The following is a 57,671-nucleotide window of genomic DNA, read 5'->3' as shown; positions in this document are numbered from 1 at the left end:
AATCATTTGACTAATTTGATTATCATCAAGACCAAATGACGGTTTAACTTCAATGCTCGATTCCACACCAGAAGATTTTTCCATCGCTGATACAGACAGTAAACCATCCGCATCCACTTTAAATGTGACGCGAATATGCGCCGCTCCGGCAGTCATTGCAGGAATACCACGTAATTCAAAACGCGCTAACGAACGACAATCATCCACTAATTCTCGTTCACCTTGTAATACATGAACAGCCATAGCTGTTTGGCCATCTTTAAAGGTGGTAAATTCTTGTGCTTTTGCAACAGGGATAGTGGTGTTTCGTGGGATAACTTTTTCAACCAAGCCGCCCATGGTTTCTAAACCAAGAGATAAAGGCGTAACATCCAGTAGTAACATTTCACTATCAGGTTTATTACCCACTAACACATCCGCTTGAATTGCAGCGCCAATAGCGACTACTTTATCAGGATCAATTGACGTTAACGGCGTTTTATTAAAATGTTTTTCAACTTCAGTACGTACTAAGGGTACGCGAGTTGAGCCACCAACCATCACAACTTCGATAACTTCATCGATGCCGATTTCAGCATCTTTTAGCGTGCGACGACAAGCGCGTAGGGTTTTATTAACTAATGGGCCGATAAGCACATTTAACTGTGCTTTGCTTAAACTGGTTTGCCAGTTACTGTTATCATCCAGCAAAATTGTAATTTCAACTTGCTCTTTAGCGGTTAACTGCTCTTTAGCAAAACAAGCTTGCTGCATCAATTGACGTTCAAGTGAAGGTGATAAAGGTCTTACAAGGCCAGCTTGCTCAATTAAATAGTCAACTAAAGCAACATCAAAGTCATCACCACCTAGTGCGGAATCACCGCCCGTCGCTAATACTTCAAATACACCTTTATTTAAACGTAAAATTGAAATATCAAAGGTACCGCCGCCTAAATCATAAACAGCAATCACCCCTTCTTGGCCTGAGTCTAAGCCATAAGCAACAGCCGCAGCCGTAGGCTCATTTAACAGGCGCAATACACTAACACCGGCTAATTTTGCGGCATCTTTAGTACTTTGTCTTTGAGCATCATCAAAATGAGCAGGTACTGTGATAACAACCCCTGTAAGATCTCCACCTAACGCGGCTTGTGCCCTTGCGTTTAAACTCTTCAATATTTCTGCCGAGACCTGAACAGGGTTAACAGCACCTTGTCTCGTCATAATTTCTGGATGATTTTCATCACCACAAAAATTATAAGGTAATGAAGGGTATTTGCTTTGAATATCGTGTAGCGAGCGACCAATTAAGCGCTTAGCCGAAGTAACAGTATTCTCAGGATCTTCAATACTAAGTGCTTGCGCTGTTTGACCAACTAAAACATTATCTGCCTGATAGCTAACAATGGATGGCAAAATATCACGGCCTTGATCATCGCTTAAGGTACTTGCGCTTCCGCTTTGTACACTTGCTATTAAGGAGTTAGTGGTACCAAGATCGATGCCTGCAGCTAATCTATGTTCATGAGGAACGGTACTTTGACCGGGTTCTGCAATTTGTAATAAAGCCATGATGTTAATTCAATGATTTAGTTTAAGTTTAAGTTAAAGTATCTTCTTAGCAAGTCGAAAGCATTATCTGCTGAAACGTGTGCTAGCCACGTTAATCACCAAATAAACTGTCCTCTAGCCGGTCCACTTCAACATTTAATTTTTGATAAAACTTTAATTTACGTAAATTATCGCATGCAGCGAGGTTAGATGCTGCATTATTTTCACTAATCTGTGTTCTCATTAATTGCGAAAGTTGCGTGCATTCATTCGACAATACCGTTTGTGCATCAGCTAAGGCGGCATCCACATCGCTCGAAAACTTAACGTCTTCAAGCATTTCACGCAATTCCATTTGACGCATTAAAAAACTAGTGTCTTGGAATGAATGCTGTTCGTTTGGCATTTCAACACCACGCTGCACAAGTATATACTCTGCGCGTTGTAATGGATTTTTCAGCGTTTGATAAGCGTCGTTGATTTGCGCAGATTTTTGTACCGCGAGTCGTTGTTCTTGCTCCGATGAATGAGCAAACTTGTCCGGGTGTACAGTCTTTTGCAAAGTCTGATAACTAGATGACAATTCTTGGATGTCGACATCAAAGGAGACTTCAATGTTGAATAATTGAAAGTAGTTCAAAATGTTTACTCTGATTTTACATCGACGGGACACTTACAAAGCGATCTCGCCATAATGAATTCAGCTCAACGATAGTTTGCTCTGATGCAAGGCAAAAGCACGGAGTTGACGTGAGTCAATGAGTACTTTCAACGCTGCAACTGAGTAAAATAGCTAAGAGATAAACTCGTTATTACACAATAACTTAGACATTAAAGGACTCACCACATCCACACTCACCTTTGGCGTTTGGATTGGTAAACTTAAAGCCTTCATTCAAGCCTTCTTTAACAAAGTCGAGCTCAATGCCATCAAGATAAACAAGACTCTTCTCGTCGATAATAATGTTGACATCATCAATGTGGAATAATTGATCGTCTTCATTTAAATCATCAACAAATTCGAGCACATAAGCTAAACCTGAACAACCGGTGGTTTTAATACCTAGACGGAGTCCAAGTCCTTTGCCACGATTTTGCATGAAAGATTGAACCCGTTCAGCTGCAGCAGGAGTCATGGTAACAGACATTGTTTTCTCCGTTATTTACCTTGTTTAGATTTAAAATCTTCAATGGCTGCTTTGATAGCATCTTCTGCCAATATAGAACAATGAATTTTTACCGGCGGTAAAGCTAACTCTTCAGCAATTGCAGTGTTTTTAATTTCACCCGCTTCGTCAATAGATTTACCCTTTACCCACTCAGTTACTAATGAACTTGAGGCAATTGCAGAGCCACAACCGTAAGTTTTGAATTTTGCATCTTCAATGATGCCTTCATCAGAAATTTTTAATTGTAACTTCATAACGTCGCCACATGCAGGTGCGCCGACCATACCAGTTGCTACGGATGGATCGTTCTTATCCATTGAACCAACGTTACGTGGGTTCTCATAATGGTCTAGTACTTTTTCGCTGTAAGCCATGTTGCTCTCCTAGATTGTGTCAAATAAATTCAGGTATTTACCTGATAACCAATTATTTGACACTAAATGTTATTTAAATAATGAGTTGTTTACTAAGCTGCTTTATAAAATGGCTTAGTGACCAGCCCATTCAATTGAATCTAAATCGATACCATCTTGGAACATTTCCCAAAGCGGTGACATGTCACGTAAGTGACCAATTGCATTTTTAATAAGGTCAATTGCGTAATCAACTTCTTCTGTCGTAGTAAAACGACCAAAGCTAAAACGAATTGAGCTATGTGCCATTTCATCATTTAAACCTAAAGCACGAAGTACATACGATGGCTCTAAGCTTGCTGAGGTACATGCGCTACCTGAAGATACTGCCAAATCTTTCAATGCCATGATGAGTGACTCACCTTCAACAAAATTGAAACTAACATTTAAGTTACCAGGATAACGTTTATCAGCATCGCCATTAATAAAGACTTGATCCATGCTGTTTACGCCAGCCCATAAACGGTCACGCATTGCAGTTACATGTGCTTGATCTTGTGCCATCTCTTCTTTAGCTATTCGACATGCTTCACCCATACCGACAATTTGATGAGTCGCTAAAGTGCCAGAACGCATACCACGCTCATGTCCGCCACCATGTGTTTGTGCTTCGAGACGAATACGTGGTTTACGGCTCACATACAATGCACCAATACCTTTAGGTCCGTACATTTTATGTGCAGAAATTGACATTAAATCAACTTTTAATGCTTGCATGTCAATATTAATTTTACCAGCGCTTTGTGCAGCATCGACATGAAATATAATTTTACGCGCACGACACATTTCACCAATTTCACTGATGTCTTGTATCACACCAATTTCATTGTTTACATGCATGATGCTGACTAAAATCGTGTCATCACGCATAGCGTCATTAAGCTTATTTAAGTCAATTAAACCATTCGCTTCAGGATCAAGGTAGGTCACTTCAAAACCTTGTCGTTCTAATTCACGACACGTATCTAATACAGCTTTATGCTCAGTTTTACAGGTAATAATGTGCTTGCCTTTCTTATTATAGAAATTAGCAGCACCTTTAATTGCAAGGTTGTTTGACTCAGTAGCACCTGATGTGAAAACAATTTCACGTGGATCAGCATTTATTAACTCAGCAATTTGATTACGAGCGATATCAACCGCTTCTTCAGCTTGCCAACCGAATTTATGTGAACGAGACGCAGGGTTACCAAAATGACCATCGTTGGTCATGTACTGCATCATTTTTTCTGCTACGCGCTTATCTACTGGTGTAGTAGCTGAATAATCAAAATATATAGGAAGCTTCATTCGCTAACTCTCTCCGATGGTAAATATTTAATTCGACCCGACTAGTTATGACCAGTCGTTCATTACATCTTTTGTGGTTATTAGTGTCTCTAACGCTATGCTTTTATGCGCATTGATATGTAATTTATCTTGGCGCTTAGAAACGGCTTGCACATCACCTTTTGCAACTAATTCGGCTAAAGTGATATTTTTCAAGAATTCTTCAATTCGTTGGCTTAATCCTTCCCAAAGGGAATGTGTCAAGCATTGCTCTCCATCCTGGCAATTTCCTTTACCCGAACATTTAGTCGCGTCTACACTTTCATTCACGGCATAAATAACATCTGCAACGGCAATTTGTGCGGAGCATCTGCCCAAGCGATAACCGCCACCTGGCCCACGAACACTTGTCACAAGGCCTTCTTTACGTAAACGCGAAAAAAGCTGCTCTAAATATGACAAGGATATACCTTGACGCTCTGAAATATCAGCCAAAGATACAGGCCCTGCTACTGCATGAATAGTAACGTCTAACATGGCAGTAACTGCGTAACGACCTTTAGAAGTAAGTTTCATAATCTGCTCTCAAACACTATGTTGGTGTACTCAATACAACAATTTAGTAGGGTGACTAAATTAAAACCATTTGGCAGGAAAACATAATGTACATGCCTTATATAGCAAATGATGCGCAATTTTACATAACCATAAAGATTAGTCAAGTAAATACCCTAGTGATTTACTCGGGTATTATACACCATGATATGACATGCGAGAAGCAATAGTTGACTATTTTACTCAACTATTGCTTTTGAGGGGAAATTAGATTTCTGGATCAAAGCTTGCCACTTTACTTTCACGGCGTTCTGCCGCTGCCTTTTCATCTTCGACAAACTCACCCACGCGTAATTCAGGCAGGTTTTTAGGGCAAATATCTCCACCTAGGGTGTTAATTTCTTTGCAAAGCTCAGTCACCCTATCGTCCATTAAATGCATATGATCAAGTAAACGACCAATAGCCTTAGCAACAGGATCCGGGTTATCATGGGAAACAGCATAAGCGTCAAAACCATATTTCTTAGCAACTTCTTCTCGTTGCTGGTTTTCATCTTTACTGTGTTTATCTGGCACAATTCGGCCGGGAATACCTACAGCAGTGGCATTCGCCGGTAAGTCTTTAACGACAACGGAGTTAGAGCCAACTTTTCCGCCCTTGCCAATGGTTATTGGGCCAAGTACCTGAGCACCAGCGCCTATAACAACATTATCTTCCAACGTTGGATGGCGTTTTCCTGCTTTCCAGCTGGTACCACCTAAGGTAACGCCATGATAAAGCGTTACATCATTACCTACCTCAGCGGTTTCACCGATTACAATCCCCATGCCATGGTCAATAAAGACACGACGACCTAATTTTGCGCCTGGATGGATCTCAATTCCCGTTAACCATCGAGAAAAAGTAGATATTACGCGTGCTAAAAGTTTCCATTCAGCACACCATAACCTATAACTTAATCGGTGAATCCAAATTGCATGTAAACCCGGATAGTTTAGGATCACTTCAAAACTAGTGCGAGCGGCAGGATCTCTATCAAAGACACTATTGATATCTTCTTTGATACGACTAAACATAAATTATTCCTTCTCTTTTCTTTTATTTTGGTGGCTATTATGACTTCTCTTTACTAGACCTTTCCATCGAGGCAAAAATCCCACGCATCATTTTAACTTCTTTCACATCAGGTCTAGCGCGATTAAATAAGCGCCTTAATTTAGTCATCACTAAACCAGGATGATTTTCAACAATAAAACCGGTCGCTTTAAGTGCTTTTTCAAAATGTTGATAAAAACGCTCTGTTTCTTCAACAACAGGATAAAGCTCTTCATCCTCACTTTTGGTTTTAGCAACTAAATTACCGTTACCCGTGCTGCGTTCTTGATAATTTTGATCATGTGCCAGCAAATAACTAGTACGTACTTCATAACTTAGCGTTTGCACCGCCATCGCTAGATTTAATGAACTATAATCTGGATTTGCTGGTATCTGCACATGAAAATGACAAAGCTGTAACTCTTCATTAGTCAAACCACTGCTTTCTCGTCCAAACACTAGCGCCACAGGATACTCACTGGCTTCAGAAACCATTTTTTCTCCACAACCACGAGGCTCTAACATAGGCCAAGGTAATGTACGAGATCGGGCACTAGTACCAACAACTAAACCACAATCTTCAATCGCTTCCGCCAAGGTATTAACGACTTTAGCATTCGCTAAAACGTCCGTGGCACCAGCTGCTAATGCTTGTGCTTGTCCATTAGGCATTTCAGCAGGGTCAACTAAGATCAGTTGACTTAAGCCCATTGTTTTCATTGCTCTAGCTGCACTGCCTATATTACGGCAGTCAGAAGTATTTACTAAAACAATTTTAACCCGATCTAATAAGGTAGCTGCGGTATTACTTTCTTGAGAATCTTGTTGAGAAACTGACATTTTTTACTCTTCTTGTTTGCTTTGTCGAACAAAATACCAATCGGACTCATCTATTATTCACTTAGCGAGAATCAAACAGCTCATTCAGGTAATCATTGACTAAAGATAATAATTTTCTATCATCAAAAACAAAAACACTGTAAATAAGGTTTTATATTCCGTTTGGATAAATGCCTCTGCAGAAGCACTATAATTGCGACTATGGCGCTAAGTTATACAATAAATAGATTCGCTTAGTATAAAGCCCATCTAGATGGCCAATATTCTATCACAGAAGATTACTGCTGTAGTTAACAAAAAGCACGCTTATTGGGCATATTTATCTATGGTAATTTGATATGTATTAGTTTTTTTTTCTCTATGGAAAAGGGATTGTTTAAACTGCTCACTAATTAAACATTATTTTAATTATTCTATCGCTAACTAGTTTTTTATTTGCTATACTTCGCGCGCTCAATTTTCAAGACAATGTTTGCTTGAAAATGTATTGTTCTTTTAAAAATTATTTACAAATAGGTACACTATTATGCATCCCATGCTAAATATTGCCGTGCGCGCAGCGCGTACAGCAGGTAAAGTTATCGTTCGCTCTATAGAGCAACTTGATAAAGTTGAAATTGAATCAAAAGGAACTAACGATTTCGTCACCAGTGTTGATATTAGCTCTGAAGAAGCCATTATTGAAACTATTCGTAAATCATACCCAGATCACACTATTATTGGTGAAGAATCTGGTATTTTAAAAGGCAGTGATGACGATTATCAATGGATTATTGATCCACTTGATGGCACATCTAACTTCATCAAAGGCATCCCTCACTTTGCCATTTCTATTGCTTTGAAAGTAAAAGGCAAATTAGATCAAGCTGTTGTATTTGACCCTATCCGCGGTGAGTTATTCTCAGCCAGTCGTGGTAAAGGTGCTCAATTAAATGGCTTTAGAATCCGTGTAAGTAAAAACAAAGAAATTGCAGGCACAATATTAGCGACGGGATTCCCGTTCAAACAAAAACAGCACAGCGTTGCTTATATGGCAATGTTCTCAAGCTTATTCCAAAATACTTCGGATCTGCGCCGTTCAGGTTCAACAGCACTTGATCTTGCCTATGTAGCTGCGGGCCGTGTTGATGGTTTCTTCGAAATTGGTACTAAACCATGGAATACCTCTGCTGGTGAATTATTAGTGATTGAAGCGGGTGGTTTAGTTACCGACTTTACTGGCGGTCATAATCATGCGAATTCAGGTAATATTGTTGCAGCAAATACACGTATATTAAAAGATGTTTTACAAGAGATACGTCCACATCTAGGTGATGCTCTTAGTAAGTAAAGTTTGCATGAGTTAAGCTAAGTTATAGCAGAATATTATTAAGCGCCACAGCAACCTTAGTAAAATAAGGTCACTGTGGCGCTTTTTTTGCTTTAGACTATTAATATAGTTAATTGTACATATTGTTAAGAGAGCCCATGGAAAATAGTAATACAAACAAACAAGCCTTTATTGCTGGTGAAGTGGCCCTAGTTGGCGCGGGTCCAGGCGATCCCGATCTACTGACTTTACAAGCTTATCGTTTTATCAAACAAGCTGAAGTGGTTATCTATGATAGGTTAGTCAGTGCAGAAATAATGGCGTTATTGCCGACTGATTGCCAATTAATATATGTAGGAAAAAAACAAGCAGATCATAGAGTTCCACAGGATGGCATCAACCAATTACTAGTTGATAATGCTTTATTGGGTAAAAAAGTAGTGCGATTAAAAGGTGGTGATCCCTTTGTTTTTGGACGAGGTTCTGAAGAAGCTCAATTCATATTAAGCCATGGTGTTGCATGCCATATTGTGCCAGGAATGACAGCGGCATCGGCTTGCACTAGCTATGCAGGTATTCCGTTAACCCATCGAAAAGTTGCGAGAAGTTGCACCTTTATAACAGGAAATGTGCAAGATAATGGTGCATTAGATCTTCCCTGGCAGACATTAAATGATAATGAGCAGACCATCGTTTTTTATATGGGTATTAAAAGTTTACCTATAATAACAGCCCAATTAAAAGAAGCGGGTCGGGATATAGATACACCAGCGGCATTAATTAGAAAAGGTACGCATCAAGATCAACAAGTGATTAAAGGAACTTTAGCCAATCTAACTGAGTTAGTTGCATTACATAACATTAAGCCACCAAGCTTAATTGTTATAGGTGATGTGGTAGGGTTATTTGAAAGTGAGCGACTCACTAACTTAGGCTACTTAACGCCTTAGAAGCAATAAATCAATTGAGAAAAAGATAAACTTCAGAGGAAAAAAGGCTTATGGGAAATAACCAGCATTTCTCATAAGCCTTATTAGTAACCGACTCTAAAGGTAAGTCAGTCCAATAGCTCACTATTTTACCGGGCGTTTTGCTCTGCGTGACTTAGGGGCAGTACCATCATTATTAGAAGGTCTTCTTCTTTTCGATTGATTATTACCGTTAGCATTAGCACCAGAGCGTTGGCCATCTTTATGCTCAACTTTACCTTTCCCCTCTTTTTTAAAAGCTTTTGGTTTTTTCGCTTTTTTGGCTTTTAATGGTCTTATCGGACGAGATTCGCCAAGCTGATTAACAGCTATAAATTTATCAATAACTTTACGTTCAATGTGCTGTTGAATTACATGCTCGATATTCCACAATAACTCTAACTCATCTGCACATACTAATGATAATGCTTGTCCAGTATTGCCTGCGCGCGCTGTTCGACCAATACGGTGAACATAATCCTCAGGCACGTTTGGTAAGTCAAAATTAACAACCTGTGGTAATAAATCGATATCAATACCACGTGCTGCTATATCCGTTGCAACTAGGATGCTAACGGAACCATCTTTAAACGCAGCAAGCGCTTTTGTACGAGCTCCTTGACTTTTATTACCGTGTATCGCCGCGGCTGTTAATCCCTCTGCTTCAAGATGTTTGGTTAGCTTATTAGCACCATGTTTAGTTTTGGTAAACACTAATACTTGTTGCCAGTTATTCTCTTGGATTAAGTGCGTTAACACTGCAGGTTTACGTTTTTTATCAACCGAAGTTAACCACTGAGTTACTTTTTCTGCGGTACTATTTTCTGCATTGACTGAAATTTCTAATGGGTTATTGACTAAACCTTTTGCTAAAGCGCGAATATCAGGTGAAAACGTCGCAGAGAAAAGTAAGTTTTGACGGTCTTTTGGTAATAATGCAATCAGCTTTTTAATATCACGGATAAAACCCATATCTAACATACGATCAGCTTCATCAAGAATAAAGACTTCTAGTTGACTGAACTTCACTGCATTTTGATTGTATAAATCAAGTAGTCGGCCAGGAGTTGCCACAAGTACGTCAACACCTTGACGAAGTCGCATCATCTGTGGATTGATCTTTACACCACCAAAAACCACCGTTGAATGCATGTTTAAATACTTACCGTACATTTCAATGCTTTCACTAATTTGTGCTGCAAGTTCACGCGTTGGCGTCAGTATAAGTGCTCTTACATTATTTGATGAAACCTTATGACCTTTACTGCCTGCAAGACGCTGTAATAGCGGTAGTGTAAACCCTGCCGTTTTACCTGTGCCGGTTTGGGCTGCAGCCATGACATCGCGTCCAGAAATAACCGCAGGAATAGCTTGTGCCTGGATAGGTGAAGGCGTTTCATATCCCTTGTCACGCACCGCTTTTAATAATGCCTCAGATAAACCTAAATCAGAAAAGCTGGTCGGGGTATCACTCATAAGTCGTCTCTTTAAAAAAGAATAAAAAATACTGGCAGCGAAATAGAAAGTGTTGGCAGCATGAAAGGGCGTGCAGCATACATTAAGGTTATTACCAAGTCTATTAAGTTATCCCTTAGCCAGCGAGATTTAAAATAATTAGCATTAATGAGGTGGTATTTGAAGGGTAAAATAACGTCACACTAAATAAGCACCACTTAATAAAAAAGCCGAGTAACTTTCGTTACTCGGCTTTTGCGGAACAGTGTGCCAGTCATTTAACAATAACGTTTATGGCATCATTGCTTCTTGGTCCGCACCTTCTTTTTCAATCACTTCAGGTATTAAGTCTTCTTTGGAAATACCTAAAGATAATGCCACTAAACTGGCAACATAAATTGAAGAGTAAGTACCAACAAAAACACCAAATAATAATGCCGTAGCAAAACCATGAATTAGTGCTCCACCTTGGAAAAACAAAGCGGCTAATACTAATAAGGTAGTAATTGAGGTAATAAAAGTTCGGCTTAAGGTTTGTGTTAAAGAAACATTAATAATTTCTTCAGCTTCACTATTACGTATTTTTCTAAAGTTTTCCCGAATCCGGTCTGAAACAACAATAGTATCGTTAAGTGAATAACCAATAACCGCTAATATCGCTGCTAATACGGTTAAATCAAACTCGAGTTGTAAAATGGAAAACAAACCAAGTGTTAATAAAACATCGTGAAATAACGCGACCACTGAACCTACAGCAAAACGCCATTCAAATCGAAAAGCAACGTAAACCAAAATACAGATAAGGGCTGTTAGCATTGCTAAACCGCCCTGCTCCGCTAATTCATCACCAACACTTGCGCCAACAAACTCAATACGGCGCATATCAACCGTTTGGCCCGTAGTTCCTTGTAAGACATCAAGGACTTCATTACCAAGCATTTCAGCTTTAACGTCATCACGTAGACCTAAACGGATAACAACATCACGACTACTGCCATAAAATTGCACTTTTGCATCAGCAAAACCGTTTGATTTCATCACATCACGAAGCGTTTCTAGATCGGCTGCTTCCTGAAAACCTACTTCAATCAAAGTACCGCCAGTAAAATCTAAACCAAAGTTTAGTTTGTTCGTGGCAAGAGAAGTAATTGAAGCAATCATTAATAAGGCGCTAAATACAAGGGCTATCTTGCGATAGCTCATAAAGGCGACAGTTTCTTTTAAACGTAAAATTTGCATAACTTTAATTCCTGCCCTTACTATATCGAAAGCTTATCAAGACGTTTACCGCCCCAAACTGCATTAACAACCGTGCGCGATGCGACAACAGAGGTAAACATTGAAGTAATAATACCGATAGATAATGTCACAGCAAAACCTTTAACAGGTCCAGTACCAATAGCAAACAAAATTAATGCCGCAATTAACGTCGTAATGTTAGCATCAATAATCGTTGAAAATGCTGCTTCGTAACCCTGATGAATTGATTGTTGAATCGTTTTACCTTCACGCATTTCTTCACGAATACGTTCAAAAATAAGTACGTTAGCATCAACTGCCATACCAACGGTTAAGACAATACCTGCCATACCCGGTAAGGTTAACGTAGCGCCAGGAATCATTGACATCACACCAACAATCAATACTAGGTTAGCACCTAATGCAAGGTTAGCGACCACACCAAAGGCGCGGTAATAAATCATCATAAAGATAAAAACTAAACCAAAGCCCATTAAGATAGCTTCAAAACCAAGTTTTACGTTTTCAGCACCTAAAGTAGGGCCGACAGTTCGCTCTTCAACTATGGTTATTGGAGCAATCAAAGCCCCCGCACGTAATAATAAGGCAAGGTTATGTGCTTCAGCAGCGCTGCCAGCACCGGTAATACGGAACGTTTTACCTAAACGAGACTGAATAGTAGCAATAGAGATGATCTCTTGATTTTTTTCAAAGATGATATTACCTTCAGCATCTTTTTTATCAGTCGCTTTGTATTCAATAAATACTGTTGCCATTGGCTTACCAATATTGCTTTTGGTGCCACTAGACATTTTAGAACCACCAGCGCTATCAAGTGAAATATTCACTTGTGGGCGTGAATACTCATCAAAACCTGACTTAGCATCGGTGATATGATCACCCGTTAACATAACGCGTTTTTTCAACAGGCTAGGTCTACCATCTTTATCTGTTAGTAAGATAGAGTTTGCTGGCACTCGACCATTTATCGCGTTGGATAAGTCACCTTCGGTATCCACAAGCCTAAACTCAATTGTCGCGGTAGCATTTAGAATTTCTTTCGCTTTAGCGGTATCTTGAACACCTGGTAGTTCAATAACAATATGCTTTTTACCTTGGCGTTGAACTAGCGGCTCTGCAACACCTAACTCATTGACACGATTTCGAATAATTGTAATGTTTTGCTGTAAAGCATATTCGCGAATCTCTTTTAACTTCTGCTCAGTCATTTTTGCTGTAAGCGTAAGCGTATCGTCATCAGTGCTTAGTAATAAATCACGGTAGCGCTTTTTCAGTAATGATTGCCCAGCTTCTAAGTCTTCAATTTTTCTAAAAACAACGACAACAGAATTATTCGCTTCTTTAACGCTACGATAGCGAATTTTTTCATTACGCAAGTCACCACGAAAATCACTCACCATACCAACTTTAGCTTTATTGATGGCTTCTTTCATATTCACTTCCATCAAGAAGCTAACACCACCACTTAAATCTAAACCTAATTTCATTGGCGAACCGCCAATTGCTGCTAACCAATCAGGGGTATTAGGCGTTAGATTCAAAGCAACTGAAAACTTTTTACCTAGTTTATCATCTAGGACATCACGAGCTTTAAGCTGTTCTTCAGTATTATTAAAACGCGTTAATATTTGACCTTTCTCCAAAGCAATACTGTCATAGCTCAGTTTACTTTCTTCTAAATGAGCTTTAACACTATCAAGTGTAGCGGCATCAGCTTCAACGCCACGTAAACCTGAAACTTGCACGGCGGGTGATTCGCCATATAGATTTGGTGTAGCATAGAGCGCACCCAAAGCGACAATCATTGCCACCATTAGTGTTTTCCATAAAGGGTATTTGTTTAACACAATGTGTCCTTTTTATTTATTTCTCTTCGCGCGAACAAGCTGTCCACCCTACTAATCTTAATGCTCTAGTTTTAGCTAAGTTAGTTGGTTTTAGTTCAAAGAAAAAGTACAAAACTGACTCATGTCATTGAATACTTTTGATGATGAATTAAAACCAGCTAACAAGGATAAAATTATAAAGACTTCATTGTGCCTTTTGGAAGTACTGCATTAATTGCATTTTTTTGTACAGTAACTTCTGTACCTTCGCTAATACTTACAACGATGAAATCTTTTTCATCAGATACTTTAACGATTTTGCCAACAATGCCGCCTTGTGTTAATACTTCATCGCCTTTACCTAACGAAGACATTAAGTTTTTATGCTCTTTGACACGTTTCGCTTGTGGGCGATAGATCATAAAAAAGAAAACTAAACCAAAAACGGCTAGCATAATGATCATTTCCATCCCGCCACCGGGTGCTGCTGGTGCCGCTGCTGCATGTGCTTTACTGATAAATAAACTCATAAATTCCTCTTACTTCTTATTATTGATTAGACATTAGTTAGTGACTATGTATTTTATTGCTCTTTCGCTCAATTGATTTGTCAAAAGTACTCACAGACTAACGTCAGCTCCGTGCATTTTCCTTTCAATTAAACGAAAGTTCTTCAAAATACTAAACCACTGGATTTAACAAAACTCTTTAATTACTTAAAACTAAACTTGCTTACTACCTTCCGCTAATGGCGGTACAGGTAAACCACGTAAAGCGTAAAATTCTTCGACAAAGGCGTCTAATTTACCTTGCTCGATAGCATCACGCAAACCTTGCATCACTTTTTGATAAAAATGAAGGTTATGTAAGGTGTTTAACTGTGAACCTAGAATTTCTTTACACTTATCTAAATGATGTAAATAAGCACGAGAATAATTCTTACAGGTATAACAGTCACACGTCTCATCAAGTGGGCCTGTATCGGTTTTATGGCTAGCATTTCTGATTTTTATAACACCAGTATTGACAAATAAATGACCATTTCTAGCATTACGTGTTGGCATGACACAATCAAACATATCTATACCACGACGGACGCCTTCTACTAAATCTTCAGGCTTTCCTACTCCCATCAGATATCGGGGCTTATTTTTAGGTATCAAGGGCGTAGTATGATCTAATATGCGCACCATATCTTCTTTGGGCTCGCCTACTGATAAACCACCAATGGCGTAACCATCAAACTCAATTGCTTTTAGGCCCGCAACCGAGACTTCACGTAAATCTTCATACATACCACCTTGCACTATACCAAACAGTGCATTTGGGCTATCGCCGTGAGCATCCTTTGAGCGTTGTGCCCAGCGAAGTGACAACTCCATAGAATCTTTTGATTCTTTATGACTCGCGGGGTATGGCGTACACTCATCAAAAATCATCACAATATCAGAATTTAAGCTACGCTGAACTTCCATTGAGCGCTCTGGCGTAAGCATAATTTTTTCACCATTGACAGGCGAACTAAAACGCACACCTTCTTCAGTAATTTTGCTCATTTTTCCTAAGCTGAATACTTGAAAACCGCCAGAATCGGTCAAAATTGGGCCTTTCCAATTCATAAATTCATGCAAGCCACCGTGCTGTTCTATAATCTCTGTACCTGGACGTAACATTAAGTGAAAGGTATTGCCCAAAATAATATGAGCGCCCGTCGCCTCAACTTCTTCAGTTTTCATACCTTTAACCGTACCATAGGTACCAACAGGCATAAATGCTGGCGTTTCTACTACGCCACGATCAAAAGTTAATCGGCCACGACGTGCTTTACCGTCGGTACTAATTAGATCATATTTCATTCTATTTTTTACTGCTTCTGTCATAAGTTTTCTCTCTCACCCACTAGCTAAACAGGCTGGCGGTGTTGGTTTAATAAATAGTTTTCATTGGTCGCATATACTGTCTATATTTATAGATAGCTTTGCTTAACGCTTAGTTAACGATTGCTTACTTCTTGTTTATTTCCTGCTCACTACGTTGTTAGAGTCTTGCTTAGTGAGGAACATAGCATCGCCATAACTAAAAAATCGGTATTCATGGCTTATCGCGTGCTGATAAGCTGGCATAATATGGTCATAACCAGAAAATGCACTGACTAACATTAGTAAAGTTGATTCAGATAAGTGAAAATTAGTCACTAACGCATCAACTACTTGAAACTGATAACCTGGGGTGATGAATATTTCGGTATCGCCGTAAAAAGCGCTTAATGATTCATTTTTATCTTGTGCGGCTTTGGCCGCACTTTCCAGCGAACGTACTGAGGTTGTGCCAACTGCAACAACTCTTCCGCCTGCCGCTTTAGTTTTGTTTATTTGTGCTACTACATCATCTGAGACTTCAACATACTCAGCGTGCATAATATGATCAGCAATTTCATCTACCTTAACGGGTTGAAAAGTACCAGCGCCAACATGCAAAGTAACGAACGCTAACTCGACACCTTTAGCTTTTATTTTTTCTAATAAAGCTTCATCAAAGTGCAAACCTGCTGTTGGTGCTGCCACCGCACCAGGCTTTTCATTGTAAACCGTTTGATAACGTTCTTTATCACTGTCTTCATCGGGTCTATCAATATAAGGTGGTAGTGGCATATGCCCGATTTTTTCTAAAATTGTTAATACTGATTCATCACCAGTAAACTTCAATTCAAACAGTGCACCGTGGCGTGCCACCATAGTTGCTTTGACTTTAGCATCACTGTCTTCGTTACCAAGTTCATTACCTAAAAAAAGTTCATTGCCTATTTTCGGAGATTTACTTGCGCGAATATGAGCGAGAGCGGTGTGCTGATCGACAATGCGCTCAACCAAGACTTCAATTTTTCCACCACTGGCTTTTTGGCCAAACATCCTGGCAGGGATCACTCTGGTATTATTAAACACCAGTAAATCACCTGAATTCAATTGCGCAACTATATCGGTAAAAACACCATCGGTTATCGCACCTGAATTACCATTTAAGGTCATTAAACGACTTGCTGAACGCTCGGCTTTTGGGTATCGAGCAATAAGAGCTTCGGGTAAATCAAAGGAAAAGTCTGAAACACGCATGATATTGGCTATTTTTCTGCTTTAAAAAGGGCGTAATTTTAGAGCTGCATGCCATTGATAGCAAGTTAATTCGCTACTTTTAACCCTTTAGGTTATAGAACACCGAACAAACTTGTGTTGAAACAACATTATTGCTTGTTATAACCAATATTTAGAAAAACTATCTCTGTAATTGAGCTTTTAGTGTATGTTGGTAAATATACGCTAAAAGCTTAATATTTCGGGTTTGAGGATACCTGAACAATTCATGAACAAGGCGCATCTTTTTATTAAAGGTTGCCCCTCAAAAACAGGCGTAACAATGAACATGAGTATTAAGCGGTGTTGTCATGCCCTTATTTAAATCGACTAAAGAGTTAATTGCCCTATGAAAGATGAACTTGCACTTACTATTGCCAATACAATTATTAACGGCTTTGCGCGCCATTTTGCAATTTTTACTGAAATTACTCAGTCAGCCCGTAATAGGTTTCAACAATGTCAATGGAATGAAATTCATCGTTCCGCTAGGGCAAGAACCAATTTTTATGACGAGCGAGTAACTGAAACCTTTAATGAAATTAAAGATAACTTTAATATCTGCTCCCTTGATGATGCTTTATGGCAGCGAATTAAAGCCGTTTATTCTGATTTATTAATCAATCATAAACAGCCTGAATTAGCTGAAACCTTTTATAACTCAGTATTTTGTCACTTATTCGAACGTAAATACTATCACAATGATTATATTTACGTTGAAAGTACCGCGCACCGCCTCGATGATAAAGCACAACCTGAGATTTACACCTCTTATCAGCCGAAAGAGCTTGGCCTAAAACAAACTATTTGTGACATTATGAATAGTCATAGAACTGTGATCCCTTTTGAGGATCTCGATCGTGATGTTGATGCACTTATTAATACCTTTCGCCGCAAAGCCCATAAAACTCGTGTTAAGTTAGAAGATTTAAAGTTTGATATTCTTAACTTTACTTTTTATCGCAATAAGGGGGCTTACCTCATTGGTCGAGTATTATCGCCAGCGGGAGAAACGCCATTCATTATTGCCGTGCTTAACAATGAAAAAGGTGGTTTGTATATAGATGCATTACTCACCAGTAGTGAAAGTATGGCAGTTGTATTTGGTTTTGCTCGCGCATACTTTTTTGTTGATTGTGAGCACCCTTATGCGCTGGTTAACTTTTTACAAGGACTCATGCCGCATAAAACTAAAGCGGATTTATATTCAGCGATTGGTTTTCATAAACAGGGAAAAACACAGTTTTATCGCGATTTTCTCAACCATTTAGACAGCAGTAATGACCAATTTGAATTAGCTGCTGGTATAAAGGGTATGGTGATGTCTGTATTTACCCTGCCCTCATACCCTTATGTCTTTAAAATTATCAAAGATAAGTTTTCACCCAGTAAAAACATAACTAAGAAAGACGTAAAGGGAAAATATCGTTTAGTTAAGTTACACGACAGAGTTGGTCGAATGGCCGATACCATGGAATATTCAGAAGTAGCCTTCCCTAAGTCACGTTTTAATGAAGAACTTCTAGCTGAACTGCAAAAAGTAGCCCCGTCCATTATTCGCTATGAGGGCGAAGGTGAAGATGAACTTATTATTATTGAACATTTATATATAGAGCGCCGCATGGTGCCGCTAAATCTGTACCTAACCGATGCGCTTAAAAATAAAGCACAGCAAAAAATTGATGATGCTATGTTCGGTTATGGTCAAGCCATTAAACAGCTTATCTCTGCGGATATTTTCCCCGGTGACATGTTACTGAAAAATTTTGGCGTGACACGTCATGGCCGAGTGATTTTTTATGATTATGACGAAATCGCCTATATGAATGAGATCAACTTTCGAGTGAAACCTAAAGCGGTTACTGAAGAGCAATTATATGCTGCTGAACCTTGGTATAGCGTAATGCCTGGCGATATGTTTCCTGAAGAGCTAGCCACGTTTGCATTAGCAAATCCAAACTATCTCAAAGCATTTAAAATACACCACGAAGATTTATTAACCGCTGCTTATTGGCAGCAATGTCAGCAAGATGTTGCCAATGGTATTTATAAAGATGTCTTCCCATACCCCGATAAATTCCGCTTTTGTAATATAAGTTTCAACAGCACTAAAAAACAAGCAGAAACAGAAAACTAGCAAATCAAAGCACCGACATAATTGAATAATGCCGGTGCTCTTTCTCAACCCATAATCAATTCGCGCAATTGTTAAACAACGTTTGTTATTAAAAAATAAAGTAACCCTATTCTCTTACCAACCTATCAGTGTTTATTAGGTATAACCGGCTAGTTTACTAGCACTTTGTCGATAAAACAGTCGAACGGACTATAAAGACAAAAAAAAACGACCTTTGCTCTTTACCTTTTCCTGCGCATCAGTATAATTCGAATCTGTTGCAGGGGTGTAGTTCCAATTGGTAGAACAGCGGTCTCCAAAACCGATGGTTGGGAGTTCGAGTCTCTCCACCCCTGCCATTTTCCTTCTGAATGCTTTTTTATACAATCTCAGTAAATCTTCTATTTTTTATTATCACTGATAAACCAAAGTATTGCTTAATATACTAGTACCTCGGTAAATTTATCTACTTTTAGTCTGTCGTAAATTCTGTCATTATATTTACCCTTAATCTTAGAGCTAATAAACCATCGTCGATGAGCATTAACCAACATCAATTTGAACAACTCACTGAAATGGGCATCAGCCTATGGCAGCACCGTACTCGTGAGATCACAAATGATAAAAATAGTGCTCAAGCCAATTGTTATCTTGATATTGACTTAAACGTTTTAGCTAGTCTGCAATTATTCCATGACATTTTATTAGCATTAAAATTAACTATCGGTGAGATCAACCATCAAAATGATCACTTAGACCTAGGGTTATTTAATTGGTATTTCACCGCAACACCTCATGACAAAATTCAATGGCATGAGCAGCAGTTGCTCACACCGTCTCTTACTGAAATATCTAAATCGCCTATGCTTAAAAAGCAATTATGGCAATTACTGACTGAGCAAACACAATGAGTAATCCCGCAACAGCTACGACACATCACTTTACTGCAATAACGCGCGCTGATGTCTCCACCTTAATGCCAATAGAGCTTGCTTGCCATTCTCACCCTTGGAGTGAAAAAACCTTTGTAAGTTGTATCGGCAATCGTTATTTCGGAGAAAAACTCGCAATCAATCTACCTAGCGATGCGGCCATTGGTTTTTACGTTGGTGAATATGTGCTTGGTGAGGCAACACTGATGGACATTTGTGTAACCCCTGATGAGCAAGGTAAAGGTTGCGGAAAAGTCTTACTCAACCGCTTCTTAGCTCAAGCGAAAAAGCTCGGAACGACAAAGGTCTTTTTAGAAGTTCGTGCGAAAAATATCTCTGCACAAATGCTTTACATGAATGCAGGTTTTATCGAGATTAGTCGTCGTACAGGTTATTACCCAAGCAGCACTGGTTTTGGCTATGAAGATGCTATCGTCATGTCAATGCACTGCAAATAAAGATCTCAATCAACCGTGATAACAAAATAACGACCTCGTTAACAAATAACAACACTTGAATACGTAAAGTGGCTAGTTCATCCCTCTCCTTTAGTTAATATACTGTACAGAACCTCAACAAGGTTTTAATCGTATTTATTACACCTATTTTAAGGAGAGTAAAAAATGTTTACTAAGTTAAGCACTGAAACAGATATATTACTGTCTAACGAAGCTGTTACAAACCTAGTCGTTAGTGATGCACTACAGAAAATTAGTCAGATTACCGGCTTAAGTGAGCAACAAGCTTTCGCATTATTATTGGGTAAAGTAAATCAACAGCACAGTAATAATGGCCAAGATGAATTAATTAAAGTGCAAAGTCCGTTAATCGAACAAAAAGAATCTCAGTTCATTTCAAGTTTATTTAATTAAGTTGTAAACTATCCTAAGAGGCGAAGCTCTGCTAAAATATTTTGGTTGTGAACAACTAAAACAGCGGGGACATCAGCCACTATTTAAGTCGATAATTAGCTTTATACACGACAGCAACTATCACCACTCTATCAGCCAATGCCTAACAATGCTGACTAGCTATATTTTCATAGTTTTACTTGTTTTAGACTCGCTACTGTAGCTCTAATTTGGTCGATAAATTAATCCGTTTGGTATTAAACAACACGCCCTTTAATGGTACAATGCGCGCAATTTTTTAATAATGATGAAAAGCCCTGTACTAAGCTAAGTACAAAAGGTGCTTATCTACTATTTACTTAACAGGTAATTTGCATGTCTGTACAGCAAGAGCAAGTCGATTTACGTCGCACATTTGCCATAATTTCTCACCCTGATGCCGGTAAAACTACCATAACAGAAAAAGTACTTTTGTTCGGTCAAGCTTTACAAAAAGCAGGAACCGTGAAAGGTAAAAAATCAGGTCAACATGCAAAATCTGACTGGATGGAAATGGAAAAAGATCGTGGTATCTCAATTACGACCTCGGTAATGCAATTTCCTTACAATGACTGTCTGGTAAACTTACTTGATACTCCTGGCCATGAAGATTTCTCGGAAGATACTTACCGTACACTTACCGCTGTAGATTCATGTTTAATGGTCATTGATGTTGCGAAAGGTGTTGAAGCACGTACCGTTAAATTAATGGAAGTTACCCGCCTACGAGACACACCAATCATTACTTTTATGAACAAAATGGATCGCGATGTGCGTGACCCGATGGAAGTGATGGATGAGGTTGAAGAAGTATTAAAAATTAAATGTGCACCTATTACTTGGCCAATTGGCATGGGTAAAGAATTCAAAGGTGTTTATAACCTAGTGACCAACGAAACCTTTTTGTATCAGTCAGGCTTAGGTCACACCATTCAAGAAGTGCGCATCATCAAAGGACTAGATAATCCTGAACTTGATGAAGCCGTCGGTAGCTTTGCTGAAGATTTACGTGAAGAGCTTGAACTTGTGCAAGGTGCTTCTCATGATTTTAATTTAGACGAGTTTCTCAAAGGTGAACTAACACCGGTATTTTTTGGTACAGCACTTGGTAACTTTGGTGTTGATCATATGCTTGACGGTCTCACCAAATGGGCGCCTAAACCATTACCCCGTCAAACAGATTTACGTGAAGTGAAGGCAACAGAAGAAAAATTCTCCGGTTTTGTCTTTAAAATTCAAGCTAACATGGATCCAAAACATCGTGACCGTATTGCATTTATGCGTATTTGCTCAGGTAAATATGAAAAAGGCATGAAGATGAAACAGGTTCGACTAGCTAAAGATGTAAAAATTGCTGATGCAGTAACGTTTATGGCAGGTGATAGAGCCAATGTGGAAGAAGCTTACGCGGGTGATATTATTGGTTTACACAACCATGGCAGCATTCAAATAGGCGATAGCTTTACCGGTGGCGAGATGATGAAGTTTAGTGGTATTCCAAACTTTGCCCCTGAGATGTTTCGTCGTATTCGCCTACGTGATCCATTAAAAGCCAAGCAATTACAGAAAGGTTTAATTCAGTTATCTGAAGAAGGTGCAGTACAAGTATTTAGACCTTTTATCAATAATGACATGATTGTAGGTGCAGTTGGTGTCTTGCAGTTTGAAGTTGTTGTGCAACGCTTAAAAACCGAATACAAAGTTGATGCGATATACGAAGCGATCAGTGTTGCTACGGCACGCTGGTGTACGTGTGATGATGAACGTACCTTAGAGCAATTTAAGAAAAAAGCGGGTGATAACTTAGCATTGGATGGCGGTGATAATTTAACCTATATCGCTCCAACTATGGTTAACTTGTCATTAGCGCAAGAGCGTCATCCGGATATACAGTTCCACGCGACACGCGAACATTAGTTTGGTGTCCTAGTTCGTCATTTTTCGGTGTTGCTTGATAATTTTTATGCTGTCACTTAGTGTACTAAGCTCCCTTATAAAAATGATCAAGCGCCTTGTAAAATAAACGAACTAGTTAACCAAACTGAATTAAATCGTAAATAAAGATTAAAAATATTTTGCTGATTATTTTAATAATAAAGCAGAGCTTAAGAAATAAATTTCACTAACTGCGTTATAACTTCTTTATCGCAGTTAGTTGGTTCAAGGTTAAAGAAATGACACGGAGCATGCACCGCATGTGAGTATCATTGATGCCAAGATTGAGCCAAATAACAATGATAAAGAGTCTATTACAATGAATATTAAGAATATATTAAGTGAAAAAGTCAGCGCGGCTATGGTTGCAGCCGGCTTACCTGAAGGTACAAACCCTGCAGTTAGTTTATCTAATCGTCCAAACTTTGGTGATTATCAAGCCAATGGCGTGATGGGAGCGGCTAAAAAACTTAAAACTAATCCACGAGAATTAGCCACTAAAGTTGTTGCTGAATTAAACCTAGAAGGTATTGCCAGCAAAGTTGAATTAGCAGGCCCTGGTTTTATTAATATTCATTTAGATGAAAACTGGTTAGCTGCCCAGCTGAATATAGTTGCTCAAGATGACTGCATTGGCGTAGCTCAACGCGGCGTTAATTCGGGTGATGAGCAACAGACAGTTGTCGTTGATTACTCTGCACCCAACCTTGCCAAAGAAATGCACGTTGGTCACTTACGCTCAACTATCATTGGTGATGCGGTTGTCCGAGCTCTTGAGTTTCGTGGAGACAAAGTTATTCGCCAAAATCACATGGGTGATTGGGGCACGCAATTTGGTATGTTAATCGCTCACTTAAGCGATAAACTTGCTGGAAATGAAGTCGCTGAAACAGCCCTTGCTGATTTAGAGAATTTTTATCGTGAAGCAAAAATTCGCTTTGATGAAGAAGAAGGTTTCGCCGATAGAGCACGTGCTGATGTAGTAAAACTGCAAAGTGGTGATGAAGCATGTGCCAAGTTATGGCAACAATTTATTGATATTTCAATCACACACAGTGAAGAGATTTACACTAAGTTAAATGTTTCTTTAAAACGCTCAGATATCATGGGTGAAAGTGCATATAACGACGATTTATCAACTGTCATTGACGAGCTAATGGAGCAAAAAATAGCGGAAGAAAGTCAAGGCGCTAAAGTTGTCTTCATTAATGAAATGGCCAATAAAGATGGTGAAGCTCCGGTATTTATCGTACAAAAATCTGGTGGTGGTTTCTTGTATGCAACCACTGACTTATCAGCATGTCGCTATCGCAGCGACAAACTAGCAGCCAATCGCATCATTATATTTACCGATGCTCGTCAAGCATTACACTTTAAACAAGTTGAGATTGTAGCCCGTCGAGCTAATTTCCTACCTGAAACAGTAGGTTATCAGCATTGTCCGTTTGGCATGATGATGGGTGATGATGGCAAACCTTTTAAAACTCGTACGGGTGGTACGATTAAACTAGCAGAGTTACTTGATGAAGCGGTCGTTCGAGCTGCGGCATTAATCAAAGAGAAAAACCCAGAAGTTAGTGATGATGATTTAGCTGAAATTTCAAAGAAAGTCGGCATTGGCGCAGTTAAATTCGCCGATTTATCAAAAAACCGTACCAGTGATTACATTTTCAACTGGAAAACGATGTTGAGCTTTGAAGGGGCTACTGCACCTTATTTACAATATGCTTACTCTCGTATTCAAAGCATATTTTCAAAAGCAAATACAGCTAATAGCAATACAGAAACAAATAATGCGGTTATCAATATCATTGAGCCACAAGAAAAAGCCTTAGCATTAAAGTTATTACAACTTGAAGATGTTATTGATGCCGTTATTAGTGAATGTACACCTAACTTGTTATGTAACTACCTATATGAATTAGCCAGCCTTTACATGAGTTTTTATGAAGCCTGTCCTATTCTTAAAGAAGGCATCAGTGATGAAGTTAAAGCTTCACGCCTCGCTTTATGTAAAGTAATTGCGGAGACCTTAAAACAAGGATTAGATATATTAGGCATTGAAACGATGGAGCGTATGTAACTAATATAAATTTAGATCGATATACGTGATTTATCGTAGGTCTTAATGTCATTCCTGACGACACGATTCAGGGGTGACATGACTGTTACCTATTAGACAATGCTTGGATTATATTGCCCAAAACTCAGCATTATATTGCTCACAAATAGAAAATTAAAGAGGTAATGATGCAGTTTACCGATAGCCATTGCCACCTTGATGATGAAGCCTTTAAAGAAAATTTACCGGCTTTGTTAGCTCAATGCGCCAAACTCAACATCAGCCGTATCATTGTTCCCTCTATTGCACCTGACAACTTTTCAAAAGTACTCAACCTAGCCAAACACACCCCTGATGACTTTAACCATATCACCAACAATAACCCGATTAAGGTTTACCCATGTTTAGGTATTCACCCGTGGTTTTTACAAGAGCTAAACGACTCTCATCTAGCACAATTAAGTAAATTAGTAGCAAAATCACGAAATGAAATCATTGCCGTAGGAGAGATTGGCATTGATGGCGCTATCGCCAAACAAGCCATAAACCACGGACAAACTCCTGAAGATAACTTGCATCACCAACAATACTTTTTTGATTTTCAGCTTAATCTCGCTAAACAACAAAACCTCCCGGTAATAATCCATCACAGGCAATCTCACGATAAAATCATGCCATTTCTAAGAAGGTATCAATTAGCGAGAAGCGGTATCATTCATGGTTTTTCAGGCAGCTACCAACAAGCTATGGCTTATATTGATTTGGGCTTTAAACTTGGTGTCGGTAGTACTATCACTTATTCTCGTGCGAAAAAAACGATAAACACTTTCAAACGCCTACCCTTAGACAGTTTGGTTTTAGAAACTGACGCACCATCAATGCCATTAAGTCGTGAGGTTATAGGTAAAGAAGTACTGACTAACAGTGAGAAAAATGGGCAAGAGAGCATCGAGTTAAAAGCTGATTCACCAGCTAATTCCCCAGTAAACTTAATCAAAATTTTTGAAGTATTATCAATTATACGCCCTGAAAGGCCTGCAGAAATAGCAAATCAGCTGGAACAAAATATTGAACAGATATTTTTCAAAGATGTTAACTCTTTTTAATCGCGGGATCTAAACGATATCCCCGTCTACTAAAGCGATTTAACCCTCGAGTGAGTAAAAAACCTACTAAACCCGCTAACAATAACATTAAGCGCTGCAAAGACTGCTGCTCTTCATCTGCTTTAGCTAAAGCTTCAATTAAATAGGATTGCTCTATGGTATATCGAAGGTAGCCATGAAGATTATTACGACTTGCGTCGCTATGCCGTATTTCTTCAATAAAAGGCGTTAAAGTTTCAGTTACATTACGCTGATGTGGGGAAATACCATAGAGGTCATTTATGGTCTTGGTCTTAAGCGGAGCGAGATCATTGCCTAATTTATCCTTCTCTACCGAAGCACTCGATATCAATAAAAGTCCTGTAGCATCATATAAGTGGGCTTGTTTAACAAAATTAACCTTGGTTAAACCATCGAGATATTGTTGTAAGAAGTTATCTTGTTCTATTTTACTGCTATGGGGTTGTTCGAGGATAACAGCTATACCGGCAATGGCCTGTTGGAGTTGCTGTTTAGCAATATAATTAAAATGCGCGGTCAAATTAGCAGTATTTCTCTCCCCTGTAGACAGCCAGAGACTCATCAGTACTATGATAAGTAAAATTGCACTAGCTAATTGCAGGATTTTATTATAAATCGACGATAATTTAGGGTATAAAGGCTGTTCTGCTTGCTTCATAAAAAACACTGGTGACTATTTTAGTGCATCAATAGTGTCACTATAGTTAGATTGTTAACTGATGTGAAGTTTATTATTTTTACATATACCAATACCCTAGAGAGTTAACGTGTCTTTTATTACCACTATACTACCCCTATCGCTTGAACAGTATTTAGCCAATAATTTCCAAGGTAAACAATTACCTATCGCCTTCAGTTTGTCAGAACAAGCGCTTACTTTAACTGATATTTCAGCAAGTGGGCCTGCGATAATAGCTCAGACAGAACTAGTTGTCTTTCAAGAGCTCACCCTCTCACAGCTAGTGGCACTACAGAAACATGCCCAGTTTAAAGTTACATCACTCACCACAATTAATCACCGCAATAATCAAACAAGTTGTCGTTTTCAAGTTAACTGTGATGATTTTATTAAAACACGTAAAGCTGTGGCAGATTTTGCCTTGGAAAATAAAATTGAGGCAGCATTATTATCAGATGTGCCTAAATTAGCGGTGCCTGGATTATTGGTGATGGATATGGACTCTACGACCATTGAAATAGAGTGTATAGATGAAATAGCGAAGCTTGCTGGTGTTGGTGAAGAAGTCGCTGAAGTAACAGAACGTGCCATGTTGGGTGAACTCGATTTTGCACAAAGTTTACATCAACGTGTAGCGACATTAGCTGACTCACCAGAAAGCATATTAAGTGATGTTGCTAAAAACATCCCTTTAATGGCGGGGTTAAAGCCTTTAATTATCGAACTAAAAAAACACAATTGGCGCATTGCAATTGCTTCAGGTGGCTTTACTTATTTTGCTGATCACCTAAAGGAAACACTAAAGTTAGATGCCGCATTTGCCAACACGCTAGAAATTGTTGATGGAAAGCTCACGGGTAAAGTGCTTGGTAGTGTGGTCGATGCACAAGTAAAAGCAGACTCATTAGCTATTTTAAGTAAAGAGTATCAAATAGCAAAAACACAAACGGTTGCTATGGGAGATGGTGCTAACGATTTAGTCATGATGGCTGCAGCAAGTTTTGGTGTTGCTTTTCATGCGAAGCCTATTGTATTAGCTCAGGCCGATAGCAGTATTAATGTGCAAGGTTTAGATTGCCTGCTCCACTGGTTAGCTTAGTTTTTATATAATATATAACATTCCTAGTCTGAAACTAACCTATAGCTGTGCTGCTTCAAACAGTAAGTTACAATATTTTGAAGTAGCGCAGATACTTAGTACTTTATTCTGCCAGCTCATAGCGCAATAATGTTTCTTGTGTCACATCAATTAGTTGAATTAATCCCGCCACACTATAAATCTCTTGTTCAAGCTGTTTACCACGGTGTATTGCATAAGAACCAATATACGCCAATTCAGGGGTTAAATGCTCCATATTAGCTTCATCACTCCGTGATAGTTTCAATTGCAGGCTATAAAAGTCCCCCTGATTTAAAGATTTTTTAATAAAAAAGTTTCTCATTTGAGGAGTAGTAAATTCACTGGCTTGTTTTATCGTTACCGATTTGTCTACATCACTGATACTTGGATCTATCGCAATATAAATAAGTTCATTAACAGCCGTATCACTAGCCATTAATTTTTTCATATGTTGGTCGATTAAATTACTAACCTGCAAGTTACCCAACAGTGGGTATAGATTATGATAACCATGGCGATCACTTAATCGTGACATAGCAGATAACAAGTTTTTATGGCTCTGATAGCCATACTTGCCAAGGGCTAAATTTTCGACTTTATAGCGACTACCACTAGATTGCACCATTGCCGTAGGTATTTCCATATTCACAGCATACAAGGTTCTTAATGCACTAGATAAGCCTGGGGTTAACATGGCATATTCATCAGGGGTTAACTTATTTTTATTTTTATCAATTAATAATTTAAAAAAAGATCGACCTATGTGTTGATGCTCTTTAACTGACACCCTAAGGTTGACCACTTTCTTATCTTTACTGATCCTCATTATCTTATAAGGCAATTTCTTTAAATCAAAAGCTGAAGTTATTTTCTGTAATTTTGGAAAACTTAAATGAACAATATCACCTTTAGATAGCACGGCAGGATTTTCTAAATCGACCTTCAATCCCGAGACTGAAAAATCTGCTGACAATCCAGACCAATTTGCAGCATTCAATTCAATACTAACAGGGGTCTGATATTTAAAACGAACTTCTTGACGTTGGTGTCCATAACTTAGCGTTATTTCATCAACTCGGCTTTGATTATCATTACGCTTTAGACCTAAGCTTTTTAGCCTTTCAAGATCAATACCTTCATAACTTAGTTGTTGGTAATCAGTCAAATTACTAGCACTGGTAATATCGCATGCCGTTACGGCACAGGGTAATTGCGCAAGAATATCTTTTACTTCATCAGTCAGAGGTGGATTTAAATAATTTTGCTGCTTAGTCATAGCAGTAGATAAAGTAAAGGGTGAATAAGCGTGTTCAGGCTTTATCACATGAGACTTTAATTCAGTGATAGCAAAGCTACTTTTACTGGCTGCAAAAGCTAAAAACTGCTGAAAAAAAGCAGGGTCATGTTTAAGTTGCTCTTCATCTACAGTGTAGAAAAATTTATCACCCTTATGCTGATGAATGAAACTAAACACTAATAAGCTCTTATCTTGTTGTAAAGCGTTTAAACGCTCTAAACGTTCAGAATTAATGAGATAATGTAATGCCGAACGATTCTTTTCATCTCGCCAATATTGATACAACTTTTGATTATTCTTGGTCGTTAGTGCATATCGAGGTGATTTGTTATTGCTAGTGCCATTACTGCTCTGCATAAAGATAATCAGTTCATTTAGTTTTACTAAAGTAAACTGTTCAAGACTTCTTGCCTGTAATGCCGATAAACTATTATCTAAATTAATTTTATAACGACGTTTATTCCCTTGAATGTATCCTATTAAGAAGCGCTCAAAGCCATCATTTTTGGGAGTATCAATACGTTGGCAACCGACAAGTTGAGTACCTGAATCGCGTAAGACATTTTTAATTTCAAACGAAAAAAGATCATCTTTACTAAATTGAAATTCTTGCTCTAACCCCGTAAAAGCAATACTTATTTGATCACCTTTAAATAAAGGGATTTCGTTAATCAATTTAAACTTTATTCCCTTAACACTCAGATCAATACTGGTCGTCATTAACTGCTGCTTGTTAAGCACTGTTAACGTAATAGGAATGGCAAAGTTCATTCGTTCTTCAGAACGATTAGGGTAGTTTGCTAGAAGATTCAGTTTAGCTGGGTATTGAAGCTTTTCCGGTCCAGGCTTATTATTCCTTTCAATAACGCTGGGAGTAACTTGCTCACTTTGATAAATATTACGAAAACTGTTTTTAGCATTCTTAACCGTTTCATATACGCCAAAAGTATAACCACCATACTTCGCCACACTTTCTTTAAAGGTAGCAATAGCAACTTCATCTAAAAAGTGAGTTTGTCCCTGATAGTCAAATAACTGACATTCACCATTGACCAAACCACGTAAATCGATGGAGCGTGCACAAGGACCAGCTAAACGTTTTAATTCCATTTTTAATATAAATTTTTCAGTTTTATTAAGGTGCTCTGTTACAGCACTATAATTCGCTTCAAAAGTCCGTTTATTTACCTCACCACGAAAATCATTAATAATATCATGGTGTTTACTGAAATCTTTATTCATAATTTTTCATCAACTTCTGATTTACCACATGTTTTTTGACACTTAGCGACAGTGTCACTGCTGGGTTAGGACTTTTGCTTAGACAAAAAAATCAAAATCATTATAATCTAAGCGACTTTATCATTAAAAACCTAGCAATTTCTATGCCTCTCAATGATAGAGATCAATCAAAACCATTCATTTTTTAATTGTTTTGTATTGATAGTGAAAATAAACATAATATTGTTCAATGACAGACGCTAATTGCAGTCATGTTATCGTTTAAAGGGTGGTAAATCTAGATGGTAAAAGCAGCAAAAATCGAATTTGTTTGCACCGATTGCGGGATGAATCATTCTCGTTGGCAGGGACAATGCCGTTGCGGTGCATGGAATACGCTGGTAGAAATGAAAATATCCAAATCAGCAAATAAAAACGGGGTTACTCGTAATGCGAATACAGGTGGTTATGCTGGTTTAACAGGTGGTGGCTCTAAAAAAATTAACGAAATAGAATCCGTTGACGCCGAAAAAAAGTTGACCGGCATTGGAGAGCTTGATCGTGTTTTATCTGGTGGTGTTACCACAGGCTCGGTAAATATTATTTCTGGCGATCCTGGAGCAGGCAAAACCACCCTGCTTTCTGATCTTGTCGCTCGCATGTCGAAGGTTCACGCCTCACTTTATTGTACAGCGGAGGAATCACTGTCTCAGTTCAAAAATCGCGTGCACAGATTAAAGTTAGATTATGACGAAGATAACCTTTATTTATTAGCTGAAACCAGTGTTGAAGCCATCATAGAAGAATTAGATAAAAACAAAATTAAATTTGCAGTTATTGACTCTATTCAAGCGGTAATAACTGAAAATGCTAATGGCAGTCCTGGCTCTCCTTCACAAGTAAAAAGCAGTGCGCAATCACTGACCCAGTACTGCAAGCAAAACAATGTCACTATGTTTATTATCGCCCATGTTAATAAAAACAATGAAATTGCCGGCCCACAAACACTAGTACACATTGTTGATGCTTTATTGCATATCGACACGAATGACGGTCAGATCCGTACACTAAGAGCCAACAAAAACCGTTTTGGTGATATCGACACTGTCGGCATTTTTAAAATGTGTGAACGTGGCATGCTCAGTGTTGATAACCCGAGTGAAATATTTTTATCTGGTTCTAGCACCGAGTCTCCCGGCTCAACAATCACTTGCATTCGAAAAGGTAACCGCAACCTATTGCTTGAAATACAATGCTTGACCACTGAAACCGAGGCCGAGTTTCCACAACGTGTTTGTGTTGGTCTAAACATGAATAGAATTAAAATGTTAACGGGGATACTGCGTAAGCACACCAAAACGAAGATATTTCACGACACTTTTTTTAATATTGTCGGTGGCTTAAAAATTGATGAGTCTGAAACTTGTATTGATCTAGCACTCGTCACTGCACTGTTAAGTAGCCTAAATGATTTTGTTATACCAAGATCGACCTGCATCATGGGTGAGTTAAGCTTAAATGGTGATGTTAGGCCAATAGACAGTGGTGTACCGCGTGTTAAAGAAGCCGCACAACATGGTTTTACTGAAATATATATTCCCTATCGTAATTATCATAAATCGATGGAAGGTTTAGGCGCTAACATCAGGGCTGTAAAAACCATTCACGAGCTAATTGAATTGATAAAATAATAACTGAAGTTCATTATCATACTAATGATAGCCAAAGACATTTGTCATACTTTCTTACACTAAGGTCAAGTTTTATAGACAATATCGGTTTAAAATATCGAGCCTTTATTATCACTTTGCTAGTTTAATATACGCGTGTTTGATAAAGTGCTCGAGCTAAAAAATATTGGCATGGACGTCATAGGCACAGCGCATATATTTACCTATTTATACCCATGATACTTCAAGGTGCGAGTTTCAGGATGCCTGAGCGATTCATGATCGAGGCGCATCTTTTTATTAAGGGTTGTTCCCTTAAAAACAGATGGTACGAAGAGCATGATTTGCTCAGACATCCCCGTAGGGCTGGTTTATAAACGCTTTATGCTACGTTATTGATTTCGACAAGGGAACAACCATTCTCTTCAATCAATACCTTGCCTAAAGACGTTTCTAATTCCAGCTGAATCTTGCATCTTGAGGTAACATGGGTATGCACAAATCAATTAAATAACTTAATAAGATAACTTTCCTATGAAATTTACTGTTAAAAAAGCACTTTTATCTCTCGCTTGCTCATTGACCTTAACGCTAAAGGTAAATGCAACTGATGAAATAATCCAAGTACCAAGCGCAGAACAATTAAGTATTGAGCGCATTTATAGTTCGCCTTCTTTAAATGGTCAAACTCCCAAGTCATTAAAATTTTCTCCTGACGGAACACGAGTAACCTACCTACAAGGTAAAGCAGAAGATTTACATCGTTATGATTTGTGGGAATATAATTTAGCCAGTAAAGAAAATAAACTGCTTGTTGATTCTCAATCATTGTTTAGTGGTCCAGAAAACTTATCTGACGAAGAAAAAGCACGCCGTGAGCGCCAACGTATCTATGGTGTTGGCATTATGGAATACCAATTCTCTCAAGACGGTAGTGCGCTACTATTCCCACTTAATGGCGATATTTACTACTACCATTTAGCAACCAAAACAGCTAAGCGCTTAACGGAAACAGTCGGTTTTGAAACCGATGTAAAATTTTCTCCTAAAGGTAATTTTGTTTCCTATATTCGAGAACAAAATATCTATGTATTAAATATTACATCTGGCGAAGAACGACAACTTACCACCGATGGTGGCGGTACTATTAAAAATGGTATGAGTGAATTTGTTGCTCAAGAAGAAATGTCGCGCATGACTGGCTATTGGTGGTCACCAAATGAAAAAAACATTGCTTTTTTACGCGTCGATGAAAGCCCAGTACAAACCGTTATTCGTAACGAGATATACGCAGAAAAAATTGAATTAATTGAGCAACGTTATCCTGCAACCGGGACTAATAATGTTCATATTCAATTAGCCGTTACCGATATTAAAGGCAAAAAGATTCGTTTTATTGATTCAGGTGATAATAAAGATATTTATATCCCAAGAGTCAAATGGCTTCGAGATAGTAAAAATTTATCTTACCAGTTACAAAGTCGCGATCAGCAAACATTAACCTTAAAAACATATAATTTAAAAAAGCGCCGCCAAAAAACCTTATTAGTAGAAAAGTCAGATCATTGGCTTAACTTACATAAAGATTTAATTTTCTTAAGTGACAATAAAACTTTTATCTGGGCGTCAGAACGTGATGGCTTCAAACATCTTTACCATTACAACTTAAAAGGTGAATTAATTTCACAGTTAACAAAGGGCGAATGGGTAGTTGATTCACTAACACGTGTCGATGAAAAAAATGGTTGGCTTTACTTCACGGGACGAGCTGACACCCCGCTTGAACGTCATTTATATAAAGTTCCTCTAAGTGGTAAATCGCCTGAAAATGTGCAGCGAATAACGAAACGCAATGGCTTTCACAGTATAAGTTTCAGTCAAACCAGCGAAAGTTATATTGATAACTTCTCAAATACTAAAACCCCTAAACAGGTAAGTTTACACTCAGCTAATGGCAAACACATTACGTGGTTAGCTGAAAATAAAGTAACGCCTGATCATCCTGTAGCACCGTATTATCATAATTTAGTTATGCCTGAGTTTGGTTCATTAAAGTCAGATGATGGAAAAGCTGATTTGTACTACAAGCTCTATAAACCTAAAAATATGCAACCAGGGAAAAAATATCCTGTTATTGTTAGAGTTTATGGCGGTCCTCACGCACAACTGGTCACTAACAAGTGGCAAGGCGCTGATATCACTCAATACATGCTACAACAAGGTTATATTGTTTATCAGCTTGATAACCGTGGCTCTAATTACCGTGGAACTGCCTTTGAATTTCCAATCTATGAGACATTGGGTCAAGTTGAAGTTGCCGACCAAATTACTGGCGTGAAATACCTCCATACACTGCCCTATGTTGATAAAGAACGTATTGGCGTATTTGGTCATTCTTACGGTGGTTATATGGCGCTAATGACAATGTTCAAAGCAGGTGATTATTTTAAAGCGGGTGTCAGTGGCGCGCCAGTAACCGATTGGATGCTCTATGATACGCATTACACCGAACGTTATTTGAACCACCCTAAAGCCAATGCTGCAGGCTATGAACAGAGCAGTGTATTCCCTTATGTTTCTGGTTTAAGCGGCCCAATGATGGTTTATCACGGAATGGCTGATGACAACGTATTGTTTACCAATACCACAAAATTAATTAAAGCCTTACAAGATGAAGGTAAATTATTTGAGTTAATGACGTATCCGGGCAGTAAACACAGTATGCGTGGTAAAAAAGTAAAAGTGCACTTAAACACTACTATCATGGACTTTTTTGATAGACACTTTAAGCAGTAGTATCGATACTATGATTGCTTAACAAGTCTTTAATTGATAAAGCGAGCCTGTTGATAAATGGCTCGCTTTAAACTTTAATAGAGAAAACTAAAAGCTATAATTAATACCTAAGCTGACACTTGGGCCAAAGCCGGGTAAATAACTAGGCTGATTCGGATTTGAATAACCACGAATAACATAAGACGTTTGATAGTTTTCATCTGTCAAATTTTGCCCATCGAGATAAACGCGCAAGTCTTCATTAACTTGATAAGCCATTTGCAAGCCCACTAACAGGTGAGCATCTTGGAATTGACTGTTCGCATGATCAATCGCTGTATCGTCAATTTGCCACTTAACACTTGGCGCAATATATAAACCACTCACCGTTTGGTAGCGCAACTCAAATTGCATTAAATGCTCAGGCACTCCGGCAATTTGGTTTCCTTGATACTCTCCGCCTGAAAAATAAAAATCAGAATAATTATAAACTAACTTACTCGATAAATTGCCTCCAGCGCTGAACAAGCTTTCACTTATACCTTGTATCCACTCTAGCTCAATTCCTTGATGGATAGTGCCAGCATCATAATTATCCGTTTTGCCATTAACAGCAAAATCACTGACGATTGAAATTAACTCATCATCAATATCGCTGCGATATAATGCCATACTCCACTGTGTTTGACCTATACTACCACTTGAGCCAAACTCGATAGTATTGGATGATTGAGCTGCTAACTCATTCAAGCTGACCTTTGCCATTGCTGGATTTTTTGGACTGACAGATGCTGATACTAGCTCCCAATAAGTTGGCGCTTCATTAGTGCTACTAAAGTTAGCAAAAAACCTAACATCTTCAGAAAACTGATAGTTGACCCCCAGCTTAGGATTCACACTGTTATAGCTATTCTCTTGATTTAGGCCCATTGCTTTATTATCACTAATATCTCGGTTTGCTATTACCCCTTGCATGGCAGCAACTAACTGAATATTTTGTGATAACTGTGCTTGCCACTGTAAAGCTAAGATATAATTACTTGCTTCAAGGTCTAAATCACCAAATTTTTGTAATTTGCTCCCATCTTCAGGGCTGTTGGCAAAATAAGTACGGTTCATATCACTTGAGTTCCCGCTCACTGACAAGGTAAACTCATCAAATTCAGTAATATAATCCCCAGTTAACCTCGCAGCATATTCAAAACCAACATCCTGACTTTCAGTGACATTATGTGCAAGTGGATCAGTAAACGTGTCTGATACATCTTGATAAAATACGCCAAACTCTTGCTGAAAATTATTACTACTAAACCGCGTTTTATTGGCAACTCTAATTAAAGCTGAATCACGAAATGGATCTCTTTTATAAACATTTAGCAAAGAATCAAGCGGTGTATTACCATCACCTAACACTTCTTTTGGCGCAGATATTGCTCTGTCTTTTGGTACAACAAACGGGATATCAAATTGATTATCACTCCACTGGAAATAGCTCCTGTTGGTTATAGTATCACTGATATCTACTCCAATATTAGCAGAAATATTATTTCGCTCTGACTCGCTATGATTCCTATAACCATCATAACTATCATGACTGGCATTAATATAATAATCCCAATCATCATGTTGACCCGAGGTTTGTCCACTTAACCCTAAGCGGTTATCGTTACCATATTCAAGTCTAATACTCGGGTTAGCATTAGTACCATTTTGACTATGTAAATTAACGGCTCCACCTAATGTAGTTCCGCCATACCGTTGCGCATTAGCCCCTCGGTATACTGAGACCATCTCTGCTGATTTCACATCAAGAAAACCAATAATAAAACTGCCATCAGCTTGGTTTATGGGTAAGCCATCATAAAGCAACTGTATGCCGCGATTCACAGGGTTACTCTGCATGCCTGAACCTCGAATATTAAACCTTGGTTGATCATTACCGCCGAAAAAACTTTGCATAATAATGCCAGGTTCAAAACCTAATGCATCTTGCAATGTCGCTTGCCTTGCAGGTAATTTAGCGATTTCAATTAAATTAGTACCACCTGCAACTTTTTTCAATTCACTCCGCGCTTCGTCAATTGTAGGGAAAGTTCGCTCCGCACCTTGACTATTAATTTCAATGTACTCATCAACCACTATTCCTGATGCCGACGCATTAGCTATGATGGGCGTACTTATCAGGGCTGCAGTTAAACATATTGTTAAATAACTTTTCTGCAGAGCCACACTTTGAACCGGCTTTCTTTTTAATAACTGAGATAACATGACCTTTCCTTACTACCAAGTGATATAAAACATGTTTTTTGCTAAGAAGATGATTAACACTTGATGGCAAAAAACACTTAAATGAATAAATTTGAAACGACTACAGCTCATTTTTCCATGACGAGAAAGGTACATAGCTGTGAAGAAGTGCATCAGGACACTTAACGCTAGGAGCATCTTTACTGATAACAGTTGACCGAAATTCGACGACATTACCTCTTTAAAACCAGGAAAGTGATGATTAGCCATCGCTAATCCCGAAAGAAATAAACAAGCAAGTACGTAGGGCATTATTTGTCGCGCTTTAGTCGTGATACCTTCTTGAACTTGCGCCATTACATCACTTGCTATGCGCTTTCTTATTGACTCAAGAAAAATAACTTCAAAAAAAACAACACCGATAAACATAACGGCAGAAAATAAATGAATCGTGATTAGAATTGGGTAGGACATAATGAGTTAACCTTTGATGGATAAATATGATTAATAAAGAGTTCGCGCTCTTGTAATGTGCTTGTATTGCAAGACAGAGGTGGAGCAGAAGGCCTCAACAATAAACATTTACTCGTGACTTTAATCACTTGCTCTATATCATGACTGATATAAATCATGCTGATTTTTTCGGTCAGAAACTGCTGTAATAATTGGCTCAATTCATCGGTGGAGTGTTTGTCTAACGCACTAAAAGGTTCATCCAATAACAAAAGATCAGGTCTAATAGAGAAAGCCCTTGCTAACGAAACGCGTTGTGCCATACCACCAGAAAGTTGATGTGGAAAATAATGTTTGTATCCCGTTAACCCCACTTTATTAAGTAGTTCATCTAACTGTGATTCCCTTTGGTGATTCGGAATACCTTGTGCTTTCATGACTTCAGTAATATTTTGGGCAACATCGAGCCAAGGTAATAATCTTGGCTCTTGAAATACATAACCAATACGTAAAGCTCTGTTCTCAATTAAGCCACTACTTTGTCGCTCAATCCCCGAAATTAACTTCATCAGAGATGACTTGCCAATACCACTTTTACCCAGTAATGCAATTTTATCTCCTGCATAAATATCAAAACAAAAATCATCAAAAACAACTTGCTGATTAAAATAGAGTGAGATATTTTTCATCGAAACAAGCACTGCAGATAGAGTACATTCATTGGCATTTTCATCAGGCATACTCATGCATTTTCTCCCTGCCAATGTAATAGCTTGTGCTGAATAGGCTTAAGTAAAAGCAGTTCCAAGAAAGCGACAAGCAGTAAACTTACCAAAACCCAGGCGTATAACTCTGCGGTTTCAAAATTGCTACTAGCACTGGTTAACTGGTAACCTATGCCTTCATGACTCCCCAGTACTTCTGCCAACACAACAATCCGAACACCATTGCAACAAACCATGACTAATGTGGCGCATAATGCTGGTGCAATAGCTGGAATGTAAATATTCCGAAGACATTGATAATGTGAAAATTGGTATATTGTTGCTAGTTCAAGCCATTGAGAGTTAATTTGAGCAATGTTTTTTTGAGTATTTAAATAAACCGTTGGAGTAAGCAAAATGACGGTAATAAATATCACCATGGAAGATCCCATGCCAAACCACAGCATGGCCAGTAAAACAACAATAACTGGTGGGACACTCATCAACAGCCAACGGGTTGGTGCAAGAAAATCTCTTAGCCAGCTTTTTCTTCCCGCCATCACACCAAGAGAAAATCCTATAAAACACGCGACACTGAGCGCAATAGTTAACCGAGTTAAGCTAACCAACATCGTCTGCCAAAACTCAGCGTCCAAAAACAGCTCAACCATGTATGAAATAGTCTGACTGGGCGAGGCTAAAATCATGTGACTAAGTTGGTCAGCAAGGTATTGCCAAAATGCAATAAGCGCTAGTCCACCTGCTAGTTGTGCAAAGAGTTTTTTTATTACTCGCTGTTTTTTTACCTTATATGAAGACATTAGAAATAAAAGCCTTCTGCAGGTAACTTATTACCAATGCGTTTAGCATCACTTTTCGCGAGCAAACGATAAAAGCTTTCTAAATCGCTTTTAGCTAACTTAGCATCAACTGTTGTAATCGCTGTTTTTTCTATCGCTGACATTAGTGCCTCTCTTGGCATTTTGGGCAGATAGACACGAACTATTTTTACGCATTCAGCTATATTTTCCTGACACCAAGTAGATGCAGCTTTATAGGCTTGATTTACAGATTTCACGACATTACGATCTTGATTAACCGGAATATTGGCCACAAGCCCTGCCTGCGGTAATTTGGGACTATTTGGAAAACTACGTTGCCAGAGCTGACTGATGTTGAATGAGGTAACGAGGCTAACGCCCTGCTTTTGTGTAATATTCTTATTAGCCTGATATAAAACCACCGAGCTTAGTGGTTCAATTAATAAGGCATGCTTAACTTTGCTGGCCAGTAATAGCTGAGCAGTGTCTGCAAGGTTATGACTATTTCTAATCTTAACCTGACTTGCTTTATTTGCCAGGTTGGCATTTAGCAATTCTTTGAATACGATACTTGGCATATCATTTTTAAATGGCACAGCAATTTCTTGGCCGATAAGAGCGTGTAAATCAGCAAGGCGCTCCCCTTGTTGACTGACAATACTCATGATATCCCAAATGGAAATATTGACTAAACTCAGCTTATGCCCACGGTTATAAAATGTTGCAGCGAGATTAGATGGCATCGCAGTAAAATCAACCTGCCCACCTAAGACCATAGCGCGGAGTTGTTGGGGGTTTTTCCATTGCACAAACTCAAGTGCAATATGCTGTTGCGACAACATTTTTTTTTGTGCCATCACCATTAAAGGATAACTGACCACTGCGCCAGGGCCTGCTAAGGTAAAGCTTCTCTTATCGTGATGAGCGCCATCACCTGCATTAACATGAGGGCTAATTAGCAACATGCTAACTACAGTATTTAGTATTAAAAATAGCGATACATTAAATGAAAAATATTTCACGATAACCTACAAATAAGAATGATTTTCATTTATAGTACTCTAATTGTTACGCTACCTCCTTGACAATTATCAAGGCCGTCACTTATTCATATATTTATACACGGAAAAATTATGTCTAACACTCATACTTACCCAACAGAAGCTTCCATACTGCAATTACTAACCCCACCTCAACGCAATTTACTGGAAGCTAAAAGTCATCAAATTAATTTGAATTGTCATGAATATTTATTTGAAAAAGGTGATAGTGCTGATCATGTCTACCGCGTAAATAAAGGCAAAGTAACCTTGTCTAGATTGATGCCTAATGGTGAGCAAAAGGTATTCAAAGTTTTTCTTGCTGGTGGTGTCATTGCTGAAATGGCGGTATTCATGCAACCACGCGAGTACCCTATGAGTGCGCATGTAGATCAAGAAACAACGTTAACGGCATACAGTTATGCGAGTTTTAAAGCGTTATTTATTAGTAACCCTGAACTCTCATTACAGGTGATAAGTTTTATAAGTAACAGGGTGGGACAATTAATGAATTCCTTAGATATGCTCACACAGGTTAACGCAAATCAAAGGTTAGTAATGCACTTTGCTGATATTTACAGCAAACAGAAGAGAAGTGGCAATCGCTTTACACTACCCAACACTAAAAAAGTATTAGCCTCGCAATTAGGTATTACACCTGAAACTCTCTCTCGGCTATTTAAGAAATTAAAATACAATGGCCTTATTACTGAGTCTGGTGCCTGCATCACCATACCTGATTTTAAATGCCTCTGTAGAGAAGTAGATTTAGTACCGAGTATTTTTAAAAGCGCTCATTAAAATGCCACTCCATAGTACCAAGCATAAGGAAACAAATGCACTACTTGGTACTTTGAAGTGAACTCTTACTGACAATTAATGTTCGTGCTCTTCTTCCCCTGCAATACCAAGCCACGCTGCTTTACCTGGTAAAAAGTTTAAGTCGAAATGACCAACAACTGTGCCTTCATGCAAATCAATAGTGGTTACTTCTTGACCATTGATTACATAAACAAACTCATGGGCTTTAGAAGCGATAATTGAAGGCTTTGCTTCTTCAGCTAATTCATCAAATACTTCAATACGCTTGTCTAATTCCCAGTTATTCTCTGCGGAAAACATATTCAAATGGCCCTGGTTATCAAGTATTAACATATGTTCATTATGGCCATCAAAACCGTAGGTTACCGAGACTAGGCTCTCCTCTGACTGCCAGTTAAATGGTGTAATGCTTTGTGCAGATAAATCAACCAAAAAGAATCCCGCACGTGATGCACCAATCATGATGTTACTCTCTGAGCTGCCTTTTAATGAACCAATACGTACCCCCTCTGGCATTTCAATCGGGTTAGCTATTTTTTGCGCAGTAAAAACACTACCTTGTTGCTCGATTGATAAAACGCCATCACCACAGGCAAAGGCAATATATGCTTCCGTTTGAAAACTTCCGTGTAACGCGGGACAAGTTGTCTCGAAAACTTGCTCTTGATGAAAGTGATCGTCATGAACTTCAAGCAAGGTTACTTGCTCAGGCAAACTACTTTCAGCCTCACTATCACGTAATGTGGTTAAGACAAAATTACCACGTATTTCTGCTGTGCCGTGCATATAAGTATCAAAATGATATTGTGCAATTAACTGTTCTTCGCTAATACTTTCATCGCTTAATAAAGCTAAACTCGCGTTAACTCCTGTTTCTTTATTTCCATCAAAAAATACGGCCGCTTTATCACCCCGTAGCACATAATGTGTTGGCTTTACATCAAGCAGAGAAAAATTAGTAAGGACTGGTTCATCAGCATGTTGATCATAGTGATCACCATGTAATTCTTGCCACACACCACCATCAATAAATTCAACCCTATCGAGTGAACGTTGCACAGCGACGGCGTAGCGGTTATCTGGGCTTGCATATAAGTATTCTGCCGGGTTGGTAATGGTCAAAGAGTCAACCAAACTATTGTCTTCTAAATCAAAGATGTGAACAACGGCCTCCTCTGCAGCAGCGATAGCTAAACGTCCTTTTCCAAGCTCTACTTCTGGGTGAGCACCACCTTCTTCAGCAGGTGTGGGCTCTAACTCGACAATCGTTGTCTCACTATCACCACAACCAATTAAAGCCGACGCAGCACAAGCAATGACCAGTGTTTTTATACAAAATTTTTTCATGATTTTCCTTTGATAAGTTAATACATACCCAGTTATGGGGCAAAAATTAAAATGAGCTGCGAATACCGACAGCAATAGAACGGCCTGCTAATGGCGTTAAGTCTTTCAAGAATGAGGTGTGTACTTTAGCGTATTCATCGGTCAAATTTGTACCTTTAAGATAAACAGCTAAATCTTGCTGACCTAAAGTAAAATGATAGTTAATGTTTGCATCTACCATGACATAACTATCTGTTGGGGTTTCTAGTGCTGCTGTATCTGTTTGTTCAAAGTATTGACTGATAAATAAATCTGCCGAGATACTTTCACCTTGATAACTGAACTCTGTGGCAATTCGTGCTGGAGGTGTTCGCGGTAAATTACCACCTGCATCTAAGCGAGCGCGAATAATATCGCCCTGAACTCGCCATGCAAAATTATTTGTAACCTGCCAAACAGCTTGTGCTTCAAAGCCGTGTAAAGTGACATCCTGCGCAGTAAAGATAAACAATGGTAATGTGTGTAATTCTTCTTCATGACCACCATGGTCATGGCCGCTATGATCATGTCCATCCCCGGCGGATAAACCTGTCGCTTGCTCATAGTAGTAATCATCTATTTGGTTATAAAAAGCATTAAGAATAAAACCAAAATCACCTTTGAATTTACGTAAACTTAAATCAATATTACTAGCGGTTTCCATTACTATATCGTGATCAGTTAGGGCAAAATGTGCCCCTTCTTCGTGATCATCATGTAATGAAAATAACGCACCGACTTCATATGAACCTGTGCCTATATGCGGGCCAAATGATAGTAATTCTGAGGCTGAGGGTGCGCGTTCAGAGTGTGATAATGACAAACCGATGTTATATCCATCAGTGAAGTCCCATACTACCCCTGCAGAAAGGCTAACAGGTGTAAAAACATGCTCAACAGCAAAGTTACGTGTCATTCCCTCTGAACCATGATTTTCATGATCATGTTCACTATGATCATGATCTTCTGCTCCACCATGATCGTCTTGAGCTTCATGATCTTTACTAAACTCAATTTCAGGTAAACGCACTTTAGCTGCACTCACTTCAGTTCGTTCGATACGTGCACCTAACTGCAATAGTACGTCGCCAAAATGACGCTCTTCTATCCAAGCTAACGCAATTGAACTGGTATCAGAGGGTGGTGTAAACGCCTCAGCACCAACAGCAGTAAAGTCACTTTGTTTATAATGAATACTTAATCCACCACGCCAATCCCAAAAATCTTGATGCACAAGTTCAATGCGTGTTTCTAAACTTTCATTATCAAATGTTGTTCCAACAACACCAACTTCTAACTCACTATGGCGATAGTCTGTATAGGCAATTTTAGTATTAAGTGACTTCACTATTTTATTGTCAAAGCTTAACTCACTAAGCAATTGCCAACGATTTTGAGTCAAATCAGCAAGTACAGCGACATCTTCATCACCGTGGCTATGGCCTGGAATTCCGTATTCTTGATCTAACGTTTGATAAGAAACACCAATAAAGCCGTTGTTAAGCAAATAGCTAGTGCCTAACGTAAAGCCACTTGACGTTGCCGCAGAGTTAGCTACTTCATCGATACCATTTTTATCAGGGGTGTGGTAATTATCACTATCTCGGTAAAAGCCGTCTGCATGTATTGCAACATTGCCCGTACCACTGGTAATCGAACCTGATAAAAGTGTTTGGTCATTATTACTATTTTGTTCGGCAAGCCATTCACCTTTAGTATCTTTGCTCCGAGGCACTCTTGCATCAACAAGGTTGACAACACCACCAATGGCTCCACTGCCATAAAATAATGTCGCAGGACCACGTAAAACTTCAATACGTTCTGTGGTCGATGTTTCAGTAGATACGGCGTGATCAGGCCCAACACGTGATGCGTCCCCTGCATCTAAACCATTTTGAGTCACTAAGACTCTAGGACCATCTAAACCGCGAATGATGGGGGTGCTAGCCACACCACCATGAAAAGTACTGTGCACACCGACTTCTTTATTTAAGGTATCACCTAAGGTACTCTCTTGGCGCATTCGTAAATTTTCGCCGTGTAGTACGGTTATAGGTAAAGCTGACTCAATATTAGAACTATGAAAAGGAGTTGCACTCACATCAATAATTTCGATCGCTGATTTATCAAGTGATACACTTAACTGAGCATCTTGATTATTAACAACGACAACATTGACATTTTCATGAACAAAATTATTTGCCACTACATGCAGTTCATATTGACCTGCTCGAACCTCTAAAGTAAACGTCCCCCGCTCATTGGTCACCGCGAGGTTATTCGTTCCCATTACCTTTACCGTAGCACCAGCTATAGCAGCTCCCTCTTTGTTAGTAACGATACCCTGTACTTGCTCTGCATGTAATTGACCACTTGCAGATATGGCAAGTAATGCGCTCATAATTCGTGATAATTTTCTCATGGTGCCTCTTAATAACGGAGAGTTAAATAGTTATAACATAACAATTCGCAAGATGTTATGTTATAACATTACACTTTGCAAGATATCCTACTATTTAATTACAAATATTTTAACTCTCTCAACAAAGCCATTCAACATAGACACTCCACATAATTAAGAAGCTTTAAGTGGAATAGAATTAAGGAAGTATCAATAGATAGGTGTGATGATGAGTAAAGCATTCGATTCTACAATACTATAAGCAACACAGTAAATGTTATAAAGTAACACATAACTTTAAAGGTAATTATATTAAAAATCACAGAATTGCCATAAAACTGACGAGACCTGGGAAAAAATATGGAAAGTTAAATTTTCTACTTCATCTGTGTTGAAAAGCTAAAATTAGCTTGCCGTTAGTGATGAATCGTAATTAATGTTCGGCGAATAAATACTATTTTATGTGCTCTTTTATTTGCAAAATACTAATTACATTTAATTGCATTTATCTACCATTTTTTTATTGCATTTTTATGACTGAAGGAGGATTATGAAATTGAAAAGAACGCACAGAGAAAGACAAAGATAACAAAAGAGGTAAGACTATGAAGATTAAAATTTCTGGACACCACGTTGAAATCACCGAAGGTATCAAGCAATCTATCGAGAATAAGTTTGCGAAAATCTCTAAACATTATCCGTCAATTATGACGTTAAACTCGACCATTACCGTTGAGCCGCACCTGCAAAAACTTGAAGTAACCACCTTATATGAAGGTGAAAAAGTAACAGTAAATGCTTCTGACAAACAACTTTATGTAGCTATTGCTAAGGTAGCCAAAAAATTACAATCTGCATTGGCACACCGTAAAGGCGTATTATCTGCCAAATTTAATGATAAGTTTGTAGTACCGCAAACAGACTTATACCACACAGCCCCATAAGGTGGGTGAAGCGCACGTAATAACTTAAATTACAGCGCATAATGTTCAAATAAAACATACTCAACAAAAAAGGCGACATCGTGATTTATAAATATAATCACGATGTCGCCTTTTTTAAACATTAAACATCTATAACCTTGAAGTCGTGTTAACGACTTCAACCAGCACTATCTAAATTTAAACTTAATCAGGTTCATAATCTAAGTTAGCAGATAACCAACGCTCCGCTTGCTCTATGGTCATGCCTTTACGAGCTGCATAATCAAGCACTTGATCTTTTGCTAGTTTAGCGACAGCAAAGTACTTAGACTCAGGGTGAGAGAAGTACCAACCACTCACTGCTGCACCGGGCCACATGGCATAGCTTGAGGTGAGATCCATATCAATGTTTTCTTTCACATTAAGCAGCTCCCACAATAAACCTTTTTCAGTATGTTCCGGACACGCAGGGTAACCTGGCGCAGGACGAATACCTTGATAACTTTCACGTATTAACGCATCGTTATCTAAATTTTCATCAGGCGCATACCCCCAGTATTCTTTACGAACTTTCTCATGTAAATATTCAGCGCTCGCTTCTGCTAATCTATCAGCCACCGCTTTAAGTAAAATAGAGTTATAATCATCATGCTCAACATCATACGCTTTCACTAATTCTTCCACGCCAAAGCCTGCTGATACGGCAAAGGCACCAACATAATCTTCAATACCTGAATCAACAGGTGCAACATAATCAGATAAACAGCGGTTAAACTGCCCTGCTGGTTTTTTACTTTGTTGACGTAATTGATGAAGCCTCATTAATTGCTCTTCACGCTTTTCATCTTGGTAAACTACGATATCATCTTGCTTACTATGCGCTGGGAATAAGCCAAATACTGCTCTTGCACTAATTTTTTTATTGTTAATAACATCATCTAGCATAGCATTAGCGTCATTAAATAATTTAGTCGCTTCAACGCCAACCACTTCATGTTTTAAAATAAGTGGATATTTACCTGATAATTGCCATGTCATGAAAAATGGCGTCCAATCTATATAGTTTCTAACTTCGTTCAAGTCGATATTATCAAGCACAGTTACACCAAGCTTATTTGGCTTTTTCGGTCTGTAGTCGTCAAAGTTAATTTCAGTAGCATTGGCACGCGCATCTTCAAGGCTTATTAAACTTGAGCGCGGGCCTTTTTTATAGTGACGAGCACGAACGCGTTCATACTCATCTTTTTGACTTTCCATAAAGGCGGGACGAAGTTCATCTGATAATAAACTACTCACCACTGATACTGAACGAGAAGCATTAGAAACATACACAACCGGGTGCTCATATTGTGGCTCAATTTTCACCGCAGTATGTGCTTTAGACGTTGTTGCACCACCAATTAATAAAGGTAAATTGAAATCTTGGCGCTTCATTTCTTTAGCAACATGTACCATTTCATCAAGTGATGGTGTGATCAAGCCAGACAAGCCGATAATATCCACATTCTCTTCTTTAGCAACACGTAAAATATCATCACAAGAAACCATGACACCAAGGTCAATAATTTCATAATTATTACATTGCAGTACTACGCCAACAATATTTTTACCTATATCGTGTACATCACCTTTTACCGTTGCCAGTAGTATTTTACCATTTGAACTAGCTTCCGTTTTTTCAGCCTCAATAAAGGGGTTTAAATGCGCCACCGCTTGTTTCATTACTCGCGCTGATTTGACCACTTGTGGTAAAAACATTTCGCCAGCACCGAATAAATCACCCACGGTATTCATGCCATCCATCAATGGGCCTTCAATCACATCTAAAGGACGAACTGCTGCTAACCTTGCTTCTTCAGTATCTTCAATAATAAACTCATTTATCCCCTTTACCAGCGCGTGAGATAAACGCTCATTGATAGGCAGATCACGCCAAGCTAAATCGACTTTAGCTGCTTGGCCACCAGCTTGACCATGATACTCCTGCGCAATATCAAGTAAGCGCTCAGTCGCGCCATCATCACTGTTTTGAATAACATCTTCTACTGCTTGTTTTAACTTTTCAGGTAAATCTGAATAAATAGCTAATTGGCCTGCGTTAACAATGCCCATGTCCATACCATTTTTGATGGCATAATATAAAAACACGGCATGAATTGCTTCACGTACTGGATTATTCCCTCTAAAGGAGAACGAAACATTTGATACGCCACCTGAAATCATGGCATGAGGTAAGTTTTTCTTAATATCGTCAACGGCTTCAATAAAATCAACCGCATAGTTATTATGCTCTTCAATACCTGTAGCAACAGCAAAAATATTCGGGTCAAAGATAATATCTTCTGCTGGGTAGCCTATTTCATCAACCAATATGTGATAAGCCCGATGACAAATCTCATATTTACGTGCACGGGTATCCGCTTGGCCTTCTTCATCAAACGCCATGACGATAACAGCAGCGCCATAACGACGTAATAATTCAGCTTGTTGACGGAAGTTTTCTTCTCCCTCTTTTAAGCTGATTGAATTCACAATGCCTTTACCTTGAATACATTGCAGCCCTGCTTCAATGATGTCCCATTTCGATGAGTCAATCATGATTGGCACTTTAGCAATATCAGGCTCACCGGCAATCAAGTTTAAAAAACGTACCATAGCTTTTTTCGAGTCCAACATGCCTTCATCCATGTTGATATCAATAATCTGTGCACCGTTTTCAACTTGTTGCAAAGCAACAGCAATAGCTTGATCGTAGTTTTCCTCTTTGATCAAACGCTTGAACATAGCTGAGCCGGTCACATTGGTACGCTCACCAACGTTAACAAACAAGCTATCTTCTTTAATGGTTAATGCCTCTAAGCCCGACAAACGACAAGCAATTTCACGAGCTTCCACTTTACGAGCAGCAATATTTTCGACCGTATCAGCCATGCCTTTTATATGGGCTGGCGTAGTACCACAACAGCCGCCAATAATGTTTAAAAAGCCTGATGATGCCCACTCTTCCACATGGGTATTCATATCTGCTACGGTAAAATCATATTCACCAAAAGCGTTAGGTAAACCCGCATTTGGATGAGCAGATACCGCAACATCACAAATTCGGCTTAATTCTTCAACATATTGGCGTAACTCAACAGGGCCTAACGCACAATTCAAACCAAAAGAAACGGGTTTTGCATGACGAAGTGAATTGTAGAACGCTTCTGTTGTTTGCCCTGATAAAGTACGTCCAGAGGCATCAGTAATCGTACCTGAAATCATGACAGGCAAGCGTTCGCCTAATTGCTCAAAAACAGTTTCTACTGCAAATATGGCGGCTTTCGCATTTAGCGTATCGAAAATGGTTTCGATCAAAATGATATCGCTGCCACCCTCAATCAACGCTAACGTAGATTCAATGTAAGCGTCTTTTAGTTCGTCAAAGGTAACATTACGATAGGCAGGATCATTTACATCCGGTGAAATTGAACAAGTTCGATTCGTTGGTCCCAAAACACCAGCAACAAAACGGGGACGTTCAGGCGTTTTTTTATTGTACTCATCTGCAGCTTCACGGGCAATTTGTGCAGCAACACGGTTAATTTCAGCACTGTACTCTTCCATGTCATAATCAGCCATGGCAATCGTCGTTGCATTGAAGGTATTCGTTTCAAGAATATCAGCGCCAGCTTCGAGATACTCTAGGTGAATAGCTTTAATCACTTCAGGTTGAGTAAGCACTAACATATCGTTATTGCCTTTTACATCAGTATGCCAATCTGCAAATCGCTCGGCGCGAAAGTCTTGTTCTTCAAACTTATAAGCTTGGATCATGGTGCCCATAGCACCATCTAAAATTAAAATGTTATTTGCTAATTGTTGCTCAAATAAGGCAAATGATGATGATTTTTTCATGTTCTTTTCCGCAGTATCAAAAGTTATTTTATCTCTGACTAAGATAAATAATATAGGCCAAGCAAGTAATTTTAGCAGACCTTTTAGCTAGTTCTTAAAGAGCCGTATCGGGGTGAATGGCTCTAATATTTGAGGCATCTAACTGATAGGGGGTCATTTGATAAACATAGTAGTTGAGCCAATTAGTAAAGAGCAAACTGCCATGGCTACGCCAAGAGCCAACAGGTGATTTGCTCGCATCATCATCTTGATAATAGTTTTTGGGTAAAGCGGCATCAGTATTTTGACTGCTATCTCGTAAATACTCTTCATGCAATGTGCTGGCATCGTATTCAGGATGACCTGTTAAATAAACTTGCTGCTTGTTTTTAGTCGCAGCCAAGTACACACCTGCAGTCTCAGACTCTGCTAATATTTTTATTTGCGGAATACTTTCATAATCTGACTTATCAATGTAACCATAACGAGAATGTGGCACATTAAAGTTTTCATCAAAACCTCTGGTAAGCGATTCTTTGTCATCAAGTGGTTTATGTTTGTAGACACCAGATAATTTTTCTTTACGTAAATGACGATTTAGACCGTAGTGGTGATATAAAGCGGCGTGTGCAGCCCAACAGGAAAACATCGTTGAAGTGACATTATTTTCAGCCCAGTCAAATACTTCACAAATTTTGTCCCAAAAAGTGACTTGTGAGTAATCAAGTAAAGCTAGCGGTGCCCCCGTAATAATAAGACCATCATATTGTTTGTGCTTGATATCATCAAATAAATGATAAAAATTTTCTAAATGCTCTTCAGGCGTATTTTTTGACACATTTTTGTGTATACGGATGAATTCAATGTTTATCTGTAATGGTGTATTAGACAGCATGCGCAAAATTTGCACTTCTGTCTCAATTTTATTTGGCATTAAGTTTAGAATAGCCACTTGCATCGGACGAATTTCTTGAGATGCTGCTCTGTTCTCAGACATCACAAAAATATTTTCGTTATTTAAAATTGATAACGCGGGTAATTGATCGGGAATTTTAATGGGCATGATGCTACCTAACAAAAAAAACACATAATTATGAATGCTTATACTGTTACTTAGATCACTAGATATGTCAACATCTAAACGTATAGACGTCTATACCGTTTTGATTAGCGAAATGATTAATCGCGATAAAAACGGCTATTATGTCATTTGAGTTAATTTCAATTATCAAGAACCACCATTAAATAGCAGTACTGAGGGGGTAAAATGCTTATATTGCTAAATAGATATTTAAAAGAGCTTAGTCTATTAAGATAAGCTATTGTTAATATTTTAATTTTTCAATGTGCTTCAGTTATACTATTGAGAGCCAGAATACTTAACATTTTGCGAACATAAAAAAACCATAACTAAAGTTATGGTTTTTGGTTAGAGAATTTAATTTATTGATAAAAAATTTTAGTCTTTAAAGTTAGTAAACTGAAATGATTGCTCTAGCTCGGCCGTACGTACTAATTGCATTACCGCTTGCAAGTCATCACGTTTTTTACCCGTCACTCGTACTTGCTCACCTTGAATAGCGGCTTGTACTTTCAATTTTTCACCTTTAATGAGCTTTACTACCTTTTTAGCAACGTCTTGTTCAATACCTTCTTTAAACGTTACTTGCTGGCTCCAATTCTTGCCTGTTGCACTCGCATCACCAACGGCCATTGCCTTAGCATCCACATTACGTTTAGTTAATTGGCTTCTCAACATATCGCACATCTGCTTTAATTGAAAATCGCCTTCTGCTTTCAGAGTAACATTAGGTTTTTTCCATTCAAAACTTGCTTCCACACCTCGAAAGTCAAAGCGCGTAGTGACTTCACGGTTAGCATTGTCAACAGCATTTCTTACTTCTTCTAAATCAGTTTCTGATACGATATCCATTGATGGCATAATTTATTTCTCTTCTAAAGGTTTAGCTATAGGTTGATTTTATTCAATACCTACCATTATACCCCCACGTTTAATGCGCGCAACTAAAGTCCGACGAAAGCAAACACCTTATAATGCAATTAATAACCATGCCAAATAACATGGCACAACAAGAAATACCGTGTTATTCATGTTAGTATCGAAATACTTCCTTACTCATTTGCAGATTGTTTGTGAAAGCTCGTCAGCACTATTACTTTTTCATTACAGTAATCATCATCACTATGTCTTTGCTTTTCGCCCATGAATTTTTACCCGATCTTGTTAGAAAGCGCATTTTTCAGCTTCCTGCAATTGATACCATGGGTCATTTAGCGAGCTTTTTTATTTTAACCTGGCTTAGCCACTCCATCATAAAGTTATCACTTTCTTTTGCTGTGCCTTTGCTTATTTTCTATGGCGCTTTAACAGAAATTGGCCAATACTTTTTAGGGTTTCGAAGCGGTGAGATTAGTGACTTTCTTGCAGATGTTATTGGCATTTTTATATTTGTCTGCGCGAAGTGGCTCTGGGGTAGTTTATTTTGTAAAACGAGATCTAATCTCTCTTCGAACTATCAACAACAAATTAAATGATACATAACAAACCATGATTCATCAGTTAAAAAATATTGTTATCGTTGGACAAGGTGCAATGGGACTGCTTTGGTACCATCATTTAGCACAAGAAAGTTTTTCAAAAAATGCAGCTGTCAATACTAATGAAGAAATGCGCGTTACGCTATTAGCATCGGATCAAGATTCTTTGAGCGCTAATGATCAAAAAATAGCGACCTATAAATTCACTGCCTATCAACAGCAACAAGCAAAGACTTACCCATTAATCTATACTCAAACAGTCGATATAGAAGCTGCTGATATCATTATCCTCTGCTTAAAATCATTTAATATCGCCATGGCTGTAGAGCAAATAGCTAAGAGCATTAACCCTCAGTGCCTTATTATTCTTGCTCACAATGGCATGGGTACTTTAGAAAAGGTAATAAAGCGACTCCCCAGTCAACAAGTGATACTCGCAATGTTAACGACACATGGTTGTTTACGCTATGCCCCCTTAGCAATCACCCATACAGGTTTAGGTCAAAGTGATATTGGACTGCTTTCTGGAAAGCTAAGCTTACCTGTACAAGAGCAACTGACTCGCCAATTGAATTATGCCCTGCCCCAGGTCTGCTTTCATCAAGATATTATACAAAAACAATGGCTAAAATTGGCAATAAATTGTGTGATTAATCCTATAACAGCGATTAACAATATTGAAAATGGTGAAGTAAACAAGGCGAAATTTACTGAACAAATCCGCACGGTACTGACTGAGATAATCAATGTCAGTAGAGCTGAAAGCATAAACTTGGTATTAAATGACTTAGAAGTCATCGTGCGAAAGGTAGCAAAAGCCACAGCGAAAAACTGCTCTTCAATGCGTGGTGATGTTTTGGCGGGAAGATCTACTGAGATTGATTATATTAACGGTTATATTCACCGTTTAGCAAAGAAACATAATGTCGCCACCCCCGAAAATACTCGACTGTGGCAACAAGTGCTAAACCTTAGCACTAAGCCTGAAGATTAAGGGCGATATACCTTTACGTTTTTAAAACCATTATCGAGTAAATACAACGCTTGTAATTTGCTCATCACACCATGATCACAATACAATAAGTATTCTTTTGTCATATCTAAGTCACCAAATTGGGTAGACAACTTATAAAAAGGAATGTGCTTCACTTCTACATCAGCTAATTCTAGAGGTTTTTCTTCTTCTTCTTCAGGGCTGCGAATATCGACAACAACAGCATTGTCTGGAATATTTTCAACAAGGTCTACCGCACGAATTTCTTCTTCCGTCTCTTTACCAATATCTCGAATATCATAAACACGCGTTTCACTGACAACCTTGTCTAACACATCAAAATCAAAGTTACCCTCTTCTTCTTCAACCTTTGACAAAACAGCCTTTACGGTTGGTTTTTTAGAAATAACGCCACAGTACTCAGGAATCGTTTTAGAAAATTCCTCTGTTCCTATTTTCCGCGCTATATCAATAATATCTTGCTTATCATAAGCCGCCAATGGACGTAAAATTAACGTATCGGCTACCTGATTGATGACGTTAAGGTTGGTTAGTGTTTGACTTGATACCTGACCTAAACTTTCACCCGTTACCAATGCTTGAATTTTTCCTCGTTCCGCTATTTTGCTAGCAGCTCGTACCATCATGCGCTTTAATACAACACCCATCTGGCTATTTTCAACATTTTCTAAGATCTCAGTAACCACGGGTTCAAAGTCTACAGCAAAGAATTTCACTTTGTGTGAAGCGCCGAACTTATTCCACAAGAAATAACTTATCTGTTTAACACCCACTTCGTGCGCTGAGCCACCTAAGTTAAAGAAACAATAGTGAGTACGCGCACCTTTTTTGATCATTTGATAACTTGATACACCCGAATCGAAACCACCCGACATAAGTGATAACACATCTTCTTGCGTTGCTATTGGAAAGCCACCTAAGCCTTGATGACGCTGGGTAACAATAAATAAGTCTTTGTTTTTGATTTCAAGGTGTATGGTTACATCAGGATTTTTTAGTTTAACCTTAGCGCTTTCAACCGCTTGGTTTAATCCACCACCAACATACTGTTCTACTTTTAATGAATTAAAATCATGATTACCGGTACGCTTAGCACGTACACAGAAAGTCATATTTTCAATATTTTTGGCATGAACTGCTAAGGTTTTTTCATAGATATCGTGAACATCTACAAACTCAGTTTGCTGTACCTCTAGGAACATAGGGATTCCTGGGATGCATTTTAAAGCATCTACTAGGCGTTCACGGTTTTCAGGTGAATTGTCTTTCGTATTAACTTCAATATTATCCCAGTTCATACGTGTAGTGACTTGCTCATCAATACGGCGTAAAACATTCTTAACGCTCGACTCTAATATTTTAGTAAAACGTTTACGGACAGGGCGAGATTTAATGGTGATCTCAGATTGAAGCTTTACGATAAATTTCATCGGTTATAACCTAAAAAAGACAAAAAAATAATGGCGCGCATTGTACACTATTTTTCAGCTTCTGTTGAGTTTTCGTTTTGCACTGACGTTAGAGAGAAATAAAGGCAACTAAGAGCATAGTATGCAAACTAGTTATATAGGTTTTGACGTGAGGGCATAGTCAAATAAGCTACACTCATATAGCTTATTTGGCTATCTAGCAAGATAAACATCAACAGAAGAAGGAGAAACTACAATTAGTTTTTCCATGCTTTACAGTCGATGTATAACTTTTAACTTTTTATTCTTTAGTGATACCTATTCGTTCCGTTTCCTTGGCTTTACCTTGGTTTATTGCAATTTCAACACGGCGATTACGACGGCGATTTAGCGCATTAGTATTGGGGACCAAGGCTCTTGTATCAGCATGACCTGCAGCCACTAAGCGAGTAGCATCAAAATTAGGCACCTTAATCAGCTCATGGGCTATTGCAACGGCACGTTTACTGGATAAATCCCAGTTAGAGCTGAACAATTCAGAGTTGACTCCACGATTATCAGTATGGCCTGAGATCATGATTTCACCCGGAACAGTATTAAGCAATTCACCTATTTCACGAATGATCGGTCTGAACTTCGGCTGCAAGAAGGCCGATCCTGAAGGAAAAGAACCATTCTCTCTTATGCGAATGATCACTTGTTGGCCCAAGGACTCTAATTCAATTGCACCATCTTGAATTTGCTGTTCTAACTGCTCAGCTATTTTCTTAACTAACTCATTGACTTGCTCTTGAGCGGCTTCTTCCATATCCTGCTTGGCTTGATCTATTGCCTGTTGCGAAAGTGCATCTTCAGTATTTTGCGATTGGCCACCACGTTCAGTACCACGTTGCTCTTGTCGCCCACCTGCAGATGTTTCATCCCCAGCTTGAAATTCAAGCATTTGCTGGGTCATTTCCATGGTTTGTTGTTGGATAACTTCAATAGGTGTTGGCTCAGGCTTTCCCGGACGAAATTCTTGAGCAATAATACTAGTGCCCTTGGGAATATCTTTTACTTCAATTTTATTTTGTACACCAAAGGCAAACTTCATCGAGCCAGCAATTTGTTTAAACTTTAACACATCCATTTCAGAGAATGATAAAAGCAAAACAAAGAAGCACATTAGCAACGACATCAGATCGGCGAAAGTTCCCATCCACGCAGGTAACCCCGGAGGTGGACATTTACATTCTTGTTCAGCCACGCGTCACTCCTAGTATCAAGCTACTTACTATTACTCTGTTCATGCTACTCATCAGTTGTATCGATTTTTCTTTTACCTTCAGCTAAATAATTCTTTAATAAGCCTTCGATAACACGTGGGTTTTGACCGTCTTGAATACCCAATACCGCATCAAGTACCAACTCTTGGTTCATTTTTTCTTCAGCCATGCGAAGTTGCAACTTTGAAGCAATAGGAATAGCAATAACATTGGCTAAGAAGGCACCGTAAAGTGTTGTTAATAGAGCAACCGCCATAGCCGGGCCTATCGATTTTGGGTCATCCATATTCGATAACATGGCAACAAGACCAATAAGCGTGCCAATCATTCCCATTGCGGGTGCAACATCGGCAAGCGCCATCATCATATTTGAGCCTGTTTCATGGCGCTCAGTCGTTAAATTGATATCTTTTTGAAGTGTTGCGCGAACTACATCAGCGTCATGACCATCAACGAGCATATCAACGCCTTTTTGCATAAAAGGGTTGGTGATTTCAGCTTCCTCAAGGGCTAAAAATCCGCCTTTACGTGCTGCATCAGCCATATCAACAGCTTTCTCAATTAGCTCCTCAGGTTTTTCAAGTTTAAACATAAAGGCTTTGCCAATAATTTTACCTATACCAAAAAACTGCCCTAAGTTGTAGTTAGATAACACGATAAAAATTGAGCCACAAAAAACAATCAATACCGATTGAGTATCCGCAAACATCATAATGTCGCCTGATAACACCATCGCCATGACTAATAAACCAATGGCACCTAAAATACCAATTAACGTAGCTAAATCCACAAAACTCTCCTAAACAACTAACTTATCGCGCTTTAATACTTATATTCATTCAAAATGCTCGATTAAGAGTGCTTGAGCAATGTCAGTTTGAATGGTCGCGGGTATAAATAAAAGAATACTACATTAAGTGCAAGCTATTCGCTAATGCCTAACGAATAATTTACTAATAATAAAATATGTATATAAGATTATTATCGCCCGTAGTGTCAATAACTTAACACTAATGATAAAATAATTTTCAGAACTATAATTGAACTAGGTCAATTGACCCACGTTGCAAGCTAAGGTAAGTTTGCCGGAATTAATAAATCCTCACGTGCTTAGAGCAAAAATCATGGCTAAAAAGAAACTAGAAAACCTCTCTTTTGAAGAATCATTAAATGAACTTGATACAATTGTGCAAAGTTTAGAGCAAGGTGAATTAAGCCTTGAAGAATCAATGGCGCTCTTTGAAAGAGGCCTGAATCTGAGCCAAATAAGTCAGGTGAAATTACAAGCTGCTGAACAAAAAGTACAAATTTTACTAGAGAAAAATGGCACTGCCCAGTTAACGGACTTTGATAGCAGCGCAGGCGAAAGTTAATGACAACATTAATTTCTTATGCCAATTACCAACTACGAATCAACGACTTCTTAGCCACTAAGCTGAAAGAACTTCCCATCAATGATCCTACGCTTATAGAAGCCATGCGTTATGGTTTACTTATTGGCGGAAAACGAATGCGTCCCTATTTAGCTTATATCACAGGCGAGGCTGTTTCTGCTGATTTGAATGATATTGATGCAGTAGCCGGTGCACTTGAGTGCATACATGCATACTCGCTTTTACATGACGACTTACCTGCGATGGATGACGATGATTTAAGACGTGGAAAGCCAACTTGTCATAAAGCGTTTGATGAAGCTACCGCAATATTAGCTGGCGATGCATTACAAACCCTTGCTTTTGATATTTTAGCGAATCACACGTTTTCATCAAATCAAACAATTTCTAACATGCCTATACAGGTAAAGCTAATTCAACAATTAGTGCGTGCATCAGGTTACCAGGGGATGTGTGGCGGACAAGCGCTTGATTTAGCAGCAACAGGAAAAAACATTTCATTATGTGAACTTGAAGTTCTGCACTCTCTTAAAACTGGTGCTCTATTAGAAGCATCTGTATTGATGCCAGCTATGTGTAGTGGACATGTCACCAGTGAGCACGAAAAAATATTGAGCGAATACGCTCAACTCATAGGCCTAGCCTACCAAGTTCAGGATGATATTATTGACCTAACCTCTACCGAAGAAGAGCTCGGGAAGCCTGTGGGTTCAGACATAGCCGCGAATAAAAGTA

47 protein-coding genes and 1 tRNA gene (2 of these 48 cut by a window edge) are annotated in these 57,671 nt (G+C 38.6%); 19 read left to right on the top strand and 29 right to left on the bottom strand.

Annotation, left to right across the window (positions count from 1 at the left end; genetic code table 11):
- From hscA to trmJ, 8 genes are all read right to left on the bottom strand, one after another.
- Positions 1 to 1,551, bottom strand: partial view of a Fe-S protein assembly chaperone HscA gene (gene hscA / locus ND2E_RS02020; protein WP_033095630.1) — the 5' portion only. 312 nt of this gene lie to the left of the window's left edge; the window shows 1,551 of its 1,863 coding nt (coding positions 1–1,551); its start codon is at positions 1,549 to 1,551; the stop codon falls past the left edge of the window.
- A gap of 91 nt (positions 1,552 to 1,642) precedes the next feature.
- The gene (gene hscB / locus ND2E_RS02025; protein ID WP_033095629.1) at positions 1,643 to 2,170 is read right to left on the bottom strand and encodes a co-chaperone HscB; all 528 of its coding nucleotides are present in this window, start codon (positions 2,168 to 2,170) and stop codon (positions 1,643 to 1,645) included.
- 184 nt (positions 2,171 to 2,354) lie between these two features.
- A complete protein-coding gene (gene iscA, locus ND2E_RS02030; protein WP_033095628.1) occupies positions 2,355 to 2,678 on the bottom strand; it encodes an iron-sulfur cluster assembly protein IscA in 324 nt (107 codons plus the stop codon).
- An 11-nt stretch (positions 2,679 to 2,689) separates the two neighbouring features.
- The gene (gene iscU / locus ND2E_RS02035) at positions 2,690 to 3,073 is read right to left on the bottom strand and encodes a Fe-S cluster assembly scaffold IscU (RefSeq protein ID WP_033095627.1); all 384 of its coding nucleotides are present in this window, start codon (positions 3,071 to 3,073) and stop codon (positions 2,690 to 2,692) included.
- 114 nt (positions 3,074 to 3,187) lie between these two features.
- Positions 3,188 to 4,402 (bottom strand): IscS subfamily cysteine desulfurase, encoded by a 1,215-nt coding sequence (locus tag ND2E_RS02040; protein WP_033095626.1) that lies wholly within the window; start codon positions 4,400 to 4,402, stop codon positions 3,188 to 3,190.
- Between the two features lie 45 nt (positions 4,403 to 4,447).
- Positions 4,448 to 4,957: a Fe-S cluster assembly transcriptional regulator IscR gene (gene iscR / locus ND2E_RS02045; RefSeq protein WP_033095625.1), complete on the bottom strand. Its 510-nt coding sequence runs from the start codon at positions 4,955 to 4,957 to the stop codon at positions 4,448 to 4,450.
- A gap of 246 nt (positions 4,958 to 5,203) precedes the next feature.
- Complete coding sequence (cysE, locus tag ND2E_RS02050) at positions 5,204 to 6,013, bottom strand: serine O-acetyltransferase (RefSeq protein ID WP_033095624.1); 810 nt, start codon at positions 6,011 to 6,013, stop codon at positions 5,204 to 5,206.
- Between the two features lie 37 nt (positions 6,014 to 6,050).
- A complete protein-coding gene (gene trmJ, locus ND2E_RS02055; protein ID WP_052056975.1) occupies positions 6,051 to 6,872 on the bottom strand; it encodes a tRNA (cytosine(32)/uridine(32)-2'-O)-methyltransferase TrmJ in 822 nt (273 codons plus the stop codon).
- Positions 6,873 to 7,398: 526 nt separating this feature from the next.
- Here trmJ and suhB point away from each other — a divergent pair.
- Both suhB and cobA read left to right on the top strand, forming a co-directional pair.
- Positions 7,399 to 8,202 (top strand): inositol-1-monophosphatase, encoded by an 804-nt coding sequence (gene suhB / locus ND2E_RS02060; protein ID WP_033095623.1) that lies wholly within the window; start codon positions 7,399 to 7,401, stop codon positions 8,200 to 8,202.
- A gap of 137 nt (positions 8,203 to 8,339) precedes the next feature.
- Complete coding sequence (gene cobA / locus ND2E_RS02065; RefSeq protein ID WP_033095622.1) at positions 8,340 to 9,131, top strand: uroporphyrinogen-III C-methyltransferase; 792 nt, start codon at positions 8,340 to 8,342, stop codon at positions 9,129 to 9,131.
- Between the two features lie 123 nt (positions 9,132 to 9,254).
- On the opposite strand, the gene ND2E_RS02070 is transcribed toward cobA, so the two are convergent.
- The 6 genes from ND2E_RS02070 to queA all read right to left on the bottom strand — a co-directional run bounded on the left by ND2E_RS02070 (position 9,255) and on the right by queA (position 16,800).
- On the bottom strand, positions 9,255 to 10,625 hold the full coding sequence (locus tag ND2E_RS02070; protein ID WP_033095621.1) for a DEAD/DEAH box helicase: 1,371 nt from the start codon (positions 10,623 to 10,625) through the stop codon (positions 9,255 to 9,257).
- A gap of 270 nt (positions 10,626 to 10,895) precedes the next feature.
- Entirely contained in the window at positions 10,896 to 11,843 is a 948-nt protein-coding gene (gene secF / locus ND2E_RS02075) for a protein translocase subunit SecF (RefSeq protein ID WP_033095620.1), read from the bottom strand.
- 20 nt (positions 11,844 to 11,863) lie between these two features.
- On the bottom strand, positions 11,864 to 13,711 hold the full coding sequence (gene secD / locus ND2E_RS02080; protein WP_081962115.1) for a protein translocase subunit SecD: 1,848 nt from the start codon (positions 13,709 to 13,711) through the stop codon (positions 11,864 to 11,866).
- 173 nt (positions 13,712 to 13,884) lie between these two features.
- Complete coding sequence (gene yajC / locus ND2E_RS02085; RefSeq protein ID WP_033095618.1) at positions 13,885 to 14,220, bottom strand: preprotein translocase subunit YajC; 336 nt, start codon at positions 14,218 to 14,220, stop codon at positions 13,885 to 13,887.
- Positions 14,221 to 14,412: 192 nt separating this feature from the next.
- Positions 14,413 to 15,546, bottom strand: a complete 1,134-nt coding sequence (gene tgt, locus ND2E_RS02090) for a tRNA guanosine(34) transglycosylase Tgt (RefSeq protein WP_033095798.1) — start codon at positions 15,544 to 15,546, stop codon at positions 14,413 to 14,415.
- A 159-nt stretch (positions 15,547 to 15,705) separates the two neighbouring features.
- Positions 15,706 to 16,800, bottom strand: coding sequence for a tRNA preQ1(34) S-adenosylmethionine ribosyltransferase-isomerase QueA (gene queA, locus ND2E_RS02095; protein ID WP_033095617.1), 1,095 nt, complete (start codon positions 16,798 to 16,800; stop codon positions 15,706 to 15,708).
- A 367-nt stretch (positions 16,801 to 17,167) separates the two neighbouring features.
- Here queA and aceK point away from each other — a divergent pair, with 367 nt between their 5' ends.
- The 8 genes from aceK to ND2E_RS02130 all read left to right on the top strand — a co-directional run bounded on the left by aceK (position 17,168) and on the right by ND2E_RS02130 (position 25,859).
- Complete coding sequence (gene aceK / locus ND2E_RS02100) at positions 17,168 to 18,955, top strand: bifunctional isocitrate dehydrogenase kinase/phosphatase (RefSeq protein ID WP_033095616.1); 1,788 nt, start codon at positions 17,168 to 17,170, stop codon at positions 18,953 to 18,955.
- Between the two features lie 261 nt (positions 18,956 to 19,216).
- Positions 19,217 to 19,293, top strand: a tRNA-Trp gene (locus ND2E_RS0122045).
- Between the two features lie 177 nt (positions 19,294 to 19,470).
- On the top strand, positions 19,471 to 19,845 hold the full coding sequence (locus ND2E_RS02105; protein WP_033095615.1) for a DNA polymerase III subunit psi: 375 nt from the start codon (positions 19,471 to 19,473) through the stop codon (positions 19,843 to 19,845).
- Positions 19,842 to 20,324 (top strand): ribosomal protein S18-alanine N-acetyltransferase, encoded by a 483-nt coding sequence (gene rimI / locus ND2E_RS02110; protein ID WP_081962113.1) that lies wholly within the window; start codon positions 19,842 to 19,844, stop codon positions 20,322 to 20,324. Before ND2E_RS02105 ends, rimI begins: the two co-directional genes overlap by 4 nt.
- Positions 20,325 to 20,489: 165 nt before the next feature.
- Positions 20,490 to 20,738: a hypothetical protein gene (locus ND2E_RS02115; protein ID WP_033095614.1), complete on the top strand. Its 249-nt coding sequence runs from the start codon at positions 20,490 to 20,492 to the stop codon at positions 20,736 to 20,738.
- A gap of 354 nt (positions 20,739 to 21,092) precedes the next feature.
- Complete coding sequence (gene prfC / locus ND2E_RS02120; RefSeq protein ID WP_033095613.1) at positions 21,093 to 22,673, top strand: peptide chain release factor 3; 1,581 nt, start codon at positions 21,093 to 21,095, stop codon at positions 22,671 to 22,673.
- A gap of 337 nt (positions 22,674 to 23,010) precedes the next feature.
- Positions 23,011 to 24,774, top strand: coding sequence for an arginine--tRNA ligase (gene argS / locus ND2E_RS02125; protein WP_033095796.1), 1,764 nt, complete (start codon positions 23,011 to 23,013; stop codon positions 24,772 to 24,774).
- 164 nt (positions 24,775 to 24,938) lie between these two features.
- Positions 24,939 to 25,859, top strand: coding sequence for a TatD family hydrolase (locus ND2E_RS02130; protein ID WP_223303702.1), 921 nt, complete (start codon positions 24,939 to 24,941; stop codon positions 25,857 to 25,859).
- Here the strand turns inward: ND2E_RS02130 and ND2E_RS02135 are convergent.
- A complete protein-coding gene (locus tag ND2E_RS02135; RefSeq protein ID WP_033095611.1) occupies positions 25,846 to 26,538 on the bottom strand; it encodes a hypothetical protein in 693 nt (230 codons plus the stop codon). The two genes, ND2E_RS02130 and ND2E_RS02135, sit on opposite strands and share 14 nt — an antisense overlap.
- Positions 26,539 to 26,647: 109 nt before the next feature.
- Between ND2E_RS02135 and serB the strand changes: the two genes are divergently transcribed.
- Entirely contained in the window at positions 26,648 to 27,658 is a 1,011-nt protein-coding gene (serB, locus tag ND2E_RS02140) for a phosphoserine phosphatase SerB (RefSeq protein WP_081962112.1), read from the top strand.
- A gap of 103 nt (positions 27,659 to 27,761) precedes the next feature.
- On the opposite strand, the gene ND2E_RS02145 is transcribed toward serB, so the two are convergent.
- Positions 27,762 to 30,218 carry a PilZ domain-containing protein gene (locus tag ND2E_RS02145; RefSeq protein ID WP_033095610.1) on the bottom strand — a complete coding sequence of 819 codons (2,457 nt, stop codon included), beginning with the start codon at positions 30,216 to 30,218 and terminating at the stop codon, positions 27,762 to 27,764.
- Positions 30,219 to 30,499: 281 nt separating this feature from the next.
- Here ND2E_RS02145 and radA point away from each other — a divergent pair, with 281 nt between their 5' ends.
- Together radA and ND2E_RS02155 are read left to right on the top strand one after the other, a co-directional pair.
- Positions 30,500 to 31,888: a DNA repair protein RadA gene (gene radA / locus ND2E_RS02150; RefSeq protein WP_033095609.1), complete on the top strand. Its 1,389-nt coding sequence runs from the start codon at positions 30,500 to 30,502 to the stop codon at positions 31,886 to 31,888.
- Between the two features lie 513 nt (positions 31,889 to 32,401).
- On the top strand, positions 32,402 to 34,663 hold the full coding sequence (locus tag ND2E_RS02155; protein ID WP_033095608.1) for a S9 family peptidase: 2,262 nt from the start codon (positions 32,402 to 32,404) through the stop codon (positions 34,661 to 34,663).
- A gap of 87 nt (positions 34,664 to 34,750) precedes the next feature.
- Here the strand turns inward: ND2E_RS02155 and ND2E_RS02160 are convergent, their stop codons facing one another.
- The 5 genes from ND2E_RS02160 to ND2E_RS02175 are packed head-to-tail and all read right to left on the bottom strand — an operon-like array spanning position 34,751 to position 39,832.
- Entirely contained in the window at positions 34,751 to 36,910 is a 2,160-nt protein-coding gene (locus tag ND2E_RS02160; protein WP_052056972.1) for a TonB-dependent receptor family protein, read from the bottom strand.
- A gap of 12 nt (positions 36,911 to 36,922) precedes the next feature.
- Positions 36,923 to 37,363, bottom strand: coding sequence for a CopD family copper resistance protein (locus ND2E_RS02165; RefSeq protein WP_033095607.1), 441 nt, complete (start codon positions 37,361 to 37,363; stop codon positions 36,923 to 36,925).
- Positions 37,345 to 38,088, bottom strand: a complete 744-nt coding sequence (locus ND2E_RS0122040; RefSeq protein WP_052056970.1) for an ABC transporter ATP-binding protein — start codon at positions 38,086 to 38,088, stop codon at positions 37,345 to 37,347. The genes ND2E_RS02165 and ND2E_RS0122040 overlap by 19 nt, the downstream gene beginning before the upstream one ends.
- Entirely contained in the window at positions 38,085 to 38,867 is a 783-nt protein-coding gene (locus ND2E_RS02170; protein WP_052056967.1) for an ABC transporter permease, read from the bottom strand. Before ND2E_RS02170 ends, ND2E_RS0122040 begins: the two co-directional genes overlap by 4 nt.
- Positions 38,867 to 39,832: an ABC transporter substrate-binding protein gene (locus ND2E_RS02175; protein WP_052056965.1), complete on the bottom strand. Its 966-nt coding sequence runs from the start codon at positions 39,830 to 39,832 to the stop codon at positions 38,867 to 38,869. The genes ND2E_RS02170 and ND2E_RS02175 overlap by 1 nt, the downstream gene beginning before the upstream one ends.
- Positions 39,833 to 40,000: 168 nt before the next feature.
- Between ND2E_RS02175 and ND2E_RS02180 the strand changes: the two genes are divergently transcribed.
- Positions 40,001 to 40,708, top strand: a complete 708-nt coding sequence (locus ND2E_RS02180; RefSeq protein ID WP_033095606.1) for a Crp/Fnr family transcriptional regulator — start codon at positions 40,001 to 40,003, stop codon at positions 40,706 to 40,708.
- 75 nt (positions 40,709 to 40,783) lie between these two features.
- Here the strand turns inward: ND2E_RS02180 and ND2E_RS02185 are convergent, their stop codons facing one another.
- Positions 40,784 to 42,076 carry a hypothetical protein gene (locus ND2E_RS02185; protein WP_033095605.1) on the bottom strand — a complete coding sequence of 431 codons (1,293 nt, stop codon included), beginning with the start codon at positions 42,074 to 42,076 and terminating at the stop codon, positions 40,784 to 40,786.
- Between the two features lie 46 nt (positions 42,077 to 42,122).
- Positions 42,123 to 44,516, bottom strand: coding sequence for a TonB-dependent receptor (locus ND2E_RS02190; RefSeq protein WP_033095604.1), 2,394 nt, complete (start codon positions 44,514 to 44,516; stop codon positions 42,123 to 42,125).
- Between the two features lie 584 nt (positions 44,517 to 45,100).
- Between ND2E_RS02190 and hpf the strand changes: the two genes are divergently transcribed.
- Complete coding sequence (gene hpf / locus ND2E_RS02195; RefSeq protein WP_033095603.1) at positions 45,101 to 45,439, top strand: ribosome hibernation-promoting factor, HPF/YfiA family; 339 nt, start codon at positions 45,101 to 45,103, stop codon at positions 45,437 to 45,439.
- Positions 45,440 to 45,622: 183 nt separating this feature from the next.
- Here the strand turns inward: hpf and metH are convergent, their stop codons facing one another.
- From metH to ND2E_RS02210, 3 genes are all read right to left on the bottom strand, one after another.
- Positions 45,623 to 49,315 (bottom strand): methionine synthase, encoded by a 3,693-nt coding sequence (gene metH, locus ND2E_RS02200; RefSeq protein ID WP_033095602.1) that lies wholly within the window; start codon positions 49,313 to 49,315, stop codon positions 45,623 to 45,625.
- 94 nt (positions 49,316 to 49,409) lie between these two features.
- Entirely contained in the window at positions 49,410 to 50,357 is a 948-nt protein-coding gene (locus ND2E_RS02205; protein WP_033095601.1) for a homoserine O-succinyltransferase, read from the bottom strand.
- Positions 50,358 to 50,753: 396 nt separating this feature from the next.
- A complete protein-coding gene (locus ND2E_RS02210) occupies positions 50,754 to 51,236 on the bottom strand; it encodes a YajQ family cyclic di-GMP-binding protein (RefSeq protein ID WP_033095600.1) in 483 nt (160 codons plus the stop codon).
- A 212-nt stretch (positions 51,237 to 51,448) separates the two neighbouring features.
- Between ND2E_RS02210 and ND2E_RS02215 the strand changes: the two genes are divergently transcribed.
- Together ND2E_RS02215 and ND2E_RS02220 are read left to right on the top strand one after the other, a co-directional pair.
- Positions 51,449 to 51,850 (top strand): VanZ family protein, encoded by a 402-nt coding sequence (locus ND2E_RS02215; protein ID WP_033095599.1) that lies wholly within the window; start codon positions 51,449 to 51,451, stop codon positions 51,848 to 51,850.
- Between the two features lie 13 nt (positions 51,851 to 51,863).
- A complete protein-coding gene (locus ND2E_RS02220) occupies positions 51,864 to 52,847 on the top strand; it encodes a ketopantoate reductase family protein (RefSeq protein WP_081962111.1) in 984 nt (327 codons plus the stop codon).
- On the opposite strand, the gene thiI is transcribed toward ND2E_RS02220, so the two are convergent.
- From thiI to pomA, 3 genes are all read right to left on the bottom strand, one after another.
- Entirely contained in the window at positions 52,844 to 54,298 is a 1,455-nt protein-coding gene (gene thiI, locus ND2E_RS02225; protein WP_033095598.1) for a tRNA uracil 4-sulfurtransferase ThiI, read from the bottom strand. The genes ND2E_RS02220 and thiI overlap by 4 nt on opposite strands.
- A gap of 280 nt (positions 54,299 to 54,578) precedes the next feature.
- Positions 54,579 to 55,523 carry a flagellar motor protein MotB gene (locus ND2E_RS02230; RefSeq protein WP_033095597.1) on the bottom strand — a complete coding sequence of 315 codons (945 nt, stop codon included), beginning with the start codon at positions 55,521 to 55,523 and terminating at the stop codon, positions 54,579 to 54,581.
- A gap of 44 nt (positions 55,524 to 55,567) precedes the next feature.
- Positions 55,568 to 56,332: a flagellar motor protein PomA gene (pomA, locus tag ND2E_RS02235; RefSeq protein ID WP_033095596.1), complete on the bottom strand. Its 765-nt coding sequence runs from the start codon at positions 56,330 to 56,332 to the stop codon at positions 55,568 to 55,570.
- 334 nt (positions 56,333 to 56,666) lie between these two features.
- On the opposite strand from pomA, the gene ND2E_RS02240 reads away from it, so the two are divergent.
- Together ND2E_RS02240 and ispA are read left to right on the top strand one after the other, a co-directional pair.
- On the top strand, positions 56,667 to 56,915 hold the full coding sequence (locus ND2E_RS02240; protein WP_033095595.1) for an exodeoxyribonuclease VII small subunit: 249 nt from the start codon (positions 56,667 to 56,669) through the stop codon (positions 56,913 to 56,915).
- On the top strand, positions 56,915 to 57,671 hold the 5' portion of the coding sequence (gene ispA / locus ND2E_RS02245) for a (2E,6E)-farnesyl diphosphate synthase (RefSeq protein ID WP_033095594.1). It continues 146 nt past the right edge of the window; only the first 757 of its 903 coding nucleotides appear in the window; its start codon is at positions 56,915 to 56,917; its stop codon lies off the right edge, out of view. Before ND2E_RS02240 ends, ispA begins: the two co-directional genes overlap by 1 nt.

Origin of the sequence: Colwellia psychrerythraea (genome assembly GCF_000764225.1) — a bacterium.
GTDB lineage: Bacteria > Pseudomonadota > Gammaproteobacteria > Enterobacterales > Alteromonadaceae > Colwellia > Colwellia psychrerythraea_D.
The sequence above is the reverse complement of the archived record's forward strand: the minus strand, read 5'-3'. Positions and strand labels throughout refer to the sequence as shown.

Bases quoted from the DNA above. Each gene is read 5' to 3' on its own strand.
- ND2E_RS02165 (WP_033095607.1), bottom strand. From the start codon at position 37,363: ATGTCCTACCCAATTCTAATCACGATTCATTTATTTTCTGCCGTTATG.
- metH (WP_033095602.1), bottom strand. From the start codon at position 49,315: ATGAAAAAATCATCATCATTTGCCTTATTTGAGCAACAATTAGCAAAT.
- secF (WP_033095620.1), bottom strand. From the start codon at position 11,843: ATGCAAATTTTACGTTTAAAAGAAACTGTCGCCTTTATGAGCTATCGC.
- ND2E_RS02170 (WP_052056967.1), bottom strand. From the start codon at position 38,867: ATGTCTTCATATAAGGTAAAAAAACAGCGAGTAATAAAAAAACTCTTT.
- iscU (WP_033095627.1), bottom strand. From the start codon at position 3,073: ATGGCTTACAGCGAAAAAGTACTAGACCATTATGAGAACCCACGTAAC.
- ND2E_RS02155 (WP_033095608.1), top strand. From the start codon at position 32,402: ATGAAATTTACTGTTAAAAAAGCACTTTTATCTCTCGCTTGCTCATTG.
- ND2E_RS02130 (WP_223303702.1), top strand. From the start codon at position 24,939: ATGATGCAGTTTACCGATAGCCATTGCCACCTTGATGATGAAGCCTTT.
- ND2E_RS02135 (WP_033095611.1), bottom strand. From the start codon at position 26,538: ATGAAGCAAGCAGAACAGCCTTTATACCCTAAATTATCGTCGATTTAT.
- aceK (WP_033095616.1), top strand. From the start codon at position 17,168: ATGAAAGATGAACTTGCACTTACTATTGCCAATACAATTATTAACGGC.
- hpf (WP_033095603.1), top strand. From the start codon at position 45,101: ATGAAGATTAAAATTTCTGGACACCACGTTGAAATCACCGAAGGTATC.
- ND2E_RS02145 (WP_033095610.1), bottom strand. From the start codon at position 30,218: ATGAATAAAGATTTCAGTAAACACCATGATATTATTAATGATTTTCGT.
- queA (WP_033095617.1), bottom strand. From the start codon at position 16,800: ATGCGTGTTTCAGACTTTTCCTTTGATTTACCCGAAGCTCTTATTGCT.
- ND2E_RS02240 (WP_033095595.1), top strand. From the start codon at position 56,667: ATGGCTAAAAAGAAACTAGAAAACCTCTCTTTTGAAGAATCATTAAAT.
- prfC (WP_033095613.1), top strand. From the start codon at position 21,093: ATGTCTGTACAGCAAGAGCAAGTCGATTTACGTCGCACATTTGCCATA.
- iscR (WP_033095625.1), bottom strand. From the start codon at position 4,957: ATGAAACTTACTTCTAAAGGTCGTTACGCAGTTACTGCCATGTTAGAC.
- ND2E_RS02175 (WP_052056965.1), bottom strand. From the start codon at position 39,832: ATGTTGCTAATTAGCCCTCATGTTAATGCAGGTGATGGCGCTCATCAC.
- ND2E_RS02070 (WP_033095621.1), bottom strand. From the start codon at position 10,625: ATGAGTGATACCCCGACCAGCTTTTCTGATTTAGGTTTATCTGAGGCA.
- ND2E_RS02185 (WP_033095605.1), bottom strand. From the start codon at position 42,076: ATGAAAAAATTTTGTATAAAAACACTGGTCATTGCTTGTGCTGCGTCG.
- ND2E_RS0122040 (WP_052056970.1), bottom strand. From the start codon at position 38,088: ATGAGTATGCCTGATGAAAATGCCAATGAATGTACTCTATCTGCAGTG.
- iscA (WP_033095628.1), bottom strand. From the start codon at position 2,678: ATGTCTGTTACCATGACTCCTGCTGCAGCTGAACGGGTTCAATCTTTC.
- trmJ (WP_052056975.1), bottom strand. From the start codon at position 6,872: ATGTCAGTTTCTCAACAAGATTCTCAAGAAAGTAATACCGCAGCTACC.
- argS (WP_033095796.1), top strand. From the start codon at position 23,011: ATGAATATTAAGAATATATTAAGTGAAAAAGTCAGCGCGGCTATGGTT.
- yajC (WP_033095618.1), bottom strand. From the start codon at position 14,220: ATGAGTTTATTTATCAGTAAAGCACATGCAGCAGCGGCACCAGCAGCA.
- ND2E_RS02190 (WP_033095604.1), bottom strand. From the start codon at position 44,516: ATGAGAAAATTATCACGAATTATGAGCGCATTACTTGCCATATCTGCA.
- thiI (WP_033095598.1), bottom strand. From the start codon at position 54,298: ATGAAATTTATCGTAAAGCTTCAATCTGAGATCACCATTAAATCTCGC.
- ND2E_RS02115 (WP_033095614.1), top strand. From the start codon at position 20,490: ATGTTTACTAAGTTAAGCACTGAAACAGATATATTACTGTCTAACGAA.
- ND2E_RS02210 (WP_033095600.1), bottom strand. From the start codon at position 51,236: ATGCCATCAATGGATATCGTATCAGAAACTGATTTAGAAGAAGTAAGA.
- ND2E_RS02180 (WP_033095606.1), top strand. From the start codon at position 40,001: ATGTCTAACACTCATACTTACCCAACAGAAGCTTCCATACTGCAATTA.
- cobA (WP_033095622.1), top strand. From the start codon at position 8,340: ATGGAAAATAGTAATACAAACAAACAAGCCTTTATTGCTGGTGAAGTG.
- ND2E_RS02160 (WP_052056972.1), bottom strand. From the start codon at position 36,910: ATGTTATCTCAGTTATTAAAAAGAAAGCCGGTTCAAAGTGTGGCTCTG.
- tgt (WP_033095798.1), bottom strand. From the start codon at position 15,546: ATGAAATATGATCTAATTAGTACCGACGGTAAAGCACGTCGTGGCCGA.
- cysE (WP_033095624.1), bottom strand. From the start codon at position 6,013: ATGTTTAGTCGTATCAAAGAAGATATCAATAGTGTCTTTGATAGAGAT.
- rimI (WP_081962113.1), top strand. From the start codon at position 19,842: ATGAGTAATCCCGCAACAGCTACGACACATCACTTTACTGCAATAACG.
- ND2E_RS02105 (WP_033095615.1), top strand. From the start codon at position 19,471: ATGAGCATTAACCAACATCAATTTGAACAACTCACTGAAATGGGCATC.
- ND2E_RS02220 (WP_081962111.1), top strand. From the start codon at position 51,864: ATGATTCATCAGTTAAAAAATATTGTTATCGTTGGACAAGGTGCAATG.
- ND2E_RS02040 (WP_033095626.1), bottom strand. From the start codon at position 4,402: ATGAAGCTTCCTATATATTTTGATTATTCAGCTACTACACCAGTAGAT.
- suhB (WP_033095623.1), top strand. From the start codon at position 7,399: ATGCATCCCATGCTAAATATTGCCGTGCGCGCAGCGCGTACAGCAGGT.
- radA (WP_033095609.1), top strand. From the start codon at position 30,500: ATGGTAAAAGCAGCAAAAATCGAATTTGTTTGCACCGATTGCGGGATG.
- ND2E_RS02205 (WP_033095601.1), bottom strand. From the start codon at position 50,357: ATGCCCATTAAAATTCCCGATCAATTACCCGCGTTATCAATTTTAAAT.